Source organism: Pseudomonas sp. ANT_J28, assembly GCF_008370005.1.
Lineage (GTDB): Bacteria > Pseudomonadota > Gammaproteobacteria > Pseudomonadales > Pseudomonadaceae > Aquipseudomonas > Aquipseudomonas frigoris.
This window is the reverse complement of sequence record NZ_VOBM01000024.1, coordinates 1-57091: the sequence shown is the minus strand read 5'-3', so window position 1 is coordinate 57091 and position 57091 is coordinate 1. Positions and strand designations below refer to the sequence as shown.

At 59.9% G+C, this 57091-nt stretch carries 51 protein-coding genes and 4 pseudogenes (1 of these 55 cut by a window edge); 28 read left to right on the top strand and 27 right to left on the bottom strand.

Annotated features, from left to right (window positions below):
• The 3 genes from FQ187_RS17950 to FQ187_RS17940 all read right to left on the bottom strand — a co-directional run.
• Nucleotides 1-879, bottom strand: the 5' portion of a protein-coding gene (locus tag FQ187_RS17950) for an extracellular solute-binding protein (protein WP_149630506.1). It extends 219 nt beyond the left edge of the window; only the first 879 of its 1098 coding nucleotides appear in the window; its start codon is at nt 877-879; the stop codon falls past the left edge of the window.
• A 2-nt stretch (nt 880-881) separates the two neighbouring features.
• Entirely contained in the window at nt 882-2006 is a 1125-nt protein-coding gene (gene aguA, locus FQ187_RS17945; RefSeq protein ID WP_149630505.1) for an agmatine deiminase, read from the bottom strand.
• 100 nt (nt 2007-2106) lie between these two features.
• Nucleotides 2107-2991: a LysR substrate-binding domain-containing protein gene (locus tag FQ187_RS17940; protein ID WP_149630504.1), complete on the bottom strand. Its 885-nt coding sequence runs from the start codon at nt 2989-2991 to the stop codon at nt 2107-2109.
• A 119-nt stretch (nt 2992-3110) separates the two neighbouring features.
• On the opposite strand from FQ187_RS17940, the gene FQ187_RS17935 reads away from it, so the two are divergent.
• The gene (locus FQ187_RS17935) at nt 3111-3599 is read left to right on the top strand and encodes a GFA family protein (RefSeq protein WP_149630503.1); all 489 of its coding nucleotides are present in this window, start codon (nt 3111-3113) and stop codon (nt 3597-3599) included.
• Here FQ187_RS17935 and FQ187_RS17930 read toward each other — a convergent pair.
• Nucleotides 3596-4204 (bottom strand): tRNA-(ms[2]io[6]A)-hydroxylase, encoded by a 609-nt coding sequence (locus FQ187_RS17930; RefSeq protein ID WP_149630502.1) that lies wholly within the window; start codon nt 4202-4204, stop codon nt 3596-3598. The two genes, FQ187_RS17935 and FQ187_RS17930, sit on opposite strands and share 4 nt — an antisense overlap.
• 158 nt (nt 4205-4362) lie before the next feature.
• Here FQ187_RS17930 and FQ187_RS17925 point away from each other — a divergent pair, with 158 nt between their 5' ends.
• Entirely contained in the window at nt 4363-5226 is an 864-nt protein-coding gene (locus FQ187_RS17925) for a universal stress protein (protein WP_149630501.1), read from the top strand.
• Nucleotides 5227-5318: 92 nt separating this feature from the next.
• Here the strand turns inward: FQ187_RS17925 and FQ187_RS17920 are convergent, their stop codons facing one another.
• Nucleotides 5319-5789 carry a DUF1289 domain-containing protein gene (locus FQ187_RS17920; protein ID WP_149630500.1) on the bottom strand — a complete coding sequence of 157 codons (471 nt, stop codon included), beginning with the start codon at nt 5787-5789 and terminating at the stop codon, nt 5319-5321.
• A 408-nt stretch (nt 5790-6197) separates the two neighbouring features.
• Here FQ187_RS17920 and acnB point away from each other — a divergent pair, with 408 nt between their 5' ends.
• The gene (gene acnB, locus FQ187_RS17915; protein WP_149630530.1) at nt 6198-8807 is read left to right on the top strand and encodes a bifunctional aconitate hydratase 2/2-methylisocitrate dehydratase; all 2610 of its coding nucleotides are present in this window, start codon (nt 6198-6200) and stop codon (nt 8805-8807) included.
• Between the two features lie 51 nt (nt 8808-8858).
• On the opposite strand, the gene FQ187_RS17910 is transcribed toward acnB, so the two are convergent.
• On the bottom strand, nt 8859-10535 hold the full coding sequence (locus tag FQ187_RS17910; protein WP_149630499.1) for a SulP family inorganic anion transporter: 1677 nt from the start codon (nt 10533-10535) through the stop codon (nt 8859-8861).
• 193 nt (nt 10536-10728) lie between these two features.
• On the bottom strand, nt 10729-12009 hold the full coding sequence (locus FQ187_RS17905) for a serine/threonine transporter (RefSeq protein ID WP_033054568.1): 1281 nt from the start codon (nt 12007-12009) through the stop codon (nt 10729-10731).
• Nucleotides 12010-12279: 270 nt separating this feature from the next.
• On the opposite strand from FQ187_RS17905, the gene FQ187_RS17900 reads away from it, so the two are divergent.
• The 6 genes from FQ187_RS17900 to FQ187_RS17870 all read left to right on the top strand — a co-directional run bounded on the left by FQ187_RS17900 (nt 12280) and on the right by FQ187_RS17870 (nt 17764).
• On the top strand, nt 12280-12663 hold the full coding sequence (locus FQ187_RS17900; protein WP_008149859.1) for a tautomerase family protein: 384 nt from the start codon (nt 12280-12282) through the stop codon (nt 12661-12663).
• Nucleotides 12664-12694: 31 nt separating this feature from the next.
• On the top strand, nt 12695-13312 hold the full coding sequence (locus FQ187_RS17895) for a TetR/AcrR family transcriptional regulator (RefSeq protein WP_149630498.1): 618 nt from the start codon (nt 12695-12697) through the stop codon (nt 13310-13312).
• Nucleotides 13313-13511: 199 nt separating this feature from the next.
• Complete coding sequence (locus FQ187_RS17885) at nt 13512-14471, top strand: 2-hydroxyacid dehydrogenase (protein WP_149630497.1); 960 nt, start codon at nt 13512-13514, stop codon at nt 14469-14471.
• Between the two features lie 144 nt (nt 14472-14615).
• Nucleotides 14616-15683, top strand: coding sequence for a phosphotransferase family protein (locus tag FQ187_RS17880; protein ID WP_149630496.1), 1068 nt, complete (start codon nt 14616-14618; stop codon nt 15681-15683).
• 48 nt (nt 15684-15731) lie between these two features.
• Entirely contained in the window at nt 15732-16499 is a 768-nt protein-coding gene (locus FQ187_RS17875; RefSeq protein WP_149630495.1) for an SDR family oxidoreductase, read from the top strand.
• Between the two features lie 149 nt (nt 16500-16648).
• On the top strand, nt 16649-17764 hold the full coding sequence (locus FQ187_RS17870) for a Gfo/Idh/MocA family protein (RefSeq protein ID WP_149630494.1): 1116 nt from the start codon (nt 16649-16651) through the stop codon (nt 17762-17764).
• A 416-nt stretch (nt 17765-18180) separates the two neighbouring features.
• On the opposite strand, the gene FQ187_RS17865 is transcribed toward FQ187_RS17870, so the two are convergent.
• The 4 genes and pseudogenes from FQ187_RS17865 to FQ187_RS17850 all read right to left on the bottom strand — a co-directional run.
• Entirely contained in the window at nt 18181-18429 is a 249-nt protein-coding gene (locus tag FQ187_RS17865; RefSeq protein ID WP_149630493.1) for a DUF1652 domain-containing protein, read from the bottom strand.
• A 129-nt stretch (nt 18430-18558) separates the two neighbouring features.
• Nucleotides 18559-20052: a PAS domain S-box protein gene (locus FQ187_RS17860; protein ID WP_149630492.1), complete on the bottom strand. Its 1494-nt coding sequence runs from the start codon at nt 20050-20052 to the stop codon at nt 18559-18561.
• A gap of 200 nt (nt 20053-20252) precedes the next feature.
• Nucleotides 20253-20474: pseudogene (locus FQ187_RS17855) on the bottom strand (sigma factor); the annotation flags it as partial.
• Nucleotides 20475-20477: 3 nt separating this feature from the next.
• Nucleotides 20478-20789: pseudogene (locus FQ187_RS17850) on the bottom strand (carboxymuconolactone decarboxylase family protein); the annotation flags it as partial.
• Nucleotides 20790-20909: 120 nt separating this feature from the next.
• On the opposite strand from FQ187_RS17850, the gene FQ187_RS17845 reads away from it, so the two are divergent.
• Both FQ187_RS17845 and FQ187_RS17840 read left to right on the top strand, forming a co-directional pair.
• Nucleotides 20910-21344, top strand: a complete 435-nt coding sequence (locus FQ187_RS17845) for a YeeE/YedE family protein (RefSeq protein WP_149630491.1) — start codon at nt 20910-20912, stop codon at nt 21342-21344.
• A 2-nt stretch (nt 21345-21346) separates the two neighbouring features.
• A complete protein-coding gene (locus tag FQ187_RS17840) occupies nt 21347-21760 on the top strand; it encodes a DUF6691 family protein (protein WP_149630490.1) in 414 nt (137 codons plus the stop codon).
• Nucleotides 21761-21839: 79 nt separating this feature from the next.
• On the opposite strand, the gene FQ187_RS17835 is transcribed toward FQ187_RS17840, so the two are convergent.
• Nucleotides 21840-23123 (bottom strand): Zn-dependent hydrolase, encoded by a 1284-nt coding sequence (locus tag FQ187_RS17835; protein WP_149630489.1) that lies wholly within the window; start codon nt 23121-23123, stop codon nt 21840-21842.
• 141 nt (nt 23124-23264) lie between these two features.
• The gene (locus FQ187_RS17830) at nt 23265-24749 is read right to left on the bottom strand and encodes an NCS1 family nucleobase:cation symporter-1 (RefSeq protein ID WP_149630488.1); all 1485 of its coding nucleotides are present in this window, start codon (nt 24747-24749) and stop codon (nt 23265-23267) included.
• Nucleotides 24750-25301: 552 nt separating this feature from the next.
• Here FQ187_RS17830 and hydA point away from each other — a divergent pair.
• The 3 genes from hydA to preA all read left to right on the top strand — a co-directional run bounded on the left by hydA (nt 25302) and on the right by preA (nt 29553).
• Nucleotides 25302-26741 (top strand): dihydropyrimidinase, encoded by a 1440-nt coding sequence (gene hydA, locus FQ187_RS17825; protein WP_149630487.1) that lies wholly within the window; start codon nt 25302-25304, stop codon nt 26739-26741.
• Nucleotides 26742-26910: 169 nt separating this feature from the next.
• A complete protein-coding gene (locus FQ187_RS17820; protein ID WP_149630486.1) occupies nt 26911-28278 on the top strand; it encodes an NAD(P)-dependent oxidoreductase in 1368 nt (455 codons plus the stop codon).
• Nucleotides 28279-29553 carry an NAD-dependent dihydropyrimidine dehydrogenase subunit PreA gene (gene preA / locus FQ187_RS17815; RefSeq protein ID WP_149630485.1) on the top strand — a complete coding sequence of 425 codons (1275 nt, stop codon included), beginning with the start codon at nt 28279-28281 and terminating at the stop codon, nt 29551-29553.
• Between the two features lie 107 nt (nt 29554-29660).
• On the opposite strand, the gene FQ187_RS17810 is transcribed toward preA, so the two are convergent.
• A complete protein-coding gene (locus FQ187_RS17810; RefSeq protein WP_149630484.1) occupies nt 29661-30281 on the bottom strand; it encodes a TetR/AcrR family transcriptional regulator in 621 nt (206 codons plus the stop codon).
• A 133-nt stretch (nt 30282-30414) separates the two neighbouring features.
• Here FQ187_RS17810 and FQ187_RS30430 point away from each other — a divergent pair.
• The 8 genes and pseudogenes from FQ187_RS30430 to FQ187_RS17770 all read left to right on the top strand — a co-directional run.
• Nucleotides 30415-30612 (top strand): annotated as a pseudogene (locus FQ187_RS30430) (copper resistance protein CopD); the annotation flags it as partial.
• A 209-nt stretch (nt 30613-30821) separates the two neighbouring features.
• Nucleotides 30822-32120 (top strand): OprD family porin, encoded by a 1299-nt coding sequence (locus FQ187_RS17800; RefSeq protein ID WP_149630483.1) that lies wholly within the window; start codon nt 30822-30824, stop codon nt 32118-32120.
• 215 nt (nt 32121-32335) lie between these two features.
• Entirely contained in the window at nt 32336-33160 is an 825-nt protein-coding gene (locus FQ187_RS17795; protein WP_149630482.1) for an NAD(P)-dependent oxidoreductase, read from the top strand.
• A gap of 53 nt (nt 33161-33213) precedes the next feature.
• On the top strand, nt 33214-34101 hold the full coding sequence (locus FQ187_RS17790) for an SMP-30/gluconolactonase/LRE family protein (RefSeq protein WP_149630481.1): 888 nt from the start codon (nt 33214-33216) through the stop codon (nt 34099-34101).
• A 68-nt stretch (nt 34102-34169) separates the two neighbouring features.
• Nucleotides 34170-35141, top strand: a complete 972-nt coding sequence (locus FQ187_RS17785; protein ID WP_149630480.1) for a TRAP transporter substrate-binding protein — start codon at nt 34170-34172, stop codon at nt 35139-35141.
• A gap of 78 nt (nt 35142-35219) precedes the next feature.
• Nucleotides 35220-35747, top strand: a complete 528-nt coding sequence (locus FQ187_RS17780; protein ID WP_149630479.1) for a TRAP transporter small permease — start codon at nt 35220-35222, stop codon at nt 35745-35747.
• A complete protein-coding gene (locus FQ187_RS17775; protein ID WP_149630478.1) occupies nt 35748-37028 on the top strand; it encodes a TRAP transporter large permease in 1281 nt (426 codons plus the stop codon).
• Between the two features lie 133 nt (nt 37029-37161).
• Nucleotides 37162-38038, top strand: a pseudogene (locus FQ187_RS17770) (aldose 1-epimerase).
• Here the strand turns inward: FQ187_RS17770 and FQ187_RS17765 are convergent.
• From FQ187_RS17765 to pedF, 13 genes are all read right to left on the bottom strand, one after another.
• Nucleotides 38023-39750 carry a NahK/ErcS family hybrid sensor histidine kinase/response regulator gene (locus FQ187_RS17765; RefSeq protein ID WP_149630477.1) on the bottom strand — a complete coding sequence of 576 codons (1728 nt, stop codon included), beginning with the start codon at nt 39748-39750 and terminating at the stop codon, nt 38023-38025. The pseudogene FQ187_RS17770 and the gene FQ187_RS17765 sit on opposite strands and share 16 nt — an antisense overlap.
• The gene (gene ercA, locus FQ187_RS17760) at nt 39734-40897 is read right to left on the bottom strand and encodes an alcohol dehydrogenase-like regulatory protein ErcA (RefSeq protein ID WP_149630476.1); all 1164 of its coding nucleotides are present in this window, start codon (nt 40895-40897) and stop codon (nt 39734-39736) included. The genes FQ187_RS17765 and ercA overlap by 17 nt, the downstream gene beginning before the upstream one ends.
• 90 nt (nt 40898-40987) lie before the next feature.
• A complete protein-coding gene (gene pqqE / locus FQ187_RS17755) occupies nt 40988-42130 on the bottom strand; it encodes a pyrroloquinoline quinone biosynthesis protein PqqE (RefSeq protein ID WP_149630475.1) in 1143 nt (380 codons plus the stop codon).
• Nucleotides 42108-42380: a pyrroloquinoline quinone biosynthesis peptide chaperone PqqD gene (gene pqqD / locus FQ187_RS17750; RefSeq protein ID WP_046048900.1), complete on the bottom strand. Its 273-nt coding sequence runs from the start codon at nt 42378-42380 to the stop codon at nt 42108-42110. Before pqqD ends, pqqE begins: the two co-directional genes overlap by 23 nt.
• Nucleotides 42377-43129 carry a pyrroloquinoline-quinone synthase PqqC gene (pqqC, locus tag FQ187_RS17745; protein WP_149630474.1) on the bottom strand — a complete coding sequence of 251 codons (753 nt, stop codon included), beginning with the start codon at nt 43127-43129 and terminating at the stop codon, nt 42377-42379. The genes pqqD and pqqC overlap by 4 nt, the downstream gene beginning before the upstream one ends.
• A 145-nt stretch (nt 43130-43274) precedes the next feature.
• Entirely contained in the window at nt 43275-44189 is a 915-nt protein-coding gene (gene pqqB / locus FQ187_RS17740) for a pyrroloquinoline quinone biosynthesis protein PqqB (RefSeq protein ID WP_149630473.1), read from the bottom strand.
• 55 nt (nt 44190-44244) lie between these two features.
• Nucleotides 44245-44316 (bottom strand): pyrroloquinoline quinone precursor peptide PqqA, encoded by a 72-nt coding sequence (pqqA, locus tag FQ187_RS17735; protein ID WP_003253598.1) that lies wholly within the window; start codon nt 44314-44316, stop codon nt 44245-44247.
• A gap of 259 nt (nt 44317-44575) precedes the next feature.
• Entirely contained in the window at nt 44576-46096 is a 1521-nt protein-coding gene (locus FQ187_RS17730; RefSeq protein WP_129444854.1) for an aldehyde dehydrogenase family protein, read from the bottom strand.
• Between the two features lie 248 nt (nt 46097-46344).
• Nucleotides 46345-48120 (bottom strand): PQQ-dependent methanol/ethanol family dehydrogenase, encoded by a 1776-nt coding sequence (locus tag FQ187_RS17720; RefSeq protein WP_149630472.1) that lies wholly within the window; start codon nt 48118-48120, stop codon nt 46345-46347.
• A 274-nt stretch (nt 48121-48394) separates the two neighbouring features.
• Nucleotides 48395-49333 (bottom strand): quinoprotein relay system zinc metallohydrolase 1, encoded by a 939-nt coding sequence (locus FQ187_RS17715; protein WP_149630471.1) that lies wholly within the window; start codon nt 49331-49333, stop codon nt 48395-48397.
• A gap of 16 nt (nt 49334-49349) precedes the next feature.
• Complete coding sequence (locus tag FQ187_RS17710) at nt 49350-50111, bottom strand: quinoprotein dehydrogenase-associated SoxYZ-like carrier (protein ID WP_149630470.1); 762 nt, start codon at nt 50109-50111, stop codon at nt 49350-49352.
• Nucleotides 50111-50986: an ABC transporter substrate-binding protein gene (locus FQ187_RS17705; protein ID WP_149630469.1), complete on the bottom strand. Its 876-nt coding sequence runs from the start codon at nt 50984-50986 to the stop codon at nt 50111-50113. The genes FQ187_RS17710 and FQ187_RS17705 overlap by 1 nt, the downstream gene beginning before the upstream one ends.
• Nucleotides 50987-50989: 3 nt before the next feature.
• A complete protein-coding gene (pedF, locus tag FQ187_RS17700) occupies nt 50990-51451 on the bottom strand; it encodes a cytochrome c-550 PedF (RefSeq protein WP_149630468.1) in 462 nt (153 codons plus the stop codon).
• A 252-nt stretch (nt 51452-51703) separates the two neighbouring features.
• Here pedF and FQ187_RS17695 point away from each other — a divergent pair, with 252 nt between their 5' ends.
• From FQ187_RS17695 to FQ187_RS17670, 6 genes are all read left to right on the top strand, one after another.
• Entirely contained in the window at nt 51704-52888 is a 1185-nt protein-coding gene (locus FQ187_RS17695) for an ABC transporter substrate-binding protein (RefSeq protein WP_149630467.1), read from the top strand.
• A gap of 40 nt (nt 52889-52928) precedes the next feature.
• A complete protein-coding gene (locus FQ187_RS17690; RefSeq protein WP_149630466.1) occupies nt 52929-53888 on the top strand; it encodes a YVTN family beta-propeller repeat protein in 960 nt (319 codons plus the stop codon).
• Nucleotides 53885-54616: an ABC transporter ATP-binding protein gene (locus FQ187_RS17685; protein ID WP_149630465.1), complete on the top strand. Its 732-nt coding sequence runs from the start codon at nt 53885-53887 to the stop codon at nt 54614-54616. The genes FQ187_RS17690 and FQ187_RS17685 overlap by 4 nt, the downstream gene beginning before the upstream one ends.
• The gene (locus FQ187_RS17680) at nt 54613-55404 is read left to right on the top strand and encodes an ABC transporter permease (RefSeq protein ID WP_149630464.1); all 792 of its coding nucleotides are present in this window, start codon (nt 54613-54615) and stop codon (nt 55402-55404) included. The genes FQ187_RS17685 and FQ187_RS17680 overlap by 4 nt, the downstream gene beginning before the upstream one ends.
• Before the next feature lie 224 nt (nt 55405-55628).
• A complete protein-coding gene (locus FQ187_RS17675; RefSeq protein ID WP_149630463.1) occupies nt 55629-56186 on the top strand; it encodes a PQQ-dependent catabolism-associated CXXCW motif protein in 558 nt (185 codons plus the stop codon).
• Nucleotides 56187-56242: 56 nt separating this feature from the next.
• Nucleotides 56243-56905, top strand: a complete 663-nt coding sequence (locus FQ187_RS17670; protein ID WP_008149733.1) for a response regulator transcription factor — start codon at nt 56243-56245, stop codon at nt 56903-56905.
• Nucleotides 56906-57091: the final 186 nt, after the last annotated feature.

The window sequence follows — 57091 nt, the reverse complement described above, 5'->3', positions numbered from 1 at the left end:
ATAATCCATCAACGCCAGCCCCGCCTGAGGATGAGGCGCATCCTTGGGAATGACCATCGCGTCGAACCAGATCAACGTGCCCTCCTTCGGTATCCGATAACTCAGCTTGAACGGCTTGTTTGCAGCCTCGGCCTGTCCCGCGGCGATGGCCACATTGCCGTTCCACGACATCGCGACGCAGGTGTTGCCATTGGCGAGGTCGCTGATGTTCAGGTCATTGTCGAAGTAGCGGATGTAGGGCCGGATTTTCGCCAGTTGCTGTTCGGCCCGCTTCAGGTCATCGAGGTTCTGGCTGTTGATGTCCAGCCCCATGTATTTCATGACCGCGGCGAACACTTCGTTGGGATCATTGAGCAAACTGACCCCGCAATCGGCAAATTTCGACACCACCGCCGGGTCGAACAGCATCGTCCAACTGTCCCGTGGTGCGTCGGGCAGGCGCTGCTTGATCGCCTCTTCCTGATAACCGACGCCAGTGGTGCCCCAAGCGTAGATCCCGGCGTAGCGATTACCCGGATCGAACGCCGCCATGTGCTGGCGGAACTCATCACCCACGCCGGCAAAATGCGGCAGCTGTTGCGGATTCAGGGCTTGAATCGCACCGCTCTGGATCGCCCGGGACAAATGCTGGCCGGCGGTTAGCACCAGGTCATAGCCGCTGCGGCCGGTGAGTAGTTTGGTCTCGACGGTTTCCAGGGAGTCGAAGTGGTCGGCCACCACGTGGATGCCGGTTTTCTTCTCGAAATTGGTCAGGGTGTCCGGGGCCAGGTACTCGCCCCAGATGTACAGATTGACCACCGGTTTGGCGGTGTCGGCGGCCTGCACACACAGGGGTGCGAGCACCAGCAGTAATGCTTGAGTCAGTTTGTGCAGGCCCATTTTCAAACTCCCTTTTTGTTGCAGGCACTGCCTGCGTACTGCGGCATGGTGATGCACGCGACGTTTCCGCCGCCGAGGAGGACTTCCCGGGAGTTTTCGATACCGACGATTTTGTGTTGCGGGAACAGTTCGGCGAGGGTCGCTTGCGCCGTCTGATCATGGCGATCGCCAAACAGCGGCACGACGATCGAGGTGTTTCCGGCGTAGTAGTTGATGTACGACGCGCAGATTTTGGTCCCGGCCTGACGGGTGTGCGTGCTGTCTTGCTGATCCAGGCCTTCGGCTTCCTCGGCGGTCCATTCCAGCACATCTGGTTGCGGCAGCTTGTGCACTTTCAGCTCGCGGCCACGGCTGTCGCGGGTGCTGCGCAGAATGTCGTAGGCCTCCTGGTAGATTTCCCATTGCGGGTCATCGCGATTGTCGGTCCATTGCACCACCACTTCACCGGGGCGCACGAAGCAGGCGAGATCGTCGACATGGCCGTCGGTTTCGTCGAATTTACAGCCCCGTGGCAGCCAGATGATTTGCTCGGCGCCGAGGTAATCGGTCAATCGCCGGGTGACTTCGTCCTTGCCCAGGTGCTGGTTACGGTTGCGGTTGAGCAGGCATTGTTCGGTGGTAAGAATGCTGCCCTGGCCGTCGCTCTGGATACCGCCCAGTTCGGCAATCAGCGGCGCGCGGTAGCGGTCGAACCGTTCGATTTCGAGGATTTTACTGGCGATCTGATCGTCCTTGTCCCACGGGTAGTACAAGCCGCCGTCGAGGCCGCCGTAAGCGTTGAACTCAAAGTCCACGCCGCGCACCTCACCGCTGTCGTCGTTGACCACAAAGCACGGGCCACTGTCACGGAACCAGGTGTCGTTGCAGGTCATTTCCACCACCCGCACTTGCGACGGTAATTGGCGACGGGCGGTGGCAAACTGCGCGGCGGAGGCGCACACGGTGACCGGTTCGCTTTGGGCAATGGCGGTGACGATTTGCACCCAGACTTTCTGCGCAGGCTTGGCGCCATTGCGCCAGACGTCGGTGCGCTCCGGCCAGCCGAGCCAGCAACCGGACTTGGTTTCGAATTCGCCGGGCAAACGGAAACCATCGAGTTTGGGGGTGGAGTCGAGCAGACGTGCCATGGTCAAACCTCATCAGCGGGGATTGGAATGACCACAGGCTACGGTCGCCGGCGCCCTCCTCGCCAACGATGATTATTTCGGAATACTTGAATTCAATTCATCAATCGATCAGCTGATCGTTGAACCATTCCAGCATCTGCGCCACTGCCGGGCGCTCCAGCCGCACCCGCTCACACACCAACGCATATTGGCCGAGTGCAGTCATGCTGGAGGTGAACGGCCGGACCAGACGACCACTTTGCAAATCCTCCTGCGCGGTCAAGTTATCGCCCATGGCCACGCCCTGCCCTTGTGCCGCCGCTTCCAGCGCCAAACCCGCATGGGCGAAATACAGCTGCCGTTCGGGGCGCTGATCACCGGCATGGCTGGTGAGCCAGGCAGTCCAGGTCTTGCCGTCCTGATCGTCGTGCAGCAAGCAGTGACGCGCCAGATCCTTCGGGGTTTTCAACGTGCCCTGGTTGAACAGGCCAGGGCTGCACACCGGGAAGAACTGCAATGCCGGCAACGGCCTGACGAAGTACGCGCTGCTGTCCACCGGACCGGTGCCGTAGGTGATCGCCAGGTCGATGTCTTCGCCCGGCGCCGTGGCGTCGATCGGTTGTTCGTAGAGGTGCAGGGTGATGTGCGGATAGCGTGCGTAAAAATCCGTCAGGCGACTCATCAACCACTTTTGCGCCAGCTCGGCAGTTACCGCCAGGCGCAACACCGCCAGCGATGACGGGTCACGCAGCTCATCGCAGGCGTCGCCAATCAGCTCGAAGGCCTGCTGCAGGCTTTGCATCAGGCGCCCGGCGGCCATCGTCGGGCGAATCTGCCGGCCTTCTCGGATGAACAACGTCACGCCCAATTGCTCTTCGAGCTGGCGAATCTGGTGGCTGACCGCACTGTCGGTGACGCACAACTCCGCCGCCGCCCGACCGAAATGGGCGTGACGGGCGGCGCATTCGAAGGTTCTGAGTGCTGCCAGGGAGGGTAGTCGTCGCATGATCAAGGTCCCGATTTCGAGGCGCCATGCTGACCCGGCGGACAGTGGGCGTCCAGCGGGACCGTTTATTTGTTGGTCTAGGCTGTCATGGATCGGGTCAAGCCCTGTCGGAGGTTCCCATGCAGCTCGAAGGTTCCTGCCATTGCGGCGCAGTGTCGTTCAGTTTGACCAGCGCCCACCCCTACCCGTATCAGCGTTGCTACTGCTCGATCTGCCGCAAGACCCAGGGCGGTGGCGGCTACGCGATCAACCTGGGTGGCGATGCCGGCAGCCTGAAGGTGCGCGGTCGCAAGCACATTGCGATTTATCACGCACGACTCAAGGAAGAAGGTGATAAACGCGCCCACAGCAGCACCGCCGAGCGGCATTTCTGTTCTCTGTGTGGTTCAGGCTTGTGGCTGTTCAGCCCGGAATGGCCGGAGCTAATTCACCCGTTTGCCTCTGCCATCGATACCTCGCTGCCGGTGCCGCCGGAACACACGCATTTGCTGCTAGGTTCCAAGGCGCCGTGGGTGGAAGTCGAGGCGCATCCTGGGGATCAGCAGTTCGACGTCTATCCCGAAGAATCCATCGCCGAGTGGCATGAGCGCTTGGGTTTGAGCCGCTAAGCCCGTGCTGGCACACCGCTGTGGAAACGAAACTCCACGTCTGGCGACTCGATCAGCTCTCGCTCGGCGGCGCGAACCTTGTCGATCACCTGGGCGATGTCCTTGGCCTCTCCGTACTGGTAGGCCAGTTTCAGGTAACCCTGGAAATGCCGGGCCTCGCTTTTCAGCAGACCGAAGTAGAACTTGCCCAACTCTTCGTCCAGATGCGGCACCAGCGCCTCGAAACGCTCGCAGCTACGAGCTTCGATAAAGGCGCCGACCACCAGGGTGTCCACCAGTTTGACCGGCTCGTGGCTACGCACCACTTTGCGCAGGCCCGAGGCGTAGCGCCCGGCAGACAGCTGACGCAGCTCGATCTTGCGCTTTTTCATCAGGCGCATGACCTGTTCGTGATGCACCAGCTCTTCCCGGGCCAGACGCGACATCAGGTTGATCAGATCGACGTGGGAGTGATACTTGGCGATCAGGCTCAACGCGGTACTGGCGGCCTTGAATTCACAGTTTTTGTGATCGATCAGCAGGGTTTCCTGATCGGCCAGCGCGGCTTGAACCCAGCCATCGGGGGTGCGGCAGCCGAGGAACTCGTGAATTTCGGGAAGGATCATGGGGCTCACGGATAAGAGGTCAAATCGAAGGGCGCCGATTATACCGGCCTGCCGGCAGACCACCAGTCGCGACCGTTGATATACATCAAGTCCCGAATAGCCAGCCAGCAACTATAGTTGTCCAACGCAATATTTTTTACTTCATGGAGATCCCGATCATGCAAGCCATTCGCAGCATTCTGGTGGTCATCGAACCTGAACACTCGGAAAGCCTGGCGCTCAAACGGGCCAAGCTGATTGCCGGCGTGACCCAGGCTCATCTGCATCTGCTGGTCTGCGACCGCAAGCATGACCACAGCGGCATGTTGGGCGTGCTCAAGGCCGCCCTGATCGAGGACGGCTACAGCGTCACCACCGAGCAGGCCTGGAACGAAAGCCTGCACGAAACCATCGTCGATGTGCAGCAGGCTGAAGGTTGCGGATTGGTGGTCAAACAGCATTACCCCGACAGTCCGCTGAAAAAGGCCCTGCTGACCCCGGCGGACTGGAAACTGCTGCGTTACTGCCCGACGCCGGTGCTGCTGGTCAAAACCTCGAAACCCTGGACCGGCGGCGTCATCTTGGCGGCGATCGATGTCGGTAATACCGATGGTGAACACCGCACCTTGCACGCGTGTATTGTCGATCACGGTTACGACATTGCCAGCCTGGCCAAGGCCCATTTGCACGTGGTCAGTGCCCATCCGTCGCCGATGCTGTCCGCGGCCGACCCGACGTTGCAGCTCAGCGAAACCATCGAGGCGCGCTATCGCCAACAGTGCAAGGCGTTTCAGGCCGAGTACGATATTGATGACGAGCACCTGCATATCGAGGAAGGTCCGGCGGATGTGTTGATTCCGTTCATGGTCCACAAACTGCAGGCGGCGGTGACGGTCATCGGTACCGTGGCTCGGTCCGGGTTGTCAGGGGCGTTGATCGGGAATACGGCGGAGGTGGTGCTGGATGCGGTGGAGAGCGATGTGCTGGTGCTGAAGCCGGATACGATCATGGATCATCTGGAGGAGATCGTGACCCAGCATTAAGCAAGATCAAAAGATCGCAGCCACGGCAGCTCCTACATGAATCGCATCCCTCTGTAGGAGCTGCCGAAGGCTGCGATCTTTGACTTTAAAAATCAGCCGCCGAAGGCATCCCTGAGAAAGCCAGGTGCAATGTAGCGCTGGTAATGCGCCTCGGAGAGTAAAAAGAACTCCCGATCAATGGCGTCTCGCAGTTCCGGCAGGTTCCAGTCGCGAAACTCCGGCATCAGCACCATTCCGTAGGCTTCCAGGTTGTTGATGACCCGCGCGCCCCGGGCGATCAACTGATACGCCCAGCAATATTCCGACTGATGCGGCACAAAGCGGATCTTGCGCTGCTCCAGCTGCAGACGCAGGCGCTGGGGATCGAAAATCTCCAGCTTGCTGGCCATCACCTGGGACAGCAGCAGCTCAAGACGCAGCCACACCGCACGCTTTTCCTCCTCGTTGTAACCATTCCAGTTGATCACTTCATGGTGGAAACGCTTGCAGCCACGGCACACCAAATCACCGTAAACAGTGGAGCAGAGGCCGACGCAGGGGGTCTTGATGGTCTGATTGGGCATAGGTTGGGAGAGCACGGGAAAGCAGAACAGGTCGGCATGTTAGCCCTTTGTCTAACATTCATCACCCCTCAAAGTTCAGGGCCTAACTTACCTTTAATTTTTTTTTACCGTAGAATCAGCCAGCCTTTTAAGGCGCCAATGTCCGTTAGAAGCTGTTTTCAAAGCGTCACGAGCACAGTCGTTCCTTCAGAGCGGTGTTGGCGAAGGGTTTTTCCAGCGGGGAAAAGCCCAACGCCAACCCTCATCAGCTCCCCGTTCTGCAGGCGTAAAACTTTGAAAGCAGCTTCTGTAAGGAATTGTCGGTAATTCTGGCTAAGTGGCCCACAACGCCACGCAGCGCATGAGTACGGCAATTTCGGGATGAGCGTCCCGGACACCCATTTGGGACCACTGATGAGGGTAATAACTGTGCTTGAAGCCTACCGCAAACATATCGAAGAGCGTGCAGCACTGGGTATCGTTCCCCAGCCGCTTAACGCCGAACAAACTGCAGGCCTGGTCGAGCTGCTGAAAAATCCCCCGGCTGGCGAAGAAGCCTTCCTCGTTGACCTGATCACCAATCGCATTCCGCCAGGTGTGGACGAAGCAGCCTATGTAAAGGCCGGTTTCCTGTCTGCCCTCGCTAAAGGCGAAGCAAAATCCCCTCTGATCGACAAGAAACGCGCTGTTGAACTGCTCGGCACCATGCAGGGCGGCTACAACATCGTGACTCTGGTCAATCTGCTGGACGACGCCGAACTGGCGCCAGTCGCTGCCGAAGAACTCAAGCACACCCTGCTGATGTTCGACGCTTTCCACGACGTCGCTGAAAAAGCCAAGAACGGCAACGTTCACGCCAAAAGCGTACTGCAATCCTGGGCTGACGGCGAGTGGTTCAAAAACCGCCCTGTCCTGGCCGACAAGATCAGCCTGCGCGTGTTCAAGGTCACCGGCGAAACCAACACCGACGACCTGTCCCCTGCTCCGGACGCCTGGTCCCGCCCGGACATCCCGCTGCACGCCCTCGCCATGCTGAAAATGGCCCGTGAAGGCATCGTGCCTGACGCCCAGGGCGTCACCGGTCCGATGAAGCAGATCGAAGAAATGCGCGGTCAAGGCTTCCCTATCGCCTACGTCGGTGACGTGGTCGGTACCGGTTCTTCGCGTAAATCCGCCACCAACTCGGTGCTGTGGTTCTTCGGCGACGACGTTCCGTTCATCCCGAACAAGCGTGCTGGCGGTTTCTGCTTCGGCAACAAGATCGCTCCAATCTTCTACAACACCATGGAAGATGCTGGCGCACTGCCAATCGAATTCGACGTCACCAACATGAACATGGGCGACGTGATCGACCTGTACCCGCATGCTGGCAAAGTCTGCAAACACGGCACTGACGAAGTCCTGACCACCTTCGAAATGAAGACCCCCGTGCTGTTGGACGAAGTTCGTGCTGGCGGCCGTATCCCGCTGATCATCGGCCGCGGCCTGACCGATAAGGCCCGTGCCGAATTGGGCCTGGGCCCTACCGATCTGTTCAAACTGCCTGAAGCACCTGTCGACACCGGCAAGGGCTTCACCCTGGCACAGAAAATGGTCGGCAAGGCATGCGGCCTGCCAGAAGGCAAAGGCGTTCGTCCAGGTACTTACTGCGAACCGAAAATGACCACCGTCGGCTCTCAGGACACCACCGGTCCGATGACCCGTGACGAACTGAAAGACCTGGCGTGCCTGGGCTTCTCGACCGATCTGGTAATGCAGTCCTTCTGCCACACCGCGGCTTACCCTAAGCCGATCGACGTGACCACCCACCACACCCTGCCAGACTTCATCATGACCCGCGGCGGCGTTTCCCTGCGTCCGGGCGACGGCATCATCCACAGCTGGCTGAACCGCATGCTGCTGCCGGACACCGTCGGTACCGGTGGTGACTCCCACACCCGTTTCCCGATGGGCATTTCGTTCCCGGCCGGTTCCGGTCTGGTAGCGTTTGCCGCAGCCACTGGCGTTATGCCGCTGGACATGCCGGAATCGATCCTGGTGCGCTTCAAAGGCAAAATGCAACCGGGCGTCACCCTGCGTGACCTGGTTCACGCCATTCCTTACTTCGCGATTCAGGCTGGCCTGCTGACCGTCGAGAAGAAAGGCAAGAAGAACGCCTTCTCCGGCCGCATCCTGGAAATCGAAGGCCTGGACAACCTGAGCATCGAGCAAGCTTTCGAGCTGTCCGACGCCTCGGCCGAACGTTCGGCTGCCGGTTGCACCATCAAGCTGTCGAAAGAGTCGATCACCGAGTACCTGAGCTCCAACGTCACCCTGCTGCGCTGGATGATCGGCGAAGGCTACGGCGATGCGCGTACCCTGGAACGTCGTGCTCAAGCGATGGAAGCCTGGATCGCCAACCCTGAGTTGATGGTTGCCGATGCTGACGCCGAATACGCTGAAATCATCGAAATCGACCTGGCCGACATCAAAGAGCCTGTGCTCTGCGCGCCAAACGATCCGGACGACGCCCGTCTGCTGTCCAGCGTTGCTGGCGAGAAGATCGACGAAGTGTTCATCGGTTCGTGCATGACCAACATCGGCCACTTCCGCGCTGCCGGCAAGTTGCTGGAACAAGTCAAAGGTCAGCTTCCAACCCGTCTGTGGCTGTCGCCGCCGACCAAAATGGACGCTCACCAGCTGACCGAAGAAGGCTACTACGGCATCTACGGCAAGGCCGGCGCGCGCATGGAAATGCCGGGCTGCTCGCTGTGCATGGGTAACCAGGCACGTGTAGAGCCGAATTCGACTGTGGTGTCGACGTCGACCCGTAACTTCCCGAACCGTCTGGGTGACGGCGCGAACGTCTACCTGGCTTCGGCCGAGCTGGCGTCTGTTGCTTCCATCCTGGGTCGCCTGCCGACCGTCGAGGAGTACATGGAATACGCTGGCAAGATCGACAGCATGGCGGCCGATGTTTACCGCTACCTGTCCTTCGACCAGATCGCCGAGTTCCGTGAAGCTGCTGCGAACGCCAACATCCCGGTCGTTCAAGCCTAACGCTGCAACGCAATAAAAAACGCCGCCCATCGTGAGATGAGCGGCGTTTTTTTATGCCTGTGAAAGGTACCCTTTTGACTGAAGCGCTTGTTGCACAGCACCGTCGACACTCAAGCCACTGAGTATCACCTGCGCGAGTTCCTGCGACGGCAACAGAGAGAGCACCGCCTTGGCCTGGTGTTTGAGCCGCGCCAGAATCAGCAGCTTGTCCTCGGCTCTCACTTGCATAATGAACGCTTCCAGCGCCTCGATGCTGGTGCCATCCAGGTCGGGAGACTCCTCCAGACTGAGAATGATCGTATGAATCGGCGGTGATGCATGCCGGGCCAGGCGCAGTGCACCGCCCAGAACGCGCTCCACGTTTGCAAAAAACAGCGCCTCGCTCGGCCTGACAATCAGCACACCGGGAATCTCGCTGGCCTGGGGATGGCGTTGCACATCGACATATTCATGACCACCGCCCATTTGCCCCAGCACCTGAATATCCGCCGATGACATCTGTTTCAACATCAGCACGACACTGATCACCACCGCCACCAACAGACCGTCCAGTACCCCCAGCACCAGCACCGCCGCCACCGCGCAAATCACCAGCAGACGGTCGCGGCGCCAGATGAAATAGCGGCCCAAGGGCTGCAGGCTCAAGCCGCGCGCCAATGCATGAATGACGATGGCCGCCAGCACCGGCTCGGGGGTCAGGGCAATCCAGGGCAACACCGTCAAGACGATGAGCAACACCACCCCCGCCGCTACCGCGCCCGCCAGACGCGAGCCGGCACCCGCCGCCTCATTGGCCGACGTTGCAGAGTAACCGGCGCCTGCCGGCATGCCATGGAACAGTCCCGACAGCAGATTGGCTGCGCCGAGTGCCAGCAAATCGCGGTTCGAGGACACACGGTCGCCGTGCTTGAGCGCAAACGAGGTGATCGATCCGTAAGACTCGGCATACAGAATCATCACCATGGCAAACGCCAGTTCGCCCAGGCGCAGCCAGTCGGTAAACGGCAGCACAGGAAGGCGCGGCACCTCCAGGCTCAAGTCGATCACGCCAATCAGTTTCACCCCATAAGCGGGCAAGTTCAGCCATTGACCGGCCGCGATGCCAAGCGCCACCACCAGTAAACCTCCTGGCAAACGCCTGACCCGCGAGCACAGCCACAGCACCAGCAAGGACACCGTCGCCACGAGGGCGCCGGCCCGGTTCCACTGCGGTAATTGCTCAAGCAGTTGCGGTAAGAAACGGATCAGGTTGCCATTGCTCAAGTGCACATCGACGATGCTCGCTACTTGCTTGAGGATGATCGTCACTGCCAAGCCGAAGGCAAAGCCTCGCAGCACCGGTTTGGCAATGAACGACGTCACGCTGCCGAGTTTGAACAGTCCGGCCAGCAGGAAAAAACCACCCGTCACCAGCACCAGACCGATCGCCAGGGTCATGCGCAGGCCCGAGTCACCATTGGCCAACGTGGCTGTGGCGGCGGCCAGTACCGCCGCCGAAGACGACGTAGCAGAAACGATGGCAAAGCGACTGGTGCCGAACAGCCCGTAGCACAGCAGACCGGCAAATAACGCAATGACACCCGCCTGTGGCGGCAACGCGGCAATGCTTGAATAGGCGACCGCCTCGGGCAACAACAAACCGGCGATCGACAACCCGGCCAACACATCCAGCCAACGGTTGGGCCTATCGGCACGGGGTTGCGCCGATGCGCCGTGAGCCTGAGCCATGAAGCGTCTCCAGAGAAAGATAGACTGGCCGGGGAAAGTCCTCGGCAAACGCTCTATGACGCGTTTATGCAAACTCAAGCTTAATCGCTAAGTGCACGGAATGTCGGCTCTGGGTCAGGTGTTGAGCGTTTTCAACGCAATAAAAAACGCCGCCCATCGTGATGATGAGCGGCGTTTTTTTATGCCTGATCGGTCAGGCAGTCAGCGAATAGATCAACGCCGAAATCGCCACCAGGCCCACCGCCGTCACGAAGACATTGGAAGCCTGACCGCGATAACGCGCCATGGCCGGCACCTTGCGGATTGCGTACATCGGCATCAGGAACAGGATCGCGGCGATGATCGGGCCACCCAGGGTTTCGATCATCCCGAGAATGCTCGGGTTCAGCGTGGCAACGATCCAGCAGACCACCAGCATGAAGGCGGCAGTCATGCGATCCAGGGTCTTCGGTGCGGGGCGCTTGCCACTCTTCACGATCAGACCTTTAAGACCTTCGCTGGCGCCGATGTAGTGGCCCAGGAACGACTTGGAAATGGCCACAAACGCAATCAACGGTGCCGCGAAGGCGATGGTCGGGTTGCTGAAGTGGTTGGCCAGGTACGACAGGATCGACAGGTTCTGCGCCTTGGCTTCAGCCAATTGCGCAGGCGACAGGGTCAGCACGCAGCTAAAGACGAAGAACAGCACCATCACCACCATCAACGCGTGAGCGCGGGACAGGATCTGCGAGCTACGCTCTTCGGCGTGATCGCCATAACGACGCTTCTGGTCCACCGCGAACGCCGAGATGATCGGCGAATGGTTAAACGAGAACACCATCACCGGAATCGCCAGCCACAAGGTGTGCAGCAGTGCCGACGGTTCTGGCAGCGTCGACGCGGTGGCGAGGATGCCGCCGTTCCAGTGAGGAATCAGGAACACCGCGAGGAACAGCAGCGCAACAATGAACGGATAAACCATCAGGCTCATAGCCTTGACGATCGCCTGCTCGCCGCAACGAACCACCGCCAACAAGCCGAGGATCAGCACCAACGACAGCACGGCGCGCGGTGGCGGCATGATGTGCAGTTGATGCTCGAGAAAACTGCCCACGGTGTTGGTCAGGGCCACACTGTAGATCAACAGGATCGGGAAGATCGCGAAGAAGTACAGCAAGGTGATCAGCGCGCCAGCCTTGATCCCGAAGTGCTCTTCCACGACTTCAGTGATGTCCGCGCCTTCGCGTCCGGACAACACAAAACGTGTCAGGCCACGGTGTGCGTAAAACGTCATAGGGAACGCCAACACCGCCAGGACCAGCAACGGCCAGAAGCCGCCCAGACCCGCGTTGATCGGCAAAAACAGTGTGCCAGCCCCAATGGCCGTGCCAAACAGGCCCAGCATCCAGGTGGTGTCATGGCGATTCCAGCTCTCAAGCGTCGCTGGTGCCGCCGATACATAGCGTTCGTCGACGCTATTGGCCTGGTCATTCATCCGGTGGGATCTCCGCATTCCGGTCAGTTGCTACCCGGTCAGGACGAGTCGGAAAAATCCGACAGGCAGCGCCCTGGCCGAAACAGGGGCGCGATTGTCCGGGATTAATGAGCAGAAGCAAAGACTTAGCTGAGGAGTGGTTGTGCGGATCAGATCCTCCGGCATCCTCTATTAAATAGATGTTTTAAAAAATCTATTTAATAGAGGATTGGTGTCATGTAATTTCGACCCTGACTGCTGACCGGCAGCCCCTACTTGCGGAGCCCTCCCATGCCACTCGTTCGCGTCGACATCAAAAAGCATCAAGACCCGACTTACGCCAAACGTGTCGGGCAATTGATCTACGCCGCCATGCACAGCGCCATTGGCGTGCCGGAAAACGATAATTTCCAGATTCTTGCCGAGCACGACGAACAGCATTTCATCTTTGATCCAGGCTATCTGGGCATCAATCGCACCGACAATCTGGTGGTGATTCAGATCACCCTGAGCGAAGGCCGCACCATCGAGCAGAAAAAACTCCTCTACAAAACCATCGCAGAGAGCCTTAACGCGGAACTGGCGGTGCGGCTGGAAGATGTGTTCATCAATCTGGTGGAAGTAAAAAAAGAGAACTGGTCCTTCGGCAATGGCATAGCCCAATACGCCAGCTGATTTCTACCTTTTATGTACCTGTGAGCCGCCAATGCCCCGAGTCTCCCGTAAACAAGCCGAACTCAACCGCGAGATCATCGTCGAGGCCGCCACGCGTCTGTTTCGCGAACGCGGCCTGCACGGGATCAGTGTCGTCGATGTGATGGGCGCGGCCGGCCTCACCCATGGCGGCTTCTATGGTCACTTCGAATCCAAGGAAGCGCTGGCGCAAGAGGCGTGCAGCCGGGCGTTCACCCAATCCATGGAACGCTGGAAGCAGAAAATAGAGGCTAACGACGACAACCTCTCGGCTCGCGAGAACATCATCGCGCCCTACCTGTCCGCGGCCAATCGCGATAATCCGGGTGAAAGCTGCCCGGTGACCGCGTTTGCCGGCGACATGTGTCATGAAGCCGCTGAAAGCGGATTGCACCAGACCTACACCCAAGGGCTGGAGGCATTGTTGCAGATGCTGGCACCGCTGATGGGCGCGGATCAGCCCGACACCAATCGGCAAAAAGCGTTAGTGGACTATTCACTGATGGTCGGCGCCCTGACCCTGGCCCGTGCAACGAGGGGTGACGCCTTGTCCGATGAAATTCTCGACGCAGCCCGGACGTTTCTCACCTACACCGGAGCTGCCGGCCCGGTCGATCATCGAACACCATAACGCGACGTTGAACGGTGCATTCGCAAAGGTGTTGAACGCCGTGGATATGTAAGAGCTACGGAACGCTTCTACACTGAGGTCGCAGGCCCCAAGCCTGCTATCTTTGGTAAATGCCAAACCGTTGTGCAATCAATACTTTGAAGCAACGTTTTGAAGCAACTTTCGAGCCCCGACTTTCCGATGCTTACAGGAGCCCAGCATGCCCGCAACCGTTCTGGTACTGGTTGAAACCATCAATGAGTACCTGCCGATTCTCGAACATCAGGGTTTTCACCTGATTCTGGCTCCCACACCTGCCGAGCGCGCAGATGCCATCACACGGTATGGCGCGCAGATCGATGCGGTGCTGACCCGCGGCCCATTGGGCCTGTATGCCGACGAAATCACCGCCCTGCCCAATCTCAAGATCATCTGCGTGATCGGCGCCGGCTACGAACACGTCGACCTGCAAGCCGCCGCCAACCGGGGCATTACGGTCACCAATGGCGCCGGCGTCAATGCCTCTTCAGTCGCCGACCATGCCATGGCGATGCTGCTGTCGCTGGTGCGTGACATTCCCCGTTGCGACGCCGCCGTGCGCCGGGGTGAGTGGCCGAAAATCATGCGCCCTTCCCTGGCGGGCAAGCACTTGGGCATCCTGGGGCTCGGTGCGGTCGGAATGGCCATCGCCAAACGCGCCGCCCACGGCTTCGACATGACGGTCAGTTACCACAACCGCCAGCATCGCAGCGATGTGCCGTACAGCTTCTGCTCGACGCCCACGGAACTGGCACGGAAATCAGACTTTTTGATCGTCGCCACCCCCGGCGGCCTGGGCACCAAACACCTGATCAACCGACAAGTACTCGACGCCTTGGGCCCCCAGGGGTTCATCGTCAACATCGCCCGAGCCAGTGTGATCGTCACCACAGACCTTATCAGCTCGCTTGAGCAGCGCAGGATTGCCGGCGCTGCGCTGGACGTCTTCGACACAGAACCCCAGGTACCCAATGCCTTCAAGACGTTGGCCAATGTGATCCTCACCCCGCATGTCGCCGGTTTGTCCCCGGAAGCCACTCAAGGCACCGTGGAGCTGGCAGGTCGCAATCTGGTGGCGTTCTTCACCGGCGATCCGGTATTGACCCCGATTGCCCTGCCATCGTCGACGAGCATGATCTGACCACCATTCAAACAGGTGTATCAAAAACAATGATTGCCCGGCAACACGCTCACCTATAAGGGCGTTTCGTGGTTGTGGGTGTCGGGTGTGCGCATTAGATTAGCCAATAGTCTCAGGCCTCCAAAATAAGCAGAAGGGATAAGCATGGCGCTTACTGACCAGTCCACCCGTATCCGCACCGGCGAAGAACTCGATGCCAGCCTGATCGATCCGTACCTCAAGGCCCACATTCCGGGCCTGAGTGGTTTGCCGCAGATCAGCCAGTTCCCGGGCGGCGCGTCGAACCTCACCTACTTGCTGGAATACCCCGAACAGGAGTTTGTGCTGCGTCGGCCGCCCTTTGGCCACAAGGCCAAGTCCGCCCACGACATGGGCCGCGAATTTCGCATCCTCAATCAGCTTCGTGATGGTTTTCCGTACTGCCCCAAAGCCTATGTGCACTGCACTGACGAATCGGTGATTGGCGCCGAGTTCTATGTGATGGAACGGGTCAACGGGATCATCCTGCGCTCCGAACTGCCGCCGGAACTGGGTCTGGATTCGGCGAAAACCGAAACGCTGTGCAAGAGCTTCATCGACAAATTCGTTGAGCTGCACCGGGTCGACTACAACGCCTATGGCCTGGGCGACCTTGGCAAACCCGAAGGCTATGTCGCGCGGCAGATCAAAGGCTGGAGCGATCGCTACGAGAAAGCACTGACGCCGGACGCGCCGAAGTGGGAAGCGGTCAAAGCCTGGCTCAACGACAAGATGCCGGCCGATCACCCGACCTCCAGCATCATCCACAACGATTACCGCTTCGACAACGTGATCCTCGACCCGAACAACCCGATGGACATCATCGGCGTGCTCGACTGGGAACTGACCACCCTCGGCGACCCGCTGATGGACCTGGGCAACACCCTCGCCTACTGGATCGAAGCCGACGACCCGGCACCGGTGCAATTGATGCGCCGCCAACCGAGCCACGCCCCGGGCATGCTGACCCGCCGCGAGTTCGTCGATTACTACGCCGAGCGTTCAGGCATTCAGATCGACAACTTCGACTTCTACTACACCTACGGCCTGTTTCGCCTGGCCGGCATCGTGCAGCAGATCTATTACCGCTTCTTCCATGGTCAGACCCAGGACAAACGCTTCGCACAGTTCATTCACATGAACAAACTGCTGGAGCAGATGAGCCTGCAAGTCATTTCGAAATCCGGCCTCTGATCGCCCGGCTCTGATTACCTTCCCTGGCCCCAGTAACAAGGAAAAACCATGTCCAAGACTCAGTTGTTCGACCTCGACGGCAAAATCGCATTCGTGTCCGGCGCCAGCCGTGGTATCGGTGAAGCCATCGCCAAACTGCTGGCCCAGCAAGGCGCCCACGTCATCGTCTCGAGCCGCAAACTCGACGGCTGCCAGCACGTGGCTGACGCGATCATCGCCGCCGGTGGCAAAGCCACTGCCGTTGCTTGCCACATCGGTGAAATGGAACAGATCAGCCAGGTCTTCGCCAGCATCCGCGAACAGTTCGGGCGCCTGGACATCCTGGTCAACAACGCGGCGACCAACCCGCAGTTCTGCAACGTACTGGACACCGATCTCAGCGCTTTCCAGAAAACCGTCGACGTGAACATCCGCGGCTACTTCTTCATGTCGGTGGAGGCCGGCAAGCTGATGCGCGATAACGGCGGCGGCAGCATCATCAACGTCGCCTCGATCAACGGCATCTCGCCGGGGATCTTCCAGGGCATCTACTCGGTGACCAAAGCGGCGGTCATCAACATGACCAAAGTGTTCGCCAAGGAATGCGCGCAGTTCGGCATTCGCTGCAATGCGCTGCTGCCAGGCCTGACCGACACCAAGTTTGCTTCGGCGCTGGTGAAGAACGAGGCTATTTTGAACACCGCATTGCAACAGATTCCGCTCAAGCGTGTGGCGGACCCGAGTGAAATGGCGGGAGCGGTGTTGTATCTGGCCAGTGATGCGTCGAGTTACACCACTGGGGTTTCATTGAATGTGGACGGTGGGTTCTTGTCCTGATCCGATTTACCGGATGAACAAAAGGCAGCCTTAGGGCTGCCTTTTTTTTTGCCCACGATAACGAATTTTAATTCTGCCATTTGCAAATAAGGAATTTTTATTCCATTAATAGCCCCTCCTGAAAACAAAATCCCAAAAGGACCCCGGCTATGCGTGAACTCGGTATCGGACTCATCGGCACAGGTTTCATGGGCCGCGCCCATGCCTTGGCGTTTCGCAACGTCAGTGCGGTTTTCGAACTGCCCCTCAATCTCAAACTCGCCGCCCTGGCCGATGCTGATCCGCAGCGTGCCCGCCACTGCGCCGATGCCTGGGGTTTCGACACCGCTCATAGCGACTGGCAACAACTGATCGATGACCCACAGGTCAATCTGATCGCCATCACCACGCCCAATCACCTGCATTACCCCATGGCCATGGCCGCCCTCGCCGCCGGCAAACCGGTGTATTGCGAAAAGCCGTTAGCGGTGAATCTGGAACAGGCCGACGCCATGCGTCTGGCGGCGAAAGCGGCGGGTGTGGTGACGCGGGTGGGTTACAACTATCAGCACAACCCGATGATCGTGCTCGCCCGGCAGCTGATTGAAAACGGCGACTTGGGTCAGATCATCAGTTTCCAGGGTGAATTCAGCGAAGACTTCATGGCCGATCCCGCGTCACCCTGGTCCTGGCGTTGCGATGCCGATCATGCCGGTGGTGCACTGGCCGATCTGGGCAGTCACTTGTTGGCCATGGCCCGTTATCTGGTGGGCGATGTCGAGGCAGTGAGCGCCGACACCCAGACCGTACACCGGCAACGTCCCGCCACGGCTGGTAGTCCGGAGCAACGCAGTATCGCCGTCGACGATCAGGTCCACGCCTTGTTGCGGTTTGCGAATGGCGCCCGGGGCACGTTCAGCAGCAGTTGGCTCAAGCACGGCTACAAGAATCACCTGAGCTTTGAAATCAGCGGCACCCGGGGGACTTTGGTGTTCGATCAGGAACGCCTGAACGAGCTGCGACTGTTTCGTGCCGGTCAGGACGGTTTCCAGCGCTTGCTGGCAGGGCCGAATCTGCCGGGTTATGCGGCGTTCAGCCCGGCGGCAGGGCATCAGCTCGGCTACAACGAACTCAAGACACTGGAAGTCCATGATCTGTTGATGGCGCTGGCAGGCTTGTCTCAGGGTGGAACAGATTTCGAACAGGCGTGGGAAGTCGAACGCCTGGCGACGGCCATTCGACTGGCAGCGCACGAATCGCGGTGGGTCAAGATCGAGGAAGTCTGAGCGAAACGCACAGATACCCGCCAGCAGCGCAGCGCCGCTGGCGGTTCAACGTGAGCAGATGGACGCTTACTGAGTGACGCAACGAGTGAGCGTCGTTTCCCGGGTCACCTGCCCTTCAGCTCGTATATCGCCTTGCACATCGGTGTTTTCAGTGGAATTGCAGGTGCGCACAGGGGGTGGAGGCGGCGCAGCGGGAGGTGGCGGTGGAGGACTCGCACAACCACCCAGAATCGCTATCCAGAATGCGAACGACAGTGTTGTAAAAATGCGTTTCCCAAGACTTTTCATAGGTTGACCCGCGGTAAGTGATCGACATATTTCCGCGACCCCAACTGCTTCACCGCGAACCCGCGGACCGGTCACAGAAAAAATACTCTCGTATTCTTTATACGACCGCCGGCAAATCCCGACAGTTCCTAGGACGTCTCGCGACGATGCAACGTGTTGCTCTCAAGCTCATAACGCAGTTCTTCGATCAACGCTGCCACCGCCTCCCGCGTTCTGAGGTTGGCCACGCTTAACCCACTGACCACCAGATCCACCTGACCCGACACCGGATGATAGAGCTTCACCGTCAGTGAATGATCACCCGTAACATTGCAGTCACAGGCCAACGGCGAAAAGCTCCGCTCCAGTTGCATACGCAATTGCGCCACATAAATCATCCGGCAGTTCCTGTCGCTGTTTTGAAAGGGACGCGATACCCGAAGACCTGTATCGCACCCTTACAGCCTAAGAACTGCCGCGCCCGGCCAGAACATCAATTTGCACCCCCTCGATTAGTGCATTTGCACCTAACGCTGGGCCTTGGGCCGCCACTCGCTGGAGAACAAACCGCGCTCGCGAGCCCAGACAATCGCCTCGCTACGGCTGTGAACGTCGAGCTTGGAATATACCGTCGACACATGGTTGCGCACCGTGTTGGGTGCGAGTTTGAGCCGCGCGGCGATTTCCTTGTCGGCCAGGCCTTCGCAGATCAGGCCGAGCACATCGCGCTCGCGGGCAGTCAGGTCGGTGAAAGACACGCTAGGTAACTGCGGTGAGTTGACGTTTTTCACGTTAGCGAGTTTCTCGATGAGCGTGCGGCTGAACCAGGAGGCGTCCTTCATGACCTCTTCGATTGCCGACACCAACTCCAACTCAGTGCGTTTACGCTCGGTAATGTCCATCAACACCAGCAGGTAGCAGGGACTGTCCTGAATGTTCACGGTGTCGGCCGAGACCGCGCAATCAATCAGCCCCGCGCCTTTCTTGCGTACCCGAACATCGACACGATCCACGCTTCCGGTTTTTTCCAGTGCCGCAAACAGTCGCGCGCAGGCGCCTGTGTCATCGATAAAATCGATCTGCGCCACCGATTTGCCGAGCACTTCTTCACTGGAATACGCGAGCGTATCGAGGAAGGCTTCATTGACGTCCATCACCACCTGATCGCCGGCGTTGCACACCAGGATCGGCACCGGGGTCAGTCGAAAAGCCTTGGCGAAACGTTCCTCGCTCTGGCGCAGGGCGACTTCGGCCTTATGCCGAGGCTCGATGTCCACAAAGGAAAACAGCATGCAGGCTTCGTCGTTCAGCTCAAGGGGCTGGCCGGCGACGATCACCTGTTTGCTGCCACCTTCGCGTAACTGCAACTGAGCCTGCATTTGCGGAATGGTTGCCCCTTCGCGCAACCGCTGCTTGGCCAGGTCTTTGTTTTCGGCCCCCTCCAGCACGTCCAGTTCATAGGTCGAACGGCCGATCACCTGATCACGGGCATGGCCGGTCATCTCCAGGAAGCCCGGATTGACTTTGATGTAGCGCAAATCGCTTAGGCGACAGATCACCGCCGGGGCTGGGTTGGCATTGAAAGTTTTTTCAAAACGCTGTTCGGCGCTGGCCCACTCCGTGACGTCGTTCATGATCAACACCAACGACTCCGGCTCGCCAGCGCTGTCGGCCAATACCATGCTGCGCACACTGTGGACCCATGTGCGCTCCTCGTCCGCCGGTGTCACCTCAACCAACACATCACTGAAGGACTCGCCTCGGGCAACGCGGCTGATCGGATAATTGTCGGCCTGAACCGGGTGATTATTGCGATAACGCAAAGCGAAGCGCTTGGCGTACTCCTTGGCATTCGCCCCCAGTTCGCTGAGTTGCCCGACGCCGTGCATGGCCAACGCGGCATCATTGGCCCAGAGAAGGGTCTGGTCGAGCTCCAGCAGAATTACCCCATCGGACAGGCCGGCGATGATCTGCTGCAACTGACGGCGATTGGTTTCAGTGGTCAGGACGTCCTGGCTCATTGGATCTCCACGCGTACGGCGGCGCATTCATGCGCCGCCCTGTGAAGATTACGACCGCGGGGGGGTGGGATAGTGCAGCAAACATCACCTACATCACGCCCCCCCTTGAGCTGAGCTTGCTCGCGAACAGGCCATCATCTTCAACATCTCTATTGACTGATCCGCCGCCTTCGCGAGCAAGCTCAGCTCAGGTCTTCACCCGTGGTCAGCCTGGCGGCCGGCGTTGCAATGGCAATGGCAATGGCAATGGCAATGGCAATGGCAATGGCAATGGCGGCACGGTCGGCCTCCAGCCATTTGATGAACAGCTCTTGCACGACATCCTCGGCTTCGGCGCGGGAGCCGAGGATGCGATACGCCAGACCGAGCAAAAAGGGCCGCCGCTGCTCGAACACAGCGGCGGCGTTTTCAGCGGAGATCATCAATCAGTGCCTCGACACCTGCAAACGGTTCCACAGGTTGATCATGCCGATCTCGGCCGTCAAGGCACCGATTTGCGCGTCGTTGAAGTGCTCGCGCAAGTCACCGCGCAAGCTGGCGTAATCGGTCTTTTCGTCGAGTACGGTCAGGGCCTCGGTCCAGGCCAGAGCGGCGCGTTCGGATGCGCTGAAATCACTGACGTGACGCCAGACGATCAAGCGGTCCAGCCGTTCGTTGGTTTCATTGGCTTCACGGGCCTCGCGGGTGTGCATCTTCACGCAGAAACCACATTGGTTGATCTGTGAGGCGCGCAGGTGGTTTGTGACGCGCCGATAACGGCTTTGATCTTTTAGTCGTAGAACCTTTTCGCGGCGGCTGCCCTAAGCTCAAGTCAAAGAGTGATTTAATGCTGTCCCTTTACTGCCTGGAGAGTTGCCATGATGCTGGATACGCTGCACTTCACGCCTTGGTCCGCGTTGGCAGGAGGTGCGTTGATCGGCTTGGCGACGAGCGTGATGGTCGTGGCCAATGGACGGGTCGCCGGGATTAGCGGGCTACTCGGCAGTCTGCTAGCGCCAGGTGATTCGGGGAGAGGCGAAAAAGCCTTATTCATCCTCGGACTGTTGGCGGCCCCCCTGTTGTGGGCGCTGTTTCAGGTGTGGCCGACCATTGAATTCAAGACCGGTACCGTGGGGCTGATCATCGCCGGATTGTGTGTCGGGATCGGCACCCGTTATGGCTCTGGTTGCACCAGTGGCCACGGTGTGTGCGGTATCTCGCGGCTTTCACCACGCTCCATCGTCGCGACGTTGAGCTTCATGTTCGCAGGCTTTGTGACCGTGTTTGTCCTACGCCATCTGTTGGGGTTTTGAACATGAAAAAACTCACGGCTTTCCTTGCCGGCCTGTTGTTCGGCATCGGCCTGCTGTTGGCCGGCATGGCCAACCCGGCCAAAGTGCTGGGATTTCTCGATATAACCGGTGTGTGGGACCCCTCTCTGGCGCTGGTCATGATCGGGGCGATTACCGTGGCCTGGGTGCCGTTTCACTGGGCCATGAAACAATCCAAGTCGTTGCTGGGGGCGCCAATGCAGTTGCCGGTCAGTCGTGAACTGGATCGACGCTTGATCGGTGGCAGCCTGCTGTTCGGGGTCGGTTGGGGCATTGCGAGCATCTGCCCCGGGCCGGCGCTGGTGCTGTTGCCGACGGGGTATTGGCAGGCGTGGGTGTTTGCAATCGCGATGCTGGCGGGGATGTTGATATTCAGCATGTTGCAAGCGCGTCGTTAAGTCGCCTCGCCAGGTCAATGTCTAGAGGTCGTAGCCTTCGGCGGCGCAGTCATTGCCGAAGGCTACGATTTTTTGCGTTTCAGGCCGCCAATTCTCCGCTGGCAATCGCCGCCGAAGCGGCCAGCATGGCTCGCAACAACACCGCACACCCGGCCGCCAGATCATCCGGCGCGGCGTTTTCGATTTCGTTGTGGCTGATGCCGCCTTCACACGGTACGAAGATCATCCCGGCCGGGCCAAGTTCAGCGAGGAAGATTGCGTCGTGCCCTGCTCCGCTGACGATGTCCATGTGCGACAGGCCCAAGCCTTGGGCGGCGCCGCGTACCGCTTCGACGCAGCCTTTGTCGAAGTACAGCGGTGGAAAGTCCGCAGTGGGTGTCAGTTCAAAAGTCAGGCCGTGTTCCTCGCAGGTGGTTTCGATGACTTCGCGGACTTCGGCGATCATCGAGTCCAGGCGCGCCGGTTCCAGATGACGGAAGTCCAGGGTCATGCGCACTTCGCCGGGGATAACGTTGCGTGAGCCGGGATAGGCTTGCAGGCAACCAACGGTGCCGCAGGCGTGCGGTTGATGACCGAGGGCGGCGCGGTTGACCGCACCGACGATCACCGCAGCGCCGACCAAGGCGTCCTTGCGCAGGTGCATCGGCGTCGGGCCAGCGTGGGCTTCGACCCCGCGCAGTTTCAGGTCGAACCATTTCTGGCCGAGGGCGCCCATCACCACGCCGATGGTTTTGCGTTCGTCTTCGAGGATCGGGCCTTGCTCGATGTGGGCCTCGAAATAAGCCCCGACGGCGTGGCCGCTGACCTTGCGCGGGCCGGCGTAGCCGATGGCGTTCAAGGCTTCACCGACGGTGACGCCCTCGGCATCGACCTTGGCCAGGGTTTCTTCGAGGGTGAATTTTTCTGCGAATACACCGGAGCCCATCATGCAGGGGGCGAAGCGTGAGCCTTCTTCGTTGGTCCAGACCACGACTTCCAGCGGCGCTTCGGTTTCCACGCCCAGGTCATTGAGGGTGCGCAGCACTTCGACGCCGGCCAGTACGCCGAAGCAGCCGTCGAACTTGCCGCCGGTGGGTTGGGTGTCGATGTGGCTACCGGTCATCACCGGTGGCAGGTCCGGATTGCGGCCGGGGCGGCGGGCGAAGATGTTGCCGACGGCGTCGATGCTCACGGTGCAACCCGCCTCCTCACACCAGTTGACGAAAATGTCCCGGGCCTGGCGGTCGAGGTCGGTCAGGGCCAGGCGACAGACGCCGCCCTTGACCGTAGCGCCGAGCTTGGCCAGGTCCATGAGCGACTGCCACAAGCGGTCGCGATTGATGTGCTGATGGGCGGACTGCAGAACGTCTAAGGCAGCGTTCATGATGATCTCCTCAGGCAGTTGTTATAGGTTTCTTCAGGCTGATCGTTGTCGTTTATGAGGCCGTCTTCGCGAGCAAGCCCGCTCCCACAGGGGAATGCATTTCAAGTGTGGGAGCGGGCTTGCTCGCGAAGAGGCCATCAATCACACCGCAGATTTCGCAACAGACGGGCTGGGGCGCATCGAGCACAACCCGTAATAAATCAGCCCGCCCAGTGCCGAGCCGGTAAACCAGCCATAGCTGTAGAACCAGCTGAATGCATCGCTACCGAGCGACAGCAACGTCAGCGCCACCGGGACACCAAACGCAATAAACCCGAACCAGTTCCACGCCGGGTAAACGTCGTCACGGTAAAGGCCCGCCAGGTCCAGGTGCTGTTTCTTGATCAGGAAATAGTCCACCACCATGATCCCGGCGATCGGGCCCAACAGGCTCGAATAGCCCAGCAACCAGTTGGAATACACCGTCTCCAGGCTTAAATCCGAGACGATCAAACCGAGCTTCTTCAACAGCTCATGGGCCATCAGCACCAAGCCGACCAGGCCTGTGAGCAACACCGCTTTGGTGCGGTTGATGTACTTGGGGGCGACGTTCTGGAAGTCGTTGGTCGGCGAAACGATATTGGCCGCTGTATTGGTCGACAGCGTGGCGATGATGATCAGCGCCATGGCCAGTGCGACCCAGACCGGGCTTTGAATATGACCGATCAAGGTAACCGGATCGGAGACGGTGACGCCGACCAGTTTGACCGAGGCGGCCGTCATCACCACACCGAGGGAGGCGAACAGAAACATGGTCAGGGGCAAGCCGATAATCTGCCCGACGATCTGATCCTTCTGGCTTTTCGCATAGCGGCTGAAATCCGGAATGTTCAGGGACAAGGTGGCCCAGAACCCGACCATGGCAGTCAGCCCGGCGGCAAAGTAACTGACCACGCTGGCACCTTCCGGACGTTTGGCCGGGATCGCCATCAATTCGGTCATCGAAACATTCGGCATGGCCCACACCAGCAGCCCCACGCCCACCAGCACCAACAATGGCGCCGAGAGGGTTTCGAGCCATTTGATCGAGTCCGCGCCGCGAATCACCACCCACAGGTTCAACGCCCAGAACACCATGAACCCGATCACTTCACCGGTACCGCCAAGGGCTTTCCAACCGTCGAACACCGAGCCGAGAAACAGGTGAATGGCCAGTCCGCCGAACATCGTCTGAATGCCGAACCAGCCACACGCCACCAGCGCCCGGATCAGGCACGGAATGTTGGAGCCGAGGATGCCGAAGGACGAACGCAACAACACCGGAAACGGAATGCCGTACTTGGTGCCGGGAAAGGCGTTCAGGGTCAGCGGGATCAGTACGATGATGTTGGCGAACAGAATCGCCAGCAGCGCTTCACCGACGCTCAGGCCGAAATACGCGGTGAGCACGCCGCCGAGGGTGTAGGTCGGCACGCAGATCGCCATGCCGACCCACAAAGCGGTGATGTGCCATTTGTTCCAGGTTCGTTCGTGCACCTTGGTCGGTGCCATGTCGTGGTTGTAACGAGGGCTGTCGAGGACGTCACTGCCGGCTTCGAGCTCAAACAAGCCGTCGCGCTCGGTCACTTGCGATCTGATCTGTTGCATGGCCGCTCCACTGTTCTTTTGATTATTGTTGCTCATCAGGGGCTGGCGGCATCAATTAACGTGCCGGTTACCCCGTTTGCGCATCGGGCAGTTCCATAAAAACCTTGTAACCAACTGATGTTTATCAGTTTTATTTATATAGCCGATGAGTCACCGGTTACTTGCTTGTTCACTCAGGCCAAATGCCAGGCAAGTTGTCCGAACAGTCAGGACTCAATCTGGTGCATACCACTTTTTTTTCAACGTTGCGCATCAACCATAGACCATCCTCAAGCGGCTGATTTCACATAAGAAATCTCGTCTATTTTTACAACCTGTCAAGTGCGTCAAAATGGTGAGAGGCCTCACCATTTTGGTGTTTTCCAGTTTTAGATGTTAATTATCAATAACTTAAAACGAATATAAGCTTATAAAAAATATTCTTGCTCAATTCTCAAACTCAGACTAGCGTTTATTCCTGACAGCGCTGACAGGAATACACCTGTTTGCGCCGGCTTCATATAAAACATTTAGAACCGGCACAAGTCGGTCATTGCCTGCGAGGAACTCGGAATGTCTCTGTTGATCCGTGGCGCCACCGTTATTACCCATGATGAAAGTTATCGCGCCGACGTCTATTGCGCCGACGGCGTGATCAAAGCCATCGGCGAAAATCTTGATGTTCCGGCGGGTGCCGAAGTGCTCGTCGGCAGCGGCCAATACCTGATGCCCGGCGGCATCGATCCGCACACGCACATGCAACTGCCCTTCATGGGCACGGTGGCCAGTGAAGACTTCTTCAGCGGTACTGCGGCGGGACTTGCCGGTGGCACCACGTCGATCATCGACTTTGTGATTCCCAATCCGCAGCAATCCTTGATGGAAGCCTTTCACCAGTGGCGCGGCTGGGCCGAGAAGTCGGCGTCGGATTACGGTTTCCATGTCGCGATCACCTGGTGGAGCGAACAGGTGCGCGAGGAAATGGCCGAGTTGGTCAGCCACCACGGCGTCAACAGCTTCAAGCACTTCATGGCCTACAAGAACGCGATCATGGCCGCCGACGACACCCTGGTCGCGAGTTTCGAGCGCTGCCTGGAGTTGGGCGCGGTGCCGACCGTGCATGCGGAAAACGGAGAACTGGTCTATCACCTGCAACGCAAGTTGATGGCCCAGGGCATGACCGGCCCGGAAGCGCATCCGTTGTCGCGTCCTTCGCAGGTTGAAGGTGAAGCGGCCAGTCGGGCGATCCGCATCGCCGAAACCCTGGGCACACCGTTGTACCTGGTGCATGTTTCGACCAAGGAAGCCCTAGACGAAATCACCTACGCCCGCAGCAAGGGCCAACAAGTCTACGGCGAAGTCCTGGCCGGGCATTTGCTGCTGGACGACAGCGTCTATCAGCACCCGGACTGGCAGACCGCCGCCGGTTACGTGATGAGCCCGCCCTTCCGTCCGCGCGGCCATCAAGAGGCGCTTTGGCACGGTCTGCAATCGGGCAACCTGCACACCACCGCCACCGACCATTGCTGCTTCTGCGCCGAGCAAAAAGCGGCTGGGCGTGACGACTTCAGCAAGATCCCCAATGGCACGGCCGGTATCGAAGACCGCATGGCGGTGCTCTGGGATGAAGGGGTGAACAGCGGGCGTTTGTCGATGCAGCACTTCGTGGCACTCACCTCCACCAACACCGCGAAAATCTTCAACCTCTACCCGCGCAAAGGGGCGATTCGCGTCGGTGCGGATGCGGACCTGGTGCTGTGGGACCCGGAAGGTACGCGGACGATTTCGGCGAAAACTCACCATCAGCAAGTGGACTTCAACATCTTCGAAGGCAAGACCGTGCGCGGTGTACCGAGCCACACCGTCAGCCAGGGCCGGGTGGTATGGGCCGATGGTGATTTGCGCGCCGAGCGTGGTGCCGGGCGGTATGTCGAACGGCCGGCGTATCCGGCGGTGTTTGATTTGCTGAGCAAGCGGGCTGAGTTGAATAAGCCGACAGCTGTGAAACGCTGATATCGAGGCCTTCGGCCTTCGCGAGCAAGCCCGCTCCCACAGGGTGAATGCATTCCAAATGTGGGAGCGGCGGTGCGACGATTCGACTTGCCCGCGAAGAGGCCGGCAGCGACAACACAAAACCAATGCCCATCAGAGGCAGTACCTCAATAACCGTGAGGCCTACACCGTGATCAAGACCTTGAACCACCTCCCGCATCCGCACGAGAATGCGGCCGCCCTCGCCGGCCATTTCACCGATCTGGCGCCACCGCTCAACGACCGTCAGGCCCATCTGGAAGCCTCGCGCTGTCTGTATTGCTATGACGCGCCGTGCGTGAATGCCTGTCCGAGCGAGATCGATATTCCGTCGTTCATCCGCAATATCCACCAGGAAAACGTTCAGGGCGCCGCGCAGAAAATCCTCTCGGCGAATATCCTCGGCGGTAGTTGCGCCCGGGTGTGCCCGACGGAAGTGCTTTGCCAGCAAGCCTGCGTGCGCAACAACGACCATGAATGCGCACCGGTGCTGATCGGCCTGTTGCAGCGTTACGCCGTCGACAACGCACACTTCAGTGAACACCCCTTCACGCGTGCTGCATCAACCGGCAAGCGCATCGCCGTGGTTGGCGCCGGTCCGGCCGGTTTGGCCTGCGCTCACCGCAGTGCCATGCACGGTCATGATGTGGTGATTTTCGAGGCACGGGAAAAGGCTGGCGGCCTCAACGAATACGGGATCGCCAAGTACAAACTGGTGGACGACTACGCGCAGAAGGAGCTTGAATTCCTATTGGAAATCGGCGGCATCGAAATCCGCCACGGGCAAAAACTTGGAGAGAACCTGACCTTAAGCGAGCTGCATCAGCAATTCGATGCGGTGTTCCTCGGCCTGGGTCTGGCCGCCAGCAAACAGCTGGGGCTTGCTCATGAAGATGCACCCGGCCTGCTGGCCGCCACCGATTACATCCGCGAACTGCGTCAGGCCGATGACCTGACTCAACTCCCCCTCGCTGACCGTTGCATCGTTTTGGGCGCCGGCAACACCGCCATCGACATGGCGGTGCAAATGGCTCGCCTCGGGGCACGCGACGTCAACCTGGTGTACCGCCGCGGTGTCGAGGAAATGGGCGCCACCGACCACGAACAGGACATCGCCAAAGCCAATCAAGTGCGTTTGCTGACGTGGGCACAACCCGAAGAAGTCCTGCTCGATGCTCAAGGCCAAGTACGCGGCATGCGCTTCGCTCGGACCTGGTTAGTCGAAGGTCGCCTGCAAACCACCGGCGAAACTTTCGAACTGGCCGCTGATGCGATCTTCAAAGCCATCGGCCAGGCCTTCGACGCCAGCGCCCTCGCCGATCCGCTGGCCCGCGAGCTCAAGCGTCAAGGCGAGCGAATTCAGGTCGACGAAAACCTGCGCACCAGCATCCCCGGCGTGTACGCCGGCGGCGACTGCACCAGTCTCGATCAGGACCTCACCGTGCAGGCCGTGCAGCATGGTAAACGGGCCGCCGAGGCCATCAACGCCCAACTCATGCTCAACGTGGAGGCTGCGTAAATGGCCGATCTCTCGATTGTCTTCGCCGGCATCAAAGCCCCCAATCCGTTCTGGCTGGCCTCCGCGCCACCGACCGACAAGGCCTACAACGTGGTTCGCGCCTTCGAGGCCGGCTGGGGTGGCGTGGTCTGGAAAACCCTGGGTGAAGACCCGGCGGCGGTGAACGTGTCGTCGCGTTACTCGGCGCACTTCGGTGCCAACCGCGAAGTGGTGGGCTTCAACAACATCGAGCTGATCACCGACCGCTCGCTGGAGATCAACCTGCGGGAAATCACTCAGGTCAAAAAGGACTGGCCGGACCGTGCACTGATTGTGTCGCTGATGGTGCCCTGCGTCGAAGAATCCTGGAAATTCATCCTGCCGCTGGTGGAAGCCACCGGCGCCGATGGCATCGAGCTGAACTTCGGTTGCCCGCACGGTATGCCGGAGCGCGGCATGGGCGCGGCGGTCGGCCAGGTGCCGGAGTATGTCGAGCAGGTCACCCGTTGGTGCAAGACGTATTGCTCGCTGCCGGTGATCGTCAAGCTCACGCCGAACATCACCGACATTCGCGTCGCCGCCCGCGCGGCCCATCGCGGCGGTGCCGATGCGGTGTCGTTGATCAACACGATCAACTCGATCACCAGCGTCAACCTGGAGCGCATGGTCGCCAATCCCGCGGTGGGCAACCAAAGCACCCACGGCGGTTATTGCGGTTCGGCGGTGAAGCCGATTGCGCTGAACATGGTCGCCGAAATCGCCCGCGATCCACAGACACAAGGCCTGCCGATCTCCGGCATTGGCGGCATTGGCAGCTGGCGCGACGCGGCGGAATTCATTGCGCTGGGCAGCGGCTCGGTGCAGGTGTGCACGGCGGCGATGCTGCATGGCTTCCGGATTGTCGAGGAGATGAAGGACGGTTTATCACGCTGGATGGACAGTCAGGGCTACGCCAGCGTGTCAGAGTTTTCCGGGCGTGCGGTGGGCAATACCACGGACTGGAAGTACCTGGACATCAACTATCAGGTGATTGCCAAAATTGACCAGGAAGCCTGCATTGGCTGCGGTCGTTGCCACATTGCTTGCGAAGACACCTCGCACCAGGCGGTTGCCAGCCGTAAGCAGGCGGACGGGACGCACAAATATGAAGTGATTGATGATGAGTGCGTGGGGTGCAATCTGTGCCAGATCACGTGTCCGGTGCAGGATTGTATTGAGATGGTGCCGATGGAGACGGGCAAGCCGTTTCTGGATTGGAATCATGATCCGAGGAATCCGTATCATGTCGCTGTTTGATCGTTGAAGATCAGGGGATCGCAGCCTCGTTTCACTCGACAGCTCCTGCAAGGGATTGCGTAACCCTGTAGAAGCTGTCGAGTGAAACGAGGCTGCGAACTTTTGATTCAAGGCTCCAACCCAATCCCCCGCAAGATCACACTCGTCACCGTCTGCACCGCCCGCTCGAACTGCATGTCCGACAACGGCTGATGGTCATTCAGAATATTCACCTGATGATCAAAGTCAGCGTAGTGCTGGGTCGACGCCCAGATCATGTACAGCAGGCTCGAAGGTTCCACCGGCATGATGCGTTTGTCGTCCACCCACTGGCGAATTTTCGCTTCTTTCATCTTGGCCCAGTCGTACAGGCTGACGTCCAGTTTCTCACCCAGGGTCGGCGCACCATGGATGATTTCGTTGGCCCAGACTTTGGAGCCATAAGGCCGGCTGCGGGAGTGGTTCATCTTGGCGCGGATGTAGCTGCTGAGCACCACGCGCGGGTCGTCGAACATCTCGAAGCACAGGGCATCCTGTTTCCACACTTCCAGCAAACCCAACAGCACTGCGCTGTACAGCTCACTCTTGGTGCTGAAGTAGTAATGCAGGTTGGAGCGCGGCAGTTGCACCTCGGCGGCGATATCGGCCATGGCGGTGCCGCCGAAACCTTTTTCGGCGAAAACCTTTTCGGCCCCCAACAGAATTTTCTCGACGTTACTGCGACGAATCTCGATCTTGTGATTGCCCATGAGGGCTCCCTGACAACAGCGTTGCTCAAGACTAGCATCCGCTCTAGCTCGCGGCGACAATGGAAAACGAAACTTGGCTTTTGTGGGATCGACCGACACCGCGTGCCATTCGACTTTGTAAGCACCCGCTTTCGCCAGCCTGCTGCTGGCCACCCTCGCCCCGGTCGGCCACGGCGCCTGGCTCGGCGGCTTGATGTTGTTGGTGATGATCCTGCTGCAACCGGCAGAGCATTCAATCAAAGCGACCTTGCCACGCTTCAGCGGCGTTGGTTACGTATTGGTGGCGGGGTTGGTGATGACCGGTTTGATCAACGTGCGGGTACTCACCGGACAGCGATGCTGGGGACGGGCGCAGTGGCGGCCGTTTCATTGCTGGGCACCCTGCCGGCGATGGTCGCTGGCTGAGGCAGGTCTCAACCGCAAAGTCATCGTACAACTTCTGATTGACATTCCCCGTAGCACTTGCAAATAATCCGCCCCAGCGTTGTACGACGACGTATAACAAAAAATAAAAACAACAAGAAACACGGGAGCGTCACTGTGAGCAAGTTCGTCCGCAATTCCTCCGTCTGCACCCCTCGCCCAACCTTCGCACGCCGTCATGCCCTGAGCCTGATCGGTTGCAGCAGCCTGGCCCTCGCCCTGCCCATGACCTGTCATGCCGAAGGTTTCGTCGATGACGCCAAAGCCACGCTGAACCTGCGCAACTTCTACATCAACCGCAACTTCACGAACCCGGCCTACCCGCAGGGCAAGGCTGAAGAGTGGACCCAAAGCTTCATCCTCGATGCCAAATCCGGATTCACCCAGGGCCCCGTCGGTTTCGGCATGGATGTGCTGGGCCTGTACTCGGAAAAACTCGACGGAGGCAAAGGCACGCGCGGTACCTCGTTGCTGCCGATTCATGACGACGGTCGCCCGGCCGACAATTTCGGGCGCCTGGGTGTGGCGCTGAAAGGGAAGGTTTCGAAAACCGAATTGAAGGTCGGCGAATGGATGCCGGTGTTGCCGATCCTGCGTTCCGACGACGGCCGCTCCCTGCCGCAAACCTTCCGTGGCGGTCAGGTGACGTCCACCGAAATCAGCGGCCTGACGCTCTACGGCGGCCAGTTCCGCGCCAACAGCCCGCGTAACGATGCGAGCATGGAAGACATGTTCATGAACGGCAAATCGGCTGCCTTCACCTCGGACCGTTTCAACTTTGGCGGCGGTGAATATGCGTTCAACGAGAAGCGCACCCAGGTCGGCGTCTGGTACGCGCAACTCAGCGACATTTATCAGCAGCAGTATTTCAACCTGAGCCACAGCCAGCCCATCGGCGACTGGACCCTCGGCGCCAACCTTGGCTACTTCATCGGCAAGGAAGACGGCAGCGCCCTGGCCGGCGACCTCGACAACAAAACCGCGTTCGCCATGCTCTCGGCCAAATACGGCGGCAGCACCTTCTTTGTCGGCCTGCAAAAACTCACCGGCGACGATGTCTGGATGCGGGTCAACGGCACCAGCGGTGGCACCCTGGCCAACGACAGCTACAACTCCAGCTACGACAACGCCCAGGAGAGGTCCTGGCAGCTGCGCCACGACTACAATTTTGTGGCGCTCGGCATTCCCGGCCTGACGATGATGAACCGCTACATCAGCGGCGATAACGTGCACACAGGCACCATCACCGACGGCAAGGAATGGGGCCGCGAGTCAGAACTGGCTTACACCGTGCAGAGCGGCGCGCTGAAGAATCTCAACGTCAAATGGCGTAACGCGAGCATTCGCAAGGACTTCAGTACCAACGAATTCGATGAAAACCGCATTATCATCAACTACCCGATCTCGTTGCTGTAAGCCGAGGGGCGGGGGGATCAACGCGAGCCCTGTGGGAGCGAGCTTGCTCGCTCCCACAAAGTGCTTCGCAGTGTCAACGGATGCAGGGATGACCCTCCGTCAATTTCAACCGATGACGCGTTGACAACGACCTGAGACCCTAACGATACTTCGGTCTAGTCGTACGACAACCTACAAAAAATTCAATAACAATGACTGCTTGTTCAGGGACTTCCATGACCATCACTACTCAAGCCCGCGCCCCATTCAATCGTCTACTCCTGACCGGTGCCGCCGGTGGCCTCGGCAAAGTCCTGCGCGAAAGCCTGCGGCCCTACGCCAATGTGATTCGCCTGTCGGACATCGCTGACATCACCCCGGCCATCGATGACCGTGAAGAAGTCGTGCCCTGCGACCTGGCAGACAAGCAAGCAGTCCATCAGCTGGTTGAAGGCGTGGACGCGATCCTGCACTTTGGTGGCGTATCGACGGAGCACTCGTTCGAAGAGATCCTCGGCGCCAACATCTGCGGCGTGTTCCACATCTATGAAGCCGCTCGCCGCCAGGGTGTGAAGCGGGTGATTTTTGCCAGTTCCAACCACGTGATCGGCTTCTATAAGCAGGACGAAGTCATCGACGCCCACTCCCCTCGCCGCCCGGACAGCTACTACGGCTTGTCCAAGTCCTATGGCGAAGACATGGCCACTTTCTACTTCGATCGCTATGGCATCGAGACCGTCAGCATCCGCATCGGCTCTTCATTCCCGGAACCGCAAAGTCGCCGGATGATGAGTACCTGGCTGAGCTTCGGCGACCTGACTCAATTGATCGAGCGTGCCCTGTACGCCCCGAACGTCGGCCACACCGTGGTCTACGGCGCGTCCGACAACAAAAAGGTCTGGTGGGATAACCGCTACGCCACCGCTCTGGGTTATGTACCCAGAGACACGTCTGAAGTATTCCGCGACAAGGTCGAAGCCCAGCCGATGCCTGCTGCAGATGACCCGGCGATGGTTTACCAGGGTGGCGCGTTCGTCGCGGCCGGTCCGTTTGGCGACTGAGTCAGCGCTTCTCACTTGATCCCCACAACAAAAACCAAGGGAAATGAGTTGCCATGCAAGCCGAACTGATTGTCGATGCCCGTAACGCGGTGGGTGAAAGCCCGGTCTGGGTCGCCGAGGAAAACGCCCTCTACTGGGTGGATATTCCCGTCGGAGGCCTGCAACGCTGGAGCGCCGCAACCGGCCATGTCGAGTCCTGGACCGCACCGGAAATGCTCGCCTGCATCGCCCGTCACCGTGACGGCAGTTGGGTCGCCGGCACGGAAAGCGGATTCTTCCGCCTCCAGCCGCACAACGACGGCAGCCTCGACAGCGAACTGCTCGCCCACGTCGATCATGCCCGCACGGATATGCGCTTGAACGATGGTCGCTGCGACCGCCAAGGCCGCTTCTGGGCTGGCAGCATGGTCTTGAACATGGGGGCCAACGCCGCCGACGGCACGCTCTATCGCTACAGCGCCGGGCAACGCGGGCCGCTCGATGCGCAGCTTTCTGGATTCATCGTCCCCAACGGTCTGGGTTTCAGCCCGGACGGCCGCACGATGTACTTGTCTGACTCTCACCCATTGTCCCAGCAGATCTGGGCCTTCGATTACGACATCGACAGCGGCACACCGTCAAACCGGCGGCTGTTCGTCGACATGAACCCACTCCCCGGTCGCCCCGATGGCGCCGCCGTCGATGCCGAAGGCTGCTACTGGATTTGCGCCAACGACGCCGGGCTGATTCACCGTTTCACCCCCGACGGGCGCCTCGATTGCTCACTGACCGTTCCGGTGAAAAAACCGACCATGTGCGCCTTCGGTGGCAGTCGACTGGACACATTGTTCGTGACCTCGATCCGCCCCGGTGACGACCAGGACCCGCAGTCCTTGGCCGGCGGTGTGTTCGCCCTCGATCCCGGCGTCAAAGGTTTACCTGAAACCCTTTTCAACAACTGACCAAAACCGCTCCTGTTGCACCGCAGTGCCTTGAATACAAAAAAAATAACAACACTGGAGACAACCTCATGGACTTCAAACGCACCTTGCTCGCCGCTGCACTTCCCTTGGCCTTCACCCTCAGCAGTGCCGCTCAAGCGCTGGAAGTGAAATACGCCGATATCCATCCGGCCGGTTATCCGACCGTGGTGGCAGAAGAACAACTGGGCAAGACCCTGGTGGCCGACAGTAACGGCGCACTGACCTTCAAAATGTTTGCTGGTGGCGTGCTCGGCTCGGAAAAAGAAGTGATCGAACAGATGCAGGTTGGCGCCATCCAGATGGCTCGCGTCAGTCTCGGCATCGTCGGCCCCGTGGTACCAGACGTTAACGTGTTCAACATGCCGTTCGTGTTCCGTGACCAGGCACACATGCGCAAAGTCATCGACGGCGACGTCGGCGACGCGATCCTCGACAAAATCACCAACTCCGAATTCGGACTGGTGGCTCTGGCCTGGATGGACGGTGGCACACGCAACATTTACACCAAAAAACCGGTGCGCAAACTTGAGGACCTCAAGGGCATGAAAATCCGCGTGCAGGGCAACCCGATGTTCATCGAAACCATTAATGCCATGGGAGGCAACGGCATTGCGATGGATACGGGCGAGATCTTCAGCGCCTTACAGACCGGGGTGATCGACGGCGCGGAAAACAACCCGCCGACCCTGCTCGAACACAACCACTATCAGAACGCCAAGTTTTACAGCCTGACCGGCCACTTGATACTGCCTGAGCCGATCGTGATGTCGAAAATCACTTGGGAAAAACTCACCCCCGAGCAGCAAGTCCTGGTGAAGAAAACCGCCAAAGCCGCACAGGCACAAGAACGTATCCTCTGGGACGCAAAATCGGCCAGCAGTGAAGAAAAACTCAAGGCGGCCGGCGTCGAGTTCATCACCGTCGACAAGAAACCTTTCTATGAGGCCACTGCCTCGATTCGCGAAAAATACGGCGCACCTTATGCCGACCTGATCAAGCGTATCGAAGCCGTTCAGTAACCCTCCCCGCACTCATGACAGGCCCGGCGCCGCTGACGTAGGTGTATGTCAGCGCGCGCCCGGTTACGGTGAAACCCGATGAAGAATTCACTGCTGCGCATCAACGACAAACTCTACATGGCCTGTATCTGGGTCGCCGGGCTCTCCGTTCTGGCAATTGCACTCATCATTCCCTGGGGCGTTTTCGCCCGTTATGTCCTCGGTACCGGCTCAAGCTGGCCGGAGCCCACAGCAATTTTGCTGATGATGGTTTTCACCTTCATTGGCGCGGCCGCCAGTTATCGCGCCGGCGCGCACATGGCAGTGGCCATGCTCACCGACCGTATGCCGCCTGAAGTACGCCAGGCCATGAGTATTGTTTCCCAATTGTTGATGGCGACCATTTGCCTGTTCATGGCGATCTGGGGCACCAAGCTGTGCATGTCCACCTGGAACCAGTTCATGAGCGCCCTGCCGACATTGCGCGTTGGCATCACGTACATGCCGATTCCGATTGGCGGCGTACTGACGCTGATTTTTGTGCTGGAAAAACTCTTGCTCGGTGACCAGAGCAACCGTCGGGTCGTGCGTTTCGACCTGGTTGAAGAAAGTGAAGGTGCCGCCTAAATGGACGCTCTGATTCTGCTGGGCAGCTTTATCGCCTTGATTCTGGTCGGCATGCCGGTCGCTTATGCACTGGGTCTCTCCGCCCTGATCGGTGCGTGGTGGATCGATATTCCGTTCCAGGCGCTGATGATTCAGGTCGCGGGCGGCGTGAACAAATTTTCCCTCCTGGCGATTCCGTTCTTCGTATTGGCGGGCGCAATCATGGCCGAGGGGGGCATGTCTCGCCGGTTGGTGGCGTTTGCCGGTGTGCTCGTCGGCTTCGTGCGCGGCGGCTTGTCGCTGGTCAACATCATGGCTTCGACGTTTTTCGGCGCAATCTCTGGCTCCTCGGTGGCGGACACCGCCTCGGTGGGTTCAGTGTTGATTCCGGAAATGGAACGCCGTGGCTATCCACGGGAATTCGCCACCGCCGTGACCGTCAGCGGCTCGGTGCAAGCCCTGCTGACCCCGCCAAGCCACAACTCGGTGCTCTACTCGTTGGCCGCAGGCGGTACGGTGTCGATTGCCTCGCTGTTCATGGCCGGCATCGTGCCGGGCCTGTTGATGAGCGCGTGCCTGATGGTGCTGTGCCTGATATTCGCGAAAAAGCGCAACTACCCCAAGGGCAAAGTCATTCCGCTGCGCGAGGCGCTAAAAATCGCCGGTGAAGCGATGTGGGGCCTGATGGCGATGGTCATCATTCTGGGCGGGATTCTCTCGGGTATATTCACCGCCACTGAATCGGCGGCGATTGCGGTGCTCTGGTCGTTCTTCGTGACCATGTTCATCTACCGTGACTACAAGTGGAGCGAGTTGCCGAAACTGATGCACCGTACCGTGCGGACGATTTCGATCGTAATGATCCTGATCGGTTTCGCCGCGAGCTTCGGCTACATCATGACGCTGATGCAGATCCCGGCGAAAATCACCACGATGTTCCTGACCCTGTCAGACAACCGTTACGTGATCCTGATGTGCATCAACGTCATGCTGCTGTTGCTTGGCACCGTGATGGACATGGCGCCGTTGATCCTGATCCTGACGCCGATCCTGATGCCGGTGATCCTGGGCATCGGCGTGGACCCGGTGCAGTTCGGCATGATCATGCTGGTGAACCTGGGGATCGGATTAATCACGCCGCCGGTGGGCGCGGTACTTTTTGTGGGGTCTGCCGTGGGCAAAGTCAGTATCGAGAAAACCGTGAAAGCCTTGCTGCCGTTTTACGCGGTGTTGTTCCTGGTGCTGTTGGGTGTGACCTACATTCCAGCACTGTCGCTGTGGTTGCCGCATTTGGTGTTGTGACAACAGCCGGAACGATAACGCATAACCTGTAGGAGCCAGGCTTGCCGGCGAAGGCGTACTGACCGACGCCTTCGCCAGCAAGCCGTGCTCCTACATAGGGCATCCCCCTTATTCATCGATATTGCGGATCAACATGACACCCACACTCCTCGAACTCGAAGACGAATTCACCCACCTCACCCTCGCCCCGCAACTCGGTGGCAGCATCGTCAACTGGAGCGTGCGCGGCACGGGGCTGCCGCTGTTGCGCCACAGTGACGCTCACGCGCTGAACACCGGCCTGCCCGGCAAGCTCGGCTGTTTTCCCTTGGCTCCGTGGTCAAATCGCATTGCCGAAGGGGGTTTCGACTGCCCCGAGGGATGGCTGGCCCTGACACCCAACAGCCTCACCGATCCCCTGCCGATTCACGGCAGCGCCTGGCAACAGCCGTGGCAGGTGGTTTCGCAGACACGCGATGAAGTCATCCTGCAACTCGACAGCACCACGCCCTTCGCTTACCGCGCCCGGCAACGATTCCACCTGAGCGACGGCAAGTTGAGCATTGACCTTAAGGTCACCCATCTGGCGGAACGCGCTGCCTGGCATGGGCTCGGCTTGCATCCTTACTTTCCGCGTACCACGGGCACCCAGTTGCAGGCGCAAGCCCGGCACGTCTGGTTGTGTGACGGGACGAAACTGCCGACACACCTCAGCGCGTTGCCGGCCGAATGGGATTTCCAGTCGCTCAAGGCGCTGCCCGACACATTGTGTCGACAACGGTTTCTGCGAATGGGACGGCCACTGCCTGATCCGCCAGCCAGCGCTGGGCTATGAGTTGGAATGCCGCGCCACCGGCAGCGATTACTTCCTGCTCTACTGCCCGGTGGGCCTGGATTTTTTCTGTATCGAACCGGTGAGCCACCCGGTCAACGCGCATCACCTGCCCGGTCGACCGGGGTTGCGATTGCTGGAGCAAGGCGAGTCAGCCGAGCTCGGTTTCAGCCTGCACTATCGCTACCCCAGCAACTGACTCAGCACCGCACGCAACTTGCCGGGTTTCACCGGTTTGTTCAGCAGCGGTGCATCGAGTCTCTGCAATGAGCGCCGACACTGGTCCGTGCGGTCTGCGGTGATGATGACCGCCGGAATCACCTGGCGGTAATGCTCACGCAAATGCCTGACCACATCACAACCCACCACCCCGTGATCGAGGTGGTAGTCCGCCAGAATCAGTTCCGGCGGCCGCCCCTCCAAGGCTGCCAGTGCGGAAAATTCATCAGTGGCCGTGACCACCTCGCAGCCCCACTGCCCAAGCAGCGCGCTCATGCTTTCGAGGATGCTCACTTCGTTGTCCAGCACCAGCAAACGTCGGCCCGGCAATGGATTGCCGTTGCCTGGTTGTGGTGCCGCCAGACTGATCGGCAGCGGAATTTCATGGGAAATCGGCACGTCGATGCTGAACATCGAACCGCGCCCCGGCAACGAATGAACCCCGACTTTATAGCCGAGGATCTTGGCAATCCGTTCAACGATGGCCAGCCCCAGGCCCACACCCTTGCGGTCGGCGGCGCGTCCGACGTCCAGTTGGTTGAACTCGAGGAAGATCGAATCCAGTCGGTCCGCCGCGATCCCGCGCCCGGTGTCCCAGACTTCCAGGCGCAGCATTTCACCCCGGCGTCTGGCACCCAGCAGGATGCTGCCCTCGTCGGTGTAGCGGCAGGCGTTGCTGAGGAAGTTGCGCAGAATCCGCGTCATCAGGCGCAAGTCAGTGCTGATGGCGTAATCGCCCATGTGCACCCGCAGGTTCAACCCTGCGGCTTCGGCCACTGACTGGAACTCCGACACCAATGGCGCGAGCAATTCGTCGAGACGGTACAGCGCAATATCCGGTTTCACCGCTGCCTGATCGAGCCGGGAAATATCCAGCAAATCGGTGAGCAAATCTTCCGCCCCTTCCAGCGCCTGGTGAGTCCGCTCAACTAGCACCTGTTCGACGTCGGGTAGCTTGCGTTCGCGCAGTGTCGAGATCAGCAAACGCGCGGCATTGAGCGGTTGCAGCAGGTCATGACTGGCGGCGGCGAGGTATTTGTCCTTGCTGCGATTGGCGTCCTCGGCGGCGTCCCGGGCATCGCGCAAGTCCTGGGCGATCTGCTTACGCTGGGTGATCTGCTGTTGCAGGTTGCGGTTGGCTTCCAGCAACTCGTCGGTGCGCGCGGTGACGCGCTGTTCCAGTTCGTCGTTGAGTTGCTGCAGGCGCTGCTGGGCGAGTTTGCGTTCGGTGATGTCGGCGACAAAGCCTTCCACCAGCCCTTCCTGATCGGGCTTGAGCAACAGGTTCATCAGCACGTCGAGGCTGCTGCCATCCTTGCGCCGCAATTGGGTTTCGTAACCGAGCAGGCTGCGCTCGCGCTTGAGCATTTCACCGATGTTTTCCAGTTCTTGAGCGCCGCCGACAAACAGGTTGCTCGCCAGATCCGCCAGCGAAAACAGCACCTCCTGAGGGTCCTGATAACCGAGCATCCGCGCCAGTGCCGGGTTGGCGGCACGCATGCCTTCCAGGAGGCTTGCCTGGAAGATCCCGTGGACCGCGTTTTCGAACAGCCATTTATAGCGATTGCGCTCGGCTTCCAGCTCGTCGAGGCGCGCGGCCAGTTCCGGGTAATGACTCTTGCGCGCCGAGTGACTGCCTAATCCCAGTAACCCCGCCAGCGCCCGTTGCTGTTCGTCAGAGGGCTTCGCCATAGACGACCTCGACATCACGCTGACTGGACTCGCGCGGGTTGGTCAAGATGCACGGGTCGTGCATGGCGTGTTGCGACAGGAACGGGATGTCCGCGGTGCTGACCCCGTGCAATCCCAGGGTTTCGTGGAAGCCGATCGCATGTTTCAGAGCGATCAGATGTTCGACCAGACGCCCGCAAATCTGCCGGTGATTCAAGCCACGGCAATCGATGCCAAAGGTCTCGGCGATCACCTTGAAGCGTTCCGGTGCCGAGTTGTAGTTGAACGCCACCACGTGTTCCACCAACACCGCGTTGCACAGCCCATGAGGCAAGTCGAGAAAGCCACCGAGGCTGTGGGACATGGCGTGCACCGCGCCGAGGATCGCGTTGGAGAACGCCAGCCCGGCCTGCATGCTGCCGAGCATGATTTTCTCGCGCAAGGCGATGTCGTTCGGGTTGGCGATCATCTGCACCAGGTTACCGTTGATCAGGCGCATCGCCTCCAGCGCATGGGGATCGGTCAACGGCCCGTGGCCAGTGGACACAAACGCTTCGATGGCATGCACCAACGCATCGATGCCGGTACAGGCCGACAGGAACGGGTCCATGCTCAACGTGGTTTCCGGGTCGATCAGCGACACGTCCGGGACCACCGCCTTACTGACGATGGAGAACTTCATGCGTTCTTGCTGGTTGGAGATGATCACGAATTGCGAGACATCGGCCGACGTCCCGGCGGTGGTCGGAATCAGTATCAGCGGCGGGCTGGGGACACGGATGGTGTCCACGCCTTCGAATTCGAGGATGCTGCGTCCATGGGCGACGACAATGCCGATGCCTTTGCCGCAATCCATCGGGCTGCCGCCACCGACGGCCACGATCACATCGCAATGATTTTCCCGGTACAAATCGGCGCCGAGCATCACTTCTTCGACCCGAGGATTGGGCGAGACCGCGCTATACAAGAAATACTCGATACCTTGGGCTTGCAGGCTGGCCTCGACATCAGCGACCCAACCGGCCGCAATCACACCGGGATCGCTGACCAGCAGCACCTTGCGGGCGCCAAAGGTTTTGGCGCAATTGCCGACGTTGTGCCGGCAGCCGGCACCAAAGATGATTTCAGGCGAAACGAATTTACGCAGCTGGCTGAGACTCTGGCTCATTGGAAAGCCTGTTTTTATTGTTTTGGAAGGTAATGTCCACACTAAAGCATCCGGCTGTGAATGCAATCAGACCAATGGGTAGCCCCGGGCTCACCCTCGGTAGATCAGTCGCGAAGCCTTCTCGTTACGCAACGTCAGGTGTTCCATGCCCAGCCCCGGTGCGTCGGCTTCCTCGCGAGCCTTGAGGATCAAGCCGTGGTGCGGTGACTTGCTGCACACCGGGTCCGCATTGGCCGCGTCACCGGTCAGCATGAATGCCTGGCAGCGGCAGCCGCCCAGGTCCTTGTGCTTTTCATCGCAGGTGCGGCACGGCTCCTTCATCCAGTCATCACCGCGAAAGCGATTGAAACCGAAAGAATCCGTCCAGATGTGCTCGATGCTGTGCTCGCGCACGTTGGGAAACTGCACAGGCAATTGTCTGGCACTGTGGCAAGGCAACGCGGTGCCGTCCGGGGTGATGTCGAGAAACAGATTGGCCCAGCCGTTCATGCAGGTCTTGGGACGCTCTTCGTAGTAATCCGGGGTGACGAAGATCAGCTTGCACGGGTGGCCCTGCGCTTCAAGACGCTCGCGATATGAGTGGGTGATGCGCTCGGCACGCTGCAATTGTTCGCGCGTGGGTAACAGGCCGACACGGTTGAGCTCGGCCCAGCCGTAGAACTGGCACGTCGCCAATTCGACGAAATCCGCTTCCAGCTCCAGGCACAAGTCGATGATCTGTGCGATGTGGTCGATGTTGTGCCGATGGGTGACGAAGTTCAGCACCATCGGGTAGCCCTGGGCCTTTACTGCGCGGGCCATGGCCAGTTTCTGGGCGAAGGCCTTGCGCGAACCGGCGAGCATGTTGTTCACCGCTTCGTCGGCGGCCTGGAAGCTGATCTGAATGTGGTCCAGCCCCGCGACCTTGAAATCGCGCACTTTCTGCTCGGTCAGACCGATGCCCGAGGTGATCAGGTTGGTGTAGTAACCCATGTCCCGGGCGGCCTTGATCAGTTCGGCCAGGTCCTGTCTTACCAACGGCTCACCGCCGGAAAAGCCCAGTTGCGCGGCGCCCATCTCCCGGGCCTCGCGGAACACCCGGATCCACTCTTCGGTGCTCAATTCCTCACCCTGCTGGGCGAAGTCCAGCGGGTTGGAGCAATACGGGCATTGCAGCGGGCAACGGTAGGTCAGCTCCGCCAACAGCCACAACGGCGGGCCCGGACGCGAGTCACTCGATCCAGAATTGAGCATGGGCCACCTCCAGAAACGCCAGCACATCTTCGTCGATCCCCGGTACACCGGGGAAACTCTCAGACAGTCGATCAATGATCGCCGCAACGCTGCGCTGGCCGTCCACCAGATCGAGGATCTGCCCGGCACTGGTGTTGAGTTTGATCATGCCTTCGGGGTACAGCAGCACGTGACAGTCCTGACGAGGTTCCCATTGCAGGCGAAAACCCTGACGCAGCGACGGTGATTGCTCGCGGTTGATCAGGCTCACAGGGCAATCCCCCGGTGCCAGACGTTCTCGGTGGTGACGGTGTGATACGGCGGGCGCTCCAGCTCGTAGGCCATGCTCATGGCGTCGAGCATGCTCCACAGCACGTCGAGCTTGAATTGCAGGATTTCCAGCATGCGTTGCTGGCCTTCGACCGTGACGTAATGCGCGAGGGTGATGCGCAAACCATGCTCGACATCCCGTCGCGCCTGACTCAGGCGATTACGGAAATAGTCGTAACCGCCGACGTCGATCCAAGGGTAATGGGTTGGCCAGGCATCGAGTCGGGATTGGTGGATCTGTGGCGCAAATAGCTCGGTCAGCGAACTGCTGGCGGCTTCCTGCCAACAGGCACGACGGGCGAAATTGACGTAGGCGTCCACGGCGAAACGGACACCGGGCAGCACCAATTCCTGTGAAAGGATTTGCTCGCGATCCAGCCCCACCGCTTCGCCCAGCCGCAGCCAGGCTTCGATCCCGCCTTCGCTGCCGGGCACGCCGTCGTGATCGAGGATTCGTTGCAGCCATTCCCGGCGCACGTCGCGGTCCGGGCAGTTGGCGAGAATCGCCGCGTCCTTCAGGGGGATGTTGACCTGGTAATAGAAGCGATTGGCGACCCAGCCCTGAATCTGCTCGCGGGTTGATCGGCCGGCGTACATGGCTTGGTGGAATGGATGGTGGATGTGGTAATAGGCGCCTTTGGCGCGCAGGGCCGCTTCGAATTCGGCGGGGGACATCAGTGTGTCGTTCATTGCGGTTCTCCTGGAAGCACTGCGGTGTCTGTTCTGGCCTCTTCGCGAGCAAGCCCGCTCCCACATTGGTTCTCTGTTGTTCACACATTTTGTGTCCAGTGGAGATCCCCTGTGGGAGCGGGCTTGCTCGCGAAGGGGCCCTCCGCTACAACTCAATACTCATGCCGTCAAACGCCACTTCAATCCCGCGCCGCTCCAGCAGGGCCCGCTCGGCCGAGTCTTCATTGAGGATCGGGTTGGTGTTGTTGATGTGGATCAGCACCTTGCGCTGGCGGGTGAAGCCTTCAAGGATTTCGAGCATGCCGCCAGGGCCGCTTTGCGAGAGGTGACCCATTTCACTGCCCAGGTTCTGGCCGACTTCGCAGACTCGCATCTCGTCGTCGCGCCACAAGGTGCCGTCCAGCAACAGGCAATCGGCGCGTTGCATCCAGCTCAAAACCTCATCGTCGACCTGTCCCAGGCCCGGCGCGTAGAACAGCGAAGCACCGCTGCGCCGGTCTTCGATAAACAAGCCGATGGTGTCGCCCGGCTGCGGATTGCCGCGATTGGGCGAATACGGCGGTGCGTTGCTGACCAAGGGGATCGCGCGAAATCGCAGGTGTGCGCAAGCGGTGATGCTGAACGGCTCGCGGTCGAGCCCGACCGGTTGCCACTGCAACCCGCCGTTCCAGTGTTTGAGCATGGTGAACAACGGGAAGCCGCTGCTCAGGTCTTCATGGACGCGTTCGGTGCACCAGACCTGATGCGGGCAACCTTCGCGCAGGCTCAACAGGCCGGTGCAGTGGTCGATCTGGCTGTCCAGCAGGACGATGCCAGCGATCGCGGTATCACGCACCCGGCGCGCCGGTTGCAGCGGCGCGAAACTCTCGAGTTGCGCACGAATGTCCGGTGAAGCATTGCACAGCACCCAATCAACACCGTTGTCGCTCAGGGCAATCGAGGACTGGGTACGCCGTTGGGCCCGCAGGCTGCCATTGCGCATCGCGGCGCACTGGCGGCAGTTGCAATTCCATTGCGGAAAACCACCGCCAGCGGCGGATCCGAGAACGCGAATGTGCATGGGCAATGCTCCAGAAGGCAGGCCCGGCCAACGCAACAGCTGGCCGGGTGAACAATCAGCGGTTGGCGAAATACATCGTCACTTCGAAGCCAATGCGCAGGTCGGTAAACGCGGGTTTAGTCCACATGGGTCAATCCTCTTCTTATGCCGGACGATTCCGGTAAAGCCATTAATGCACGGGGGGCCAGGCACCCGAATGCTACTTTCGAACGAGTTGGCGGCGTGCATTGGTAGGGGGTGTTGCGCGGTTTTCAAACTCTCACTAGGCCAATGTGGGAGCGGGCTTGCTCGCGAAAGCGGTCTGTCAGTCACATCAATATTGGATGTGCCGCCGCCTTCGCGAGCAAGCCCGCTCCCACAGGGGGGGTTGTGTGGTGCCTGCCAGGTTAGAAGAACCCCATCGGATTGATGTCGTAGCTCACCAGCAGGTTTTTGGTCTGCTGATAATGGTCGAGCATCATCTTGTGGTTTTCACGGCCGACACCGGACTTCTTGTAGCCACCGAACGCGGCGTGGGCCGGGTACAGGTGATAGCAGTTGGTCCAGACACGCCCGGCCTTGATCGCCCGGCCCATGCGGTAGGCGCGGTTGATGTCGCGGGTCCACAGACCGGCGCCGAGGCCGAACTCGCTGTCGTTGGCAATCGCCAGGGCTTCGGCTTCGTCCTTGAAGGTGGTGATACCTACCACCGGGCCGAAGATTTCTTCCTGGAACACGCGCATTTTGTTGTGGCCCTTGAGCAGGGTCGGCTGGATGTAATAACCCGTCGACAAATCGCCCTCAAGACGCTCGGCCGCGCCGCCAGTGAGCAGCTCAGCGCCCTCCTCCTGAGCGATTTTCAGGTACGAGAGAATCTTGTCGTATTGCTGCTCGGACGCCTGGGCGCCGACCATGGTTTCGGTGTCCAGCGGGTTGCCGCGTTTGATCTTGACGATCTTCTTCATCACCACTTTCATGAAGTCGTCGTAGATCGACTCCTGCACCAGCGCTCGCGATGGACAGGTGCAGACTTCGCCCTGGTTGAAGAACGCCAGCACCAGGCCTTCGGCGGCCTTCTCGATGAACTGCGGCTCGGCTTGCATGATGTCTTCGAAGAAGATGTTCGGCGACTTGCCGCCCAGTTCGACAGTGCTCGGAATGATGTTCTCGGCCGCGCATTTCATGATGTGCGCGCCAATCGGGGTGGAACCGGTGAAGGCGATCTTGGCGATACGCTTGCTGGTCGCCAGCGCCTCACCCGCTTCGCGACCGAAGCCCTGAACGATGTTCAGCACACCGGCCGGCAACAAATCGGCGATCAACTCGGCGAAGACCATGATTGACAGCGGCGTCTGCTCGGCAGGTTTGAGTACCACGCAGTTACCGGCGGCCAGAGCCGGTGCGAGCTTCCAGGCGGCCATCAGCAGCGGGAAGTTCCACGGAATGATCTGTCCGACCACGCCCAGCGGCTCGTGGAAGTGGTAGGCGGTGGTCAGCTCATTGATCTCGGCGGCACCGCCCTCTTGAGCGCGGATGCAACCGGCGAAGTAACGGAAATGGTCGGCGGCCAGCGGCACGTCGGCATTCAGGGTTTCGCGCACAGCTTTGCCGTTGTCCCAGGTTTCGGTGACGGCGAGGATTTCCAGGTTCTGCTCAATGCGGTCTGCGATTTTCAGCAGCACCAGGGAGCGGTCCTGCGCCGAGGTTTTGCCCCAGGCATCAGCCGCGGCATGCGCTGCGTCGAGGGCTTTTTCGATGTCGGCGGCGCTAGAGCGAGGGAATTCGGCGATCACTTCACCGGTGACCGGCGAAGAGTTGGTGAAGTACTCACCATTGACCGGGGCGACGAACTCGCCGCCGATGAAATTGCCGTAGCGCGGTTTAAACGTAACGACGGCGCCAGGTGTACCAGGTTGTGCGTAGATCATGGTGGGCCTCTGTCTGGGTCGATGCCTGTCGGGCAAACAAGCGATGAACCGATAGTAGAGAGCCCCACGCGTCAGACGAATGCGCCGTTGGCAGGAGGACTCTCGTTATTTGGTAGTAGATTCGCGCACATCAAATGTGGGAGCGGGCTTGCTCGCGAAAGCGAACTGTCAGTCAACTCATGTGTTGAATGTGACGCCGCCTTCGCGAGCAAGCCCGCTCCCACAGGGGTTATGCGGTGGGTTCAGAGTTAATGTTTGGCGACCAGGTCTTTCGGCAACTTGAACGTCCAAAGCATGCCGCCCTGGTTGAAGTCCTTGATGCGCTTGGCCACTTCGCCGCCCCACAGAGGAACAGCACCGCCCCAACCGGACAGCACCGAGACGTACTGTTCGCCGTCCATTTCCCAGGTCACAGGCGAGCCGAGTACGCCGGAGCCGGTCTGGAATTCCCAGACTTTCTCGCCGGTCTTGGCATTGAACGCCTGCAGGAAACCTTCCGGCGTGCCGGTGAACACCAGGTTGCCTTTGGTGGTCAGCACTCCGCCCCACAGCGGCGCGTAGTTCTTGTGGCGCCAGACTTCCTTGCCGGTTTTCGGGTCAATGGCGCGCAGTACGCCGATGTAGTCTTCATTCAATGGCTTGATGGTGAAACCGGCACCGAGGAACGCCGCGCCTTTCTTGTAGGCGATGCCTTCGTTCCAGATGTCCATGCCCCATTCGTTGGACGGCACGTAGAACAGCCCGGTGTCCTTGTTGTAGGCCATCGGCATCCAGTTTTTCGCGCCGAGGAACGCTGGTGCTACGAATACCGAACTGCCTTTGGCTTCCGTGCCCGGTGCGCCTGGACGGCTGGCTTCGTTGTAGATCGGCCGGCCCTCTTTATCCAGGCCGGTGGCCCAGGTGATTTTGTCCACGAACGGGAAGCCGCGAATGAATTTGCCGTTGGTGCGGTCCAGCACATAGAAGAAACCGTTACGGTCAGCGGTCGCGGCAGCTTTAATCTCTTTGCCGCCTTCGGTGTAGTTGAACGAGACCAGCTCGTTCACACCGTCATAGTCCCAGCCATCGTGAGGCGTGCTCTGGAAGTGCCACTTGATGGTGCCGTCGTCCGGGTTGAGCGCCAGTCGCGACGACGAGTAGAGGTTGTCGCCAGGACGCAGGTGCGAGTTCCACGGCGCCGGGTTGCCGGTGCCGAACAGCAGCAGATTGGTTTCAGGGTCGTAGTAGCCGCCAAGCCAAGGCGCCGCGCCACCGGTTTTCCAGAGATCGCCGGGCCAGGTCTTGCCCGCTTCACCGCCGGAGATGCCGTTCTCCACCGCTTTGCCGTCCTTGTAGACATAACCCATGTGGCCTTCGACGGTGGGCCGGGTCCACAGCAGGTCGCCGTTTTTCGGATCATAGGCTTCGATCTTGCCGACCACCCCGAACTCGCCACCGGCGACACCGGTGATCAGTTTGCCGTTGATCACCAACGGCGCGGCGCTGATCGAATAGCCTTCCTTGTGGTCGGCGACTTTCTTGCTCCAGACGACCTTTCCGGTGTCTTTGTTCAGCGCCACGAGCTTGGCGTCGAGGGTGCCGAAAATCACCAGGTCGCCGTACAGCGCGACACCACGGTTGATCACGTCGCAGCAAGGACGGATGTCATCGGGCAGGCGCGCATCGTATTGCCAGAGCTTCTTGCCGGTGCGCGCATCCACCGCAAACACCCGCGAGTAGGAACCGGTCATGTACATCACGCCGTCCTTGATCATCGGCTGTGCTTGCTGACCGCGTTGTTTTTCACCGCCGAAGGAGAACGCCCAGACCGGCCGCAAGTCCTTCACGTTGTTGACGTTGAGCGTGTCCAGCGGGCTGTAGCGTTGACCCTGGACGCCCAGACCGTTGGTGACGATCTGCTCCGGGTTCTTGGGATCCTGGAGGATGTCTTGATCGGTGACGCCGGCCAGCGCGGTGCCGGATAACAGCATGGCACTGAGCAGCACGCTCAAGACGAAGGGTTGGCGACGTGCGGGTTGGGTCATGACGGCTACCTCTGCAGTTTTTGTTATACCCGGGAAATTTTCCCGGTCTGGTGCAGATTCTTGGGCGCCGCCGCCCTTGGAACAATTGCCCGCAGTGCTGAGATTGCTAGTTCCTTAGTACCGGGTCGGAGGAGATGAACACCGAATTTCATGATCGACACTGACCCCATGTGGGAGCGGGCTTGCTCGCGAAGGCGGTGTGTCAGTTGACATTGATGTTGCCTGACACGCCGCCTTCGCGAGCAAGCCCGCTCCCACATGGGTTCTCTGCGTGTCACTTTCCTGCGGCGGAATCGACTCGGGTCATTTGGCCGCGCTCGTAACGCGGGTACAAATGGCTGACGCTGCGGATCAGCTCGTAACGGCTCAGAGTGATCCCGGCAAACCGTTCGGGAATGGGGCTGCGGATCATCTCGGCCATATCACTGCCATTGGCGGCGCCATCGCGCATCAACTGGTCGAGCCAGCTGAGATAGTCACGCATTTGCTCGAACGGCTGTCGATCACTGGCCACCGGTCCATGGCCGGGGACGATCAACGTCCACGGCAAGCCTTGAAGGGTGGCGATGTCCGCCAGCCACACCGCCAGCCCCGGACTGTTGGGCGTGGTCAGCGCCCGTTGGTAAAACACCAGATCCCCGGCAAACAGCACGCCGGTTTTCTGGTCGAGAATAGCCAGATCCGCGCCCGTGTGCCCACCCAGGCCCAGCAGACGCAGATCGTGATCCCCAAAACTTTGCACGCCGGGCGTCAGCGTCCGGGTCGGCAACACCACTTCGGTGCCGCGCATCCAGTCGCCCACCAGTCGGTACATGTTCTCGGCCATGGCATCGCCCTGCTGATGCAACAGCTCGGTGGTGCCAGCCAACGCGCCGATCGGCACGTCAGTGAAGGCCTGGTTGCCGAGCACATGATCAGGATGATGATGGGTCAGCAGCACCTCGATCACCGGTTTGTCGGTGATCGAGGCAATCGCCTTGCGCATGGCTTCGCCGTAGCGTTTCGACGGCCCGGTGTCGATCACCACCACACCGTGCTCGGTGACGATGAACGCGGTATTGACGATGTTGCCGCCGTTGGCCTTGGCAAAATTGTCCGTACTGCCTTCCAGCAGCCAGGTGTCTTCGGCGATCTGCCGGGGTTTGAGTATGTATTCAAGATCCGCCAGGGCCGGCAGGCTCAAACCGATGAACAACAGCAGCATCCAGCGCATCATGCGCTCCTTTGGGTCAGGGTATGGCCGCATCGAATTGGTTGCCGCTGTTGTCGCGCAGCAACAGGCGCGTCTGCCCTGCCCCTTCGATATCGAAGGTCAGGTTGGGGTTTTCGCTGACGGCGGGAAACAGCTCCAGACGGGCCAGCAGTTGATCGTGCTGATCCCGCAGTTCGGCATGGTTGATGAAGAATTCCGGGATGCCGCTGACCATGCCGTTGTCCATCGGGTGCGCCACCTGCAAGCGCACACGGCTGAATTCGCCACGGGGATAACGACCGCCCAGCACTTCGCCGATGTGGTCCTCCCAGCCCGGCTGAGTGCGCACCACACTCGGCGCCGTGCATCCGCCGCCCGCTGCATCGATCAGGGTCGAGCCGACATGCCAGAGGCCGTCGCGGGTCAGTACCGCCGCGCGCAATGGCGTGGCTTGCTCGATACGAATACGGATCGACAGCCAGGGCAGCACGCGGCCCAGCGGCTGAAAATCGACAATTTTCGGCAAAGGGTTGAGTTCAGCCCAAGCGAGGATTTTCACCACTTCGCCCTTGAACGCTCGCGCATCGATTTCCAGCGGCACTTGCCGGGCATCTTCGGCGAACGGCGGCGCCAGCAGCTTGACCCGCTGGTCGAACACGAACGGCGCATCGCCGAGCATTTGCTTGTGATAGAAGGCCCACATCACCGACGGCACCGGGTCTTTGCCCGGGTCGATGTCCACGGCGTGCGCGGCGATGGGTAACCAACAGGCCAACACACAACCCGCTCGCCAGTTCACTATTGATACATCTCGGGCACGTCATAGCGCAGGCCGTAATGGCCATAAATGGTTTTGACAGCGCCCTCGCGGATCAAGGTTTCCAGTGCCTCTTCCACGGCATAGGCCAGTTGACGGTTGCTTTCATGCACCGCCATGCCGATCTCCCAAAGCTGCTTGCCCATGTTCGGGTAGGCGTTTTCCGCCAGCGCCACTTGCGGGTCCGCCGCTTCATGCACTTGCCAGTCGATCTCGCCACGCATCGCCATGACCGCGTCGACTTCACCGGCCTTCATGGCCGCGAACGCTTGAGGTACACCGGGATAGTGATGCGTTTTGGCGGCGAGCATGCCGCTGAACACCGAGGTCAGGTAGAACGACGGCACGCTGTCGACTTCGACGCCGATCGGGTGGTGCTCGAACACCGCGACGCTGCCCACCGACTCCAGCCGACGGCGGTCATAGGCGACCTGCCATTGTTCGTTCTGGTACGGCCCGAACATCACCACATGGCCGTTTTCCAGCTCACCCAGTTCATTGCGCTTCTGCGCGTAATCGCGGTCGTACGGCACGCGCATCATCAGGTCAGCCAGTTGCAGATCGTGCAACTGACTGGTACGCCAGATGTAATCGCGCAGGTCGTCATCGAGCTTCTCGCCGGCCGGCGCCCAAATCAACGTGAGGCGCACGCCGAGGGCCTTGGCCAAGGCCTCGGCGAGTTCGACGTCAACGCCACGGGCCTCGCCGGCGTCTTCAAAACTGTAGGGGGCGAAGTCCTTGTAGACCGCCACTTTCAGCTCCCCGGCGGCGATCATTTCGTCATAGGTACGGACCTGCGCCTGCACGGCCTGGCAGCACAGCAACACAGCGCTGATCAACACAGCGAGCAGGCGCATGGGTTACTCCTCGACGTGAACGCTGTCCAGATAGGTGCGCACCGCCCACAAGGCTTCCTGGCTCAGGTAGTCGGCCATCTTCGGCATGTAGACCCGGCCGTCACGCACGGCGCCATGGCGCACGCGTTGGACGAACCATTCATCACCGGCATCAGCGACATCGAGCATGCGCAAATCGGGGGCGATGCCGCCGGATTTGGCTTCCAGCCCATGACAGGCCGCACAGTTCTGGTTGTACGCCGAGGAGCCGAGTTCCAGGGCCTTATCATGCTCCGGCGAGGCGCGGTAAGGGTTCACCGATGCCCAACCATCGGCATCGACCGATACGCCGGCGTCTTTGATCGGGGTCAGGCCCGGGGTTTCCACCGCTTGCGGCACCACGTTGCCGTGGGCCCAGACGGAACCTGCGCTGATAAACCCGGCCAGCAGTCCGGCAACGAGTAAGGCGCTGCGTTTTGTTGTCATTGTTATGCCCTCTTGATTGCACGCAAAACCTCTTTGAAGAGGCTATGGCACCCATCTTAGGAAGGGCTTCGCGCAAGCCCCATGCTGCTTTGGTGGTCGCCGCCTAGTTCCTTGGTAGTAGGGCCTGTCGCGCGCACCCGGGTACGCTTCCGGCGCCTTTACTACCTTGGTACTGGCTCACTGGTACTTTCTGCATATTTCCTTCTGCCTCACAGCGTTCCTATGCTGGCGCTACCTGTAATGGAGTGCCCTATGCGCCAGCTTGCCCCTTACGCCCTGATCTACCTGTTGGCGATTGCCTGCGCCGCCGGGCTGGTGACCCAGAGCCAGGCCGCCGACGCGCCGTTGCAGGTGCAAATCGGCTATCTGGGCTATCGCCCCGACCCGGGCCCGTTGCTGTCGAATGTCATTCCCGAGCCGGTCGATGCCGGGTTGCGTGGCGCCGAACTGGCGATCACTGATAGCAACAGCACCGGGCGTTTTCTCAACCAGAGCTACAGCCTGATCAGCGCCAACGTCGACAATCCCGATGCCCTGGTCGAAGCAGCCAAGGCTCAACATGAACAAGGTCTGCGCCTGTTTGTCGTCAACGCACCGGCCGCGAGCTTGCGCCAACTCAGCGCCGTGCTGCCCGACAGCTTGCTGTTCAACGCTGGCAGCCCCGACGACAGCCTGCGCACCACCGACTGCCTGCCGAACGTGCTGCACAGCCTGCCGAGTCGGGCGATGCTCGCCGATGCGCTGGCGCAATTTCTGGTGGTGCGCAAATGGCAACGGGCGCTGCTGATCGTCGGCCCGACCCCGGACGATCAAGCCTATGCCGCCGCCCTGCGCCGCGCCGCCAAACACTTCGGGCTGAAACTGGTCGCGGAAAAAGCCTGGAGTTTCGACAACGATCAGCGCCGCAGCGCCCAGGCCGACATGCCGCTGTTCACCCAGACCGCAGAATACGACGTGGTGCTGGTGGCGGATGAACGCGGTGATTTCGGCGAATACGTGCCCTATCAGACCTGGTACCCACGGCCGGTCGCTGGCACTCAGGGTCTGACCCCGGTGGGCTGGCACAAAACCGTGGAAACCTACGGCGCCGCCCAGTTGCAGAAACGTTTCGAAGCCCTGACCGGGCGCTGGATGAATGACCGCGATTTCGCGGCCTGGATCGCCGTGCGCAGCATCGCCAGCGCGGTGAGCAAACTGCGTCAGGTCGATCCGATGGCGATCCGTACGCTTGAGATCAGCGATCAATTGCCGCTGGACGGTTTCAAGGGTCGCAAGCTCAGCTATCGGCCGTGGAACGGCCAGTTGCGCCAACCCATTCCCATCGTGCAGCCCCGAGCGTTGGTCAGCACTTCGCCACAAGACGGCTTCCTGCACCCGTTCAACGAAATGGACAGCCTGGGCTACGACAAACCCGAAGTGACCTGTCGCTTTCCCTAATCCAATTTTCCACAAGAACGACAACAAGAAGGAATCCGCCATGCGCCGCACCCTGCTCTCTTGCGCCCTGATGCTCGCCGCCGGGCAGGCCGCGGCCAGCATTGCCTGGGTCTCCAACGAAAAGGACAACAGCCTCAGCCTGATTGACCTGCAGACCCTGCAAGTCACCGACACCCTGCCCGTCGGCCAGCGCCCGCGCGGTCTGCTGCTGTCCCACGACAATAAGCTGCTGTACATCTGCGCCAGTGACTCGGACCGGGTCCAGGTGATGGACGTGGCCACGCGCAAAATCATCAAAGAGCTGCCCTCGGGCAAAGACCCTGAGCAGTTCGCCCTGCACCCCAACAATCGCTGGCTGTACGTTTCCAACGAAGACGATGCGCTGGTGACGGTGATCGACACCGAAACCTCCAAGGTGCTGAGCCAGATCAACGTCGGCGTCGAACCCGAAGGCATGGCCGTCAGCCCCGACGGCAAGTGGGCGGTGAACACCAGCGAAACCACGAACATGCTGCACTGGATCGACACCAGCACCCAGACCCTGGCCGACAGCACCCTGGTGGATCAGCGCCCGCGCTTCGTCGAGTTCACACCCGATGGCTCGAAGCTCTGGGCTTCGGCGGAAATCGGCGGCACGGTGACCATTCTCGACGTCGCCACCCGCAAAACCCTCAAGACCCTGACCTTCCAGATCAAGGGCGTGCACCCGGATAAGGTTCAACCGGTGGGGATCAAGCTCAGCGCTGATGGCAAGTACGGTTTCGTCGCCCTGGGCCCGGCCAATCATGTGGCGGTGATTGACGCCAAGACCTTCGAAATCCTTGATTACCTGCTGGTCGGCCGGCGTGTCTGGCAGATGTCGTTTACCCCGGATCAAAAACAATTGCTGGCCACCAATGGTGTCAGCGGCGATGTGTCGGTGATCGATGTCGACAGCCTCAAGGTCACCCAATCGATCAAGGTCGGGCGCTATCCGTGGGGCGTGGTGGTGACCCCATGAACGCACTGGAAGTCAGCGAGCTGAGTTTCGCCTATGGCGCGAAAGAGGCATTGCGCCAGGTGAGTTTCAGCCTGGCACCCGGGCGTTTCGCGGCGCTACTCGGGCCGAACGGCGCGGGGAAATCGACGCTGATTGCCCTGCTCACCCGGCTCTATGATTTGCAGCGCGGTGACATCCGCGTCGGCGGTTGTTCGCTGCGTAACACGGCGCGTCCGGCACTCAAGCAACTGGGTGTGGTGTTTCAGCAAAGCACCCTGGACCTGGACCTCAGCGTCGAGCAGAACTTGCGATATCACGCCGCGTTGCATGGGATGTCGCGGCGTCAGACCGGCCTGCGGGTCGACGCCGAACTGTCCCGCCAGGCCTTGACCGAACGCCGTCGCGAACGGGTCCGCGAACTCAATGGCGGCCACCGTCGCCGGGTGGAAATCGCCCGCGCCTTGTTGCATGAACCGCGTCTGCTGCTGCTCGATGAGGCCAGCGTCGGCCTCGACCCGGCCAGTCGGCTGGCGCTCAATCAACACATCCGCAGCCTGTGCCGCGAGCAGAACATCAGCGTGCTCTGGACCACCCATTTGCTGGATGAAGTGCAGCCCAGCGACGACTTGTTGATCCTTCATCAGGGCCGGCTGGTCGCCAGCGGACAAGCCGACGCCTTGAGCCTGGAGCACGGTGGTGACCTTGGTTCGGCCTTCACTCGACTGACGACCTCAGGAGCCGCCCAATGAATGCCTACTGGCAATGTTTCAGCGGCATCGTGCTGCGTGAATGGCTGCGCTTTGTGTTGCAACGCACGCGGTTTCTCAGTGCGCTGGTGCGGCCGTTGTTGTGGCTGCTGGTGTTCGCCGCCGGTTTTCGCGCGGCACTCGGGATCGCGATCATCGAGCCCTACGACACCTACATTCCGTATGAGGTGTACATCATCCCCGGGCTGGCCTGCATGATCCTGCTGTTCAACGGCATGCAAGGTTCGCTGTCGATGGTCTACGACCGGGAAATGGGCAGCATGCGCGTGCTGCTGACCAGCCCCCTGCCCCGGACTTTCCTGCTGTGCAGCAAACTGTTGGCCACCTCGCTGATCTCGCTGCTGCAGGTCTACGCCTTTCTGGCGATTGCCTGGGTGTACGGCGTGCAGCCACCGGCCATGGGGCTGTTGATCGCCTTGCCTGCGTTGCTGCTGGTGGCGTTGATGCTCAGCGCACTGGGCTTGTTGCTGTCCAACGCCATCCGTCAGCTGGAGAACTTTGCCGGAGTGATGAATTTCGTGATCTTCCCGCTGTTTTTCCTGTCCTCGGCGCTGTATCCGCTGTGGAAAATGCGCGAGTCCAGCGAGTGGCTGTACTGGTTGTGCGCATTGAACCCGTTCACCCATGCGGTGGAACTGGTGCGGTTTGCCTTGTATGAACGCTTCAATTCGTTGGCGCTGGCGGTGTGCGCGGGGCTGACGCTGGTGTTCGCTCTACTCGCCGTGCTCACCTTCAACCCGCAACACGCCGCCCTGCGCAAAACCAACTGACAACACAGATCCAATGTGGGAGCGGGCTTGCTCGCGAATGCGGCTTCACATTCAACATTTACGTTGACTGACACACCGCCTTCGCGAGCAAGCCCGCTCCCACATAAAGCAACCAGCGATCAGGTGAAATTACTACTTTAGTACTGGTTTTCCTGTCTATCGTCGCATTCCAATCGCACCGAGACTGGCATGTAATAGGTTCATAACTATAAGGATTGAACCCCATGCCGCGTGACCGACGTCGTCTGCTGCGCCCTTCTCTCGCTGCGCTGTCGCTGAGCCTGTTACTGGGCGCTGCGCAGGCCGAAACACCGCTGTTTTCCGCCGACGGCTATCGCATCGGTCTGTACCGCAGTCCGACCCCGACTCAAGTCCAGGGTGCCAGCATCATCGACACCGCGGCCCTGCAAACCCTGCTGACCCAGACACCGCGTCCGGTGCTGATCGACGTCTACCGCCGTCAGTGGTTGCAAGGACGTTTCATCGAGGATCAGCCCCACGAAAACCTCCCTGGTAGCCATTGGCTGGCCAATACCGGCGACGGCGACCTGACGCCCGACTGGCAGGACTATTTTGCGCGTAAGCTGAACACATTGACCGCAGGTGATCTCGCGCAACCGCTGGTCTTCTACTGCCGCGCCGACTGTTGGCTGAGCTGGAACGCGGTGAAGCGCGCCGCCGCCATGGGCTATAAGACGCTGTATTGGTATCGCGACGGCCTGGACGCCTGGCAGGCCGCCAACCTGCCCGTAACGCCCGCCCAGCCCGAGCCCTTCCCCTGACCGTTACGTGTGCGTGTTGTTGCCACACCCTAATCAAAATAATGAGGTGAAAGGCTATGTACAAAATTCTGATTGCCGACGATCACCCGCTGTTTCGCGAAGCCATTCATAACGTCATCAGCGATGGTTTTCCAGGCAGCGAGGTGATGGAAACCGCCGACCTGGACAGCGCATTGGTGCTGACGCAGGAACACGATGATCTGGACCTGATCCTGCTCGACCTGAACATGCCCGGCATGCACGGCCTCAATGGCCTGATCAACCTGCGCAACGAGGCGCCGACCATTCCGGTGGTGATCGTCTCGGCCGAACAGGACAAACAAGTCGTGCTGCAAGCCATCACTTATGGCGCGGTGGGTTTCATCACCAAATCCTCGCCACGGGTGCAGATGACCGAAGCCATCCAGCAGATCCTCAACGGCAATGTCTACTTGCCGCCGGACATCATCCGCACGCAAAAATGCGGTACAAGGCGCATGAACGATGCCCCGAGCTTCCCGCCGGAACTGCTCCAGGCCTTGACCCGCAAGCAGTTGCTGGTGCTCGAACGCATGACCAAGGGCGAGTCGAACAAACAGATCGCCTACACCCTGGAAATCGCCGAAACCACGGTCAAGGCCCACGTCTCGGCAATCCTGCGCAAACTCAATGTGCACAACCGGGTGCAGGCGATTTTGAGTGCCGGGGATATTGATTTCGGGTCTTACTTACGGCGTTGAGACCGAGTCGCCCCCTTCGCGAGCAAGCCCGCTCCCACATTGGATCTGAGTCGACTCGGTCAAATAATGAAATGGCTACCCCCGCCGCCCCCTGTGATCGCCCACTAAGCTTTCACAGGGGGCTCACCGGAGACCGTTGCCATGAACAAAGTAGCTATTGCCGCCATCGACCTGGGAAAACACACC

Excerpts from the sequence above, each read along its gene's own strand:
- ercA (WP_149630476.1), bottom strand. The coding sequence starts at position 40,897 with ATGAGCCAGAGTCTCAGCCAGCTGCGTAAATTCGTTTCGCCTGAAATC.
- FQ187_RS17925 (WP_149630501.1), top strand. The coding sequence starts at position 4,363 with ATGCAAGCCATTCGCAGCATTCTGGTGGTCATCGAACCTGAACACTCG.
- FQ187_RS17910 (WP_149630499.1), bottom strand. The coding sequence starts at position 10,535 with ATGGCTCAGGCTCACGGCGCATCGGCGCAACCCCGTGCCGATAGGCCC.
- FQ187_RS17670 (WP_008149733.1), top strand. The coding sequence starts at position 56,243 with ATGTACAAAATTCTGATTGCCGACGATCACCCGCTGTTTCGCGAAGCC.
- FQ187_RS17835 (WP_149630489.1), bottom strand. The coding sequence starts at position 23,123 with ATGAACGCTGCCTTAGACGTTCTGCAGTCCGCCCATCAGCACATCAAT.
- FQ187_RS17840 (WP_149630490.1), top strand. The coding sequence starts at position 21,347 with ATGAAAAAACTCACGGCTTTCCTTGCCGGCCTGTTGTTCGGCATCGGC.
- FQ187_RS17920 (WP_149630500.1), bottom strand. The coding sequence starts at position 5,789 with ATGCCCAATCAGACCATCAAGACCCCCTGCGTCGGCCTCTGCTCCACT.
- FQ187_RS17845 (WP_149630491.1), top strand. The coding sequence starts at position 20,910 with ATGATGCTGGATACGCTGCACTTCACGCCTTGGTCCGCGTTGGCAGGA.
- FQ187_RS17885 (WP_149630497.1), top strand. The coding sequence starts at position 13,512 with ATGCCCGCAACCGTTCTGGTACTGGTTGAAACCATCAATGAGTACCTG.
- FQ187_RS17860 (WP_149630492.1), bottom strand. The coding sequence starts at position 20,052 with ATGAGCCAGGACGTCCTGACCACTGAAACCAATCGCCGTCAGTTGCAG.
- pqqE (WP_149630475.1), bottom strand. The coding sequence starts at position 42,130 with ATGCTCAATTCTGGATCGAGTGACTCGCGTCCGGGCCCGCCGTTGTGG.
- FQ187_RS17785 (WP_149630480.1), top strand. The coding sequence starts at position 34,170 with ATGGACTTCAAACGCACCTTGCTCGCCGCTGCACTTCCCTTGGCCTTC.
- FQ187_RS17680 (WP_149630464.1), top strand. The coding sequence starts at position 54,613 with ATGAATGCCTACTGGCAATGTTTCAGCGGCATCGTGCTGCGTGAATGG.
- FQ187_RS17810 (WP_149630484.1), bottom strand. The coding sequence starts at position 30,281 with ATGGGCAATCACAAGATCGAGATTCGTCGCAGTAACGTCGAGAAAATT.
- FQ187_RS17895 (WP_149630498.1), top strand. The coding sequence starts at position 12,695 with ATGCCCCGAGTCTCCCGTAAACAAGCCGAACTCAACCGCGAGATCATC.
- FQ187_RS17940 (WP_149630504.1), bottom strand. The coding sequence starts at position 2,991 with ATGCGACGACTACCCTCCCTGGCAGCACTCAGAACCTTCGAATGCGCC.
- FQ187_RS17765 (WP_149630477.1), bottom strand. The coding sequence starts at position 39,750 with ATGGCGAAGCCCTCTGACGAACAGCAACGGGCGCTGGCGGGGTTACTG.
- FQ187_RS17935 (WP_149630503.1), top strand. The coding sequence starts at position 3,111 with ATGCAGCTCGAAGGTTCCTGCCATTGCGGCGCAGTGTCGTTCAGTTTG.
- pedF (WP_149630468.1), bottom strand. The coding sequence starts at position 51,451 with ATGACAACAAAACGCAGCGCCTTACTCGTTGCCGGACTGCTGGCCGGG.
- pqqC (WP_149630474.1), bottom strand. The coding sequence starts at position 43,129 with ATGAACGACACACTGATGTCCCCCGCCGAATTCGAAGCGGCCCTGCGC.
- FQ187_RS17900 (WP_008149859.1), top strand. The coding sequence starts at position 12,280 with ATGCCACTCGTTCGCGTCGACATCAAAAAGCATCAAGACCCGACTTAC.
- FQ187_RS17715 (WP_149630471.1), bottom strand. The coding sequence starts at position 49,333 with ATGCGCTGGATGCTGCTGTTGTTCATCGGTTTGAGCCTGCCGGCCCTG.
- FQ187_RS17865 (WP_149630493.1), bottom strand. The coding sequence starts at position 18,429 with ATGATTTATGTGGCGCAATTGCGTATGCAACTGGAGCGGAGCTTTTCG.
- FQ187_RS17775 (WP_149630478.1), top strand. The coding sequence starts at position 35,748 with ATGGACGCTCTGATTCTGCTGGGCAGCTTTATCGCCTTGATTCTGGTC.
- FQ187_RS17930 (WP_149630502.1), bottom strand. The coding sequence starts at position 4,204 with ATGATCCTTCCCGAAATTCACGAGTTCCTCGGCTGCCGCACCCCCGAT.
- FQ187_RS17870 (WP_149630494.1), top strand. The coding sequence starts at position 16,649 with ATGCGTGAACTCGGTATCGGACTCATCGGCACAGGTTTCATGGGCCGC.
- FQ187_RS17795 (WP_149630482.1), top strand. The coding sequence starts at position 32,336 with ATGACCATCACTACTCAAGCCCGCGCCCCATTCAATCGTCTACTCCTG.
- FQ187_RS17675 (WP_149630463.1), top strand. The coding sequence starts at position 55,629 with ATGCCGCGTGACCGACGTCGTCTGCTGCGCCCTTCTCTCGCTGCGCTG.
- FQ187_RS17705 (WP_149630469.1), bottom strand. The coding sequence starts at position 50,986 with ATGCGCCTGCTCGCTGTGTTGATCAGCGCTGTGTTGCTGTGCTGCCAG.
- FQ187_RS17780 (WP_149630479.1), top strand. The coding sequence starts at position 35,220 with ATGAAGAATTCACTGCTGCGCATCAACGACAAACTCTACATGGCCTGT.
- FQ187_RS17880 (WP_149630496.1), top strand. The coding sequence starts at position 14,616 with ATGGCGCTTACTGACCAGTCCACCCGTATCCGCACCGGCGAAGAACTC.
- FQ187_RS17905 (WP_033054568.1), bottom strand. The coding sequence starts at position 12,009 with ATGAATGACCAGGCCAATAGCGTCGACGAACGCTATGTATCGGCGGCA.
- FQ187_RS17690 (WP_149630466.1), top strand. The coding sequence starts at position 52,929 with ATGCGCCGCACCCTGCTCTCTTGCGCCCTGATGCTCGCCGCCGGGCAG.
- FQ187_RS17875 (WP_149630495.1), top strand. The coding sequence starts at position 15,732 with ATGTCCAAGACTCAGTTGTTCGACCTCGACGGCAAAATCGCATTCGTG.
- FQ187_RS17830 (WP_149630488.1), bottom strand. The coding sequence starts at position 24,749 with ATGCAACAGATCAGATCGCAAGTGACCGAGCGCGACGGCTTGTTTGAG.
- preA (WP_149630485.1), top strand. The coding sequence starts at position 28,279 with ATGGCCGATCTCTCGATTGTCTTCGCCGGCATCAAAGCCCCCAATCCG.
- hydA (WP_149630487.1), top strand. The coding sequence starts at position 25,302 with ATGTCTCTGTTGATCCGTGGCGCCACCGTTATTACCCATGATGAAAGT.
- FQ187_RS17685 (WP_149630465.1), top strand. The coding sequence starts at position 53,885 with ATGAACGCACTGGAAGTCAGCGAGCTGAGTTTCGCCTATGGCGCGAAA.
- pqqB (WP_149630473.1), bottom strand. The coding sequence starts at position 44,189 with ATGCACATTCGCGTTCTCGGATCCGCCGCTGGCGGTGGTTTTCCGCAA.
- FQ187_RS17720 (WP_149630472.1), bottom strand. The coding sequence starts at position 48,120 with ATGACCCAACCCGCACGTCGCCAACCCTTCGTCTTGAGCGTGCTGCTC.
- FQ187_RS17730 (WP_129444854.1), bottom strand. The coding sequence starts at position 46,096 with ATGATCTACGCACAACCTGGTACACCTGGCGCCGTCGTTACGTTTAAA.
- aguA (WP_149630505.1), bottom strand. The coding sequence starts at position 2,006 with ATGGCACGTCTGCTCGACTCCACCCCCAAACTCGATGGTTTCCGTTTG.
- FQ187_RS17695 (WP_149630467.1), top strand. The coding sequence starts at position 51,704 with ATGCGCCAGCTTGCCCCTTACGCCCTGATCTACCTGTTGGCGATTGCC.
- FQ187_RS17790 (WP_149630481.1), top strand. The coding sequence starts at position 33,214 with ATGCAAGCCGAACTGATTGTCGATGCCCGTAACGCGGTGGGTGAAAGC.